At 64.9% G+C, this 57,671-nt stretch carries 53 protein-coding genes and 1 tRNA gene (2 of these 54 running past the window's edge); 38 read left to right on the forward strand and 16 right to left on the reverse strand.

Going from position 1 to position 57,671, the window contains the following annotated elements; translation table 11 throughout:
- A protein-coding gene (locus tag AO716_RS03850; RefSeq protein ID WP_055239601.1) for a sulfurtransferase crosses the window boundary here: on the forward strand, positions 1-129 show its final stretch. Its footprint begins 711 nt before the window's first position; the window shows 129 of its 840 coding nt (coding positions 712-840); the start codon falls outside the window, past its left edge; its stop codon occupies positions 127-129.
- A 91-nt stretch (positions 130-220) separates the two neighbouring features.
- Positions 221-649, forward strand: coding sequence for an HIT family protein (locus AO716_RS03855; RefSeq protein WP_055239602.1), 429 nt, complete (start codon positions 221-223; stop codon positions 647-649).
- Positions 650-678: 29 nt separating this feature from the next.
- Here AO716_RS03855 and hrpA read toward each other — a convergent pair whose 3' ends face one another.
- From hrpA to AO716_RS03870, 3 genes are all read right to left on the reverse strand, one after another.
- A complete protein-coding gene (gene hrpA, locus AO716_RS03860; RefSeq protein ID WP_055239603.1) occupies positions 679-4,575 on the reverse strand; it encodes an ATP-dependent RNA helicase HrpA in 3,897 nt (1,298 codons plus the stop codon).
- Positions 4,576-4,588: 13 nt separating this feature from the next.
- Positions 4,589-5,569, reverse strand: a complete 981-nt coding sequence (locus tag AO716_RS03865; protein WP_055239604.1) for a helix-turn-helix transcriptional regulator — start codon at positions 5,567-5,569, stop codon at positions 4,589-4,591.
- Positions 5,570-5,717: 148 nt separating this feature from the next.
- Positions 5,718-5,918: a hypothetical protein gene (locus AO716_RS03870; protein ID WP_055239605.1), complete on the reverse strand. Its 201-nt coding sequence runs from the start codon at positions 5,916-5,918 to the stop codon at positions 5,718-5,720.
- Positions 5,919-5,999: 81 nt separating this feature from the next.
- Between AO716_RS03870 and AO716_RS03875 the strand changes: the two genes are divergently transcribed.
- The gene (locus AO716_RS03875) at positions 6,000-7,034 is read left to right on the forward strand and encodes a GlxA family transcriptional regulator (RefSeq protein ID WP_082413286.1); all 1,035 of its coding nucleotides are present in this window, start codon (positions 6,000-6,002) and stop codon (positions 7,032-7,034) included.
- 60 nt (positions 7,035-7,094) lie between these two features.
- Here AO716_RS03875 and AO716_RS03880 read toward each other — a convergent pair whose 3' ends face one another.
- Entirely contained in the window at positions 7,095-8,843 is a 1,749-nt protein-coding gene (locus AO716_RS03880; RefSeq protein ID WP_055239606.1) for a pyruvate dehydrogenase, read from the reverse strand.
- A gap of 350 nt (positions 8,844-9,193) precedes the next feature.
- Here AO716_RS03880 and AO716_RS03885 point away from each other — a divergent pair, with 350 nt between their 5' ends.
- The 3 genes from AO716_RS03885 (at position 9,194) to AO716_RS03895 (ending at position 12,185) form a co-directional block, all read left to right on the forward strand.
- Positions 9,194-10,231, forward strand: coding sequence for an efflux RND transporter periplasmic adaptor subunit (locus AO716_RS03885; protein ID WP_055239607.1), 1,038 nt, complete (start codon positions 9,194-9,196; stop codon positions 10,229-10,231).
- Positions 10,232-10,332: 101 nt separating this feature from the next.
- Positions 10,333-10,986 carry an ABC transporter ATP-binding protein gene (locus AO716_RS03890; protein ID WP_055239765.1) on the forward strand — a complete coding sequence of 218 codons (654 nt, stop codon included), beginning with the start codon at positions 10,333-10,335 and terminating at the stop codon, positions 10,984-10,986.
- Positions 10,983-12,185 (forward strand): ABC transporter permease, encoded by a 1,203-nt coding sequence (locus AO716_RS03895; RefSeq protein WP_055239608.1) that lies wholly within the window; start codon positions 10,983-10,985, stop codon positions 12,183-12,185. Before AO716_RS03890 ends, AO716_RS03895 begins: the two co-directional genes overlap by 4 nt.
- 64 nt (positions 12,186-12,249) lie before the next feature.
- On the opposite strand, the gene AO716_RS03900 is transcribed toward AO716_RS03895, so the two are convergent.
- The 4 genes from AO716_RS03900 to AO716_RS03915 form a co-directional block, all read right to left on the reverse strand.
- Positions 12,250-12,322 (reverse strand) — tRNA-Arg (locus tag AO716_RS03900).
- 165 nt (positions 12,323-12,487) lie between these two features.
- Entirely contained in the window at positions 12,488-14,005 is a 1,518-nt protein-coding gene (locus AO716_RS03905; protein WP_055239609.1) for a hypothetical protein, read from the reverse strand.
- Positions 14,002-14,871: an FAD:protein FMN transferase gene (locus AO716_RS03910; protein ID WP_055239610.1), complete on the reverse strand. Its 870-nt coding sequence runs from the start codon at positions 14,869-14,871 to the stop codon at positions 14,002-14,004. Before AO716_RS03910 ends, AO716_RS03905 begins: the two co-directional genes overlap by 4 nt.
- Before the next feature lie 10 nt (positions 14,872-14,881).
- Entirely contained in the window at positions 14,882-15,355 is a 474-nt protein-coding gene (locus AO716_RS03915) for a hypothetical protein (protein ID WP_055239611.1), read from the reverse strand.
- Positions 15,356-15,530: 175 nt separating this feature from the next.
- Between AO716_RS03915 and argS the strand changes: the two genes are divergently transcribed.
- The 9 genes from argS to AO716_RS03960 all read left to right on the forward strand — a co-directional run bounded on the left by argS (position 15,531) and on the right by AO716_RS03960 (position 27,600).
- Positions 15,531-17,180, forward strand: coding sequence for an arginine--tRNA ligase (gene argS, locus AO716_RS03920; protein WP_055239612.1), 1,650 nt, complete (start codon positions 15,531-15,533; stop codon positions 17,178-17,180).
- Positions 17,181-17,187: 7 nt separating this feature from the next.
- Positions 17,188-18,609 (forward strand): diaminopimelate decarboxylase, encoded by a 1,422-nt coding sequence (gene lysA / locus AO716_RS03925; RefSeq protein WP_055239613.1) that lies wholly within the window; start codon positions 17,188-17,190, stop codon positions 18,607-18,609.
- A 23-nt stretch (positions 18,610-18,632) separates the two neighbouring features.
- Complete coding sequence (locus AO716_RS03930) at positions 18,633-19,931, forward strand: homoserine dehydrogenase (RefSeq protein ID WP_055239614.1); 1,299 nt, start codon at positions 18,633-18,635, stop codon at positions 19,929-19,931.
- 4 nt (positions 19,932-19,935) lie between these two features.
- A complete protein-coding gene (gene thrC, locus AO716_RS03935; protein ID WP_055239615.1) occupies positions 19,936-21,060 on the forward strand; it encodes a threonine synthase in 1,125 nt (374 codons plus the stop codon).
- 14 nt (positions 21,061-21,074) lie between these two features.
- Positions 21,075-22,046 carry a homoserine kinase gene (thrB, locus tag AO716_RS03940; protein ID WP_055239766.1) on the forward strand — a complete coding sequence of 324 codons (972 nt, stop codon included), beginning with the start codon at positions 21,075-21,077 and terminating at the stop codon, positions 22,044-22,046.
- A gap of 451 nt (positions 22,047-22,497) precedes the next feature.
- The gene (gene rho / locus AO716_RS03945; RefSeq protein WP_055239616.1) at positions 22,498-24,645 is read left to right on the forward strand and encodes a transcription termination factor Rho; all 2,148 of its coding nucleotides are present in this window, start codon (positions 22,498-22,500) and stop codon (positions 24,643-24,645) included.
- Positions 24,646-24,824: 179 nt separating this feature from the next.
- Positions 24,825-25,904: a peptide chain release factor 1 gene (gene prfA / locus AO716_RS03950; protein WP_055239617.1), complete on the forward strand. Its 1,080-nt coding sequence runs from the start codon at positions 24,825-24,827 to the stop codon at positions 25,902-25,904.
- An 8-nt stretch (positions 25,905-25,912) separates the two neighbouring features.
- A complete protein-coding gene (gene prmC / locus AO716_RS03955) occupies positions 25,913-26,794 on the forward strand; it encodes a peptide chain release factor N(5)-glutamine methyltransferase (protein ID WP_055239618.1) in 882 nt (293 codons plus the stop codon).
- A 5-nt stretch (positions 26,795-26,799) separates the two neighbouring features.
- Complete coding sequence (locus AO716_RS03960; protein WP_055239619.1) at positions 26,800-27,600, forward strand: L-threonylcarbamoyladenylate synthase; 801 nt, start codon at positions 26,800-26,802, stop codon at positions 27,598-27,600.
- Here AO716_RS03960 and AO716_RS03965 read toward each other — a convergent pair.
- From AO716_RS03965 to AO716_RS03975, 3 genes are read right to left on the reverse strand one after another with little or no spacing between them, the layout of a single operon-like run.
- Positions 27,597-28,568 carry an NAD-dependent epimerase/dehydratase family protein gene (locus tag AO716_RS03965; protein ID WP_235471987.1) on the reverse strand — a complete coding sequence of 324 codons (972 nt, stop codon included), beginning with the start codon at positions 28,566-28,568 and terminating at the stop codon, positions 27,597-27,599. The genes AO716_RS03960 and AO716_RS03965 overlap by 4 nt on opposite strands.
- 12 nt (positions 28,569-28,580) lie before the next feature.
- Entirely contained in the window at positions 28,581-29,558 is a 978-nt protein-coding gene (locus AO716_RS03970) for a glycosyltransferase (protein WP_152969843.1), read from the reverse strand.
- 9 nt (positions 29,559-29,567) lie between these two features.
- Complete coding sequence (locus AO716_RS03975) at positions 29,568-30,467, reverse strand: glycosyltransferase (RefSeq protein WP_055239621.1); 900 nt, start codon at positions 30,465-30,467, stop codon at positions 29,568-29,570.
- Positions 30,468-30,646: 179 nt separating this feature from the next.
- Between AO716_RS03975 and AO716_RS03980 the strand changes: the two genes are divergently transcribed.
- The 14 genes from AO716_RS03980 (at position 30,647) to murA (ending at position 43,466) form a co-directional block, all read left to right on the forward strand.
- Positions 30,647-32,575, forward strand: a complete 1,929-nt coding sequence (locus AO716_RS03980; RefSeq protein ID WP_055239622.1) for a polysaccharide biosynthesis protein — start codon at positions 30,647-30,649, stop codon at positions 32,573-32,575.
- Complete coding sequence (locus AO716_RS03985) at positions 32,575-33,579, forward strand: MraY family glycosyltransferase (RefSeq protein ID WP_055239623.1); 1,005 nt, start codon at positions 32,575-32,577, stop codon at positions 33,577-33,579. Before AO716_RS03980 ends, AO716_RS03985 begins: the two co-directional genes overlap by 1 nt.
- A gap of 153 nt (positions 33,580-33,732) precedes the next feature.
- Entirely contained in the window at positions 33,733-34,212 is a 480-nt protein-coding gene (locus tag AO716_RS03990; RefSeq protein ID WP_055239624.1) for a hypothetical protein, read from the forward strand.
- A 1-nt stretch (position 34,213) separates the two neighbouring features.
- Positions 34,214-34,492 carry a hypothetical protein gene (locus AO716_RS03995; protein ID WP_055239625.1) on the forward strand — a complete coding sequence of 93 codons (279 nt, stop codon included), beginning with the start codon at positions 34,214-34,216 and terminating at the stop codon, positions 34,490-34,492.
- 94 nt (positions 34,493-34,586) lie between these two features.
- Positions 34,587-35,393 carry a F0F1 ATP synthase subunit A gene (gene atpB, locus AO716_RS04000; RefSeq protein WP_055239626.1) on the forward strand — a complete coding sequence of 269 codons (807 nt, stop codon included), beginning with the start codon at positions 34,587-34,589 and terminating at the stop codon, positions 35,391-35,393.
- 70 nt (positions 35,394-35,463) lie between these two features.
- Positions 35,464-35,682 (forward strand): ATP synthase F0 subunit C, encoded by a 219-nt coding sequence (atpE, locus tag AO716_RS04005; RefSeq protein ID WP_055239627.1) that lies wholly within the window; start codon positions 35,464-35,466, stop codon positions 35,680-35,682.
- A gap of 44 nt (positions 35,683-35,726) precedes the next feature.
- Entirely contained in the window at positions 35,727-36,278 is a 552-nt protein-coding gene (locus AO716_RS04010) for a F0F1 ATP synthase subunit B (RefSeq protein ID WP_055239628.1), read from the forward strand.
- On the forward strand, positions 36,278-37,093 hold the full coding sequence (locus AO716_RS04015; protein WP_055239629.1) for a F0F1 ATP synthase subunit delta: 816 nt from the start codon (positions 36,278-36,280) through the stop codon (positions 37,091-37,093). Before AO716_RS04010 ends, AO716_RS04015 begins: the two co-directional genes overlap by 1 nt.
- 100 nt (positions 37,094-37,193) lie before the next feature.
- Positions 37,194-38,831: a F0F1 ATP synthase subunit alpha gene (gene atpA, locus AO716_RS04020; RefSeq protein WP_055239630.1), complete on the forward strand. Its 1,638-nt coding sequence runs from the start codon at positions 37,194-37,196 to the stop codon at positions 38,829-38,831.
- Between the two features lie 96 nt (positions 38,832-38,927).
- Positions 38,928-39,821, forward strand: a complete 894-nt coding sequence (locus AO716_RS04025) for a F0F1 ATP synthase subunit gamma (protein WP_055239631.1) — start codon at positions 38,928-38,930, stop codon at positions 39,819-39,821.
- 69 nt (positions 39,822-39,890) lie between these two features.
- Entirely contained in the window at positions 39,891-41,354 is a 1,464-nt protein-coding gene (gene atpD, locus AO716_RS04030) for a F0F1 ATP synthase subunit beta (protein ID WP_055239632.1), read from the forward strand.
- Between the two features lie 5 nt (positions 41,355-41,359).
- Entirely contained in the window at positions 41,360-41,653 is a 294-nt protein-coding gene (locus tag AO716_RS04035) for a F0F1 ATP synthase subunit epsilon (RefSeq protein ID WP_055239633.1), read from the forward strand.
- 9 nt (positions 41,654-41,662) lie between these two features.
- On the forward strand, positions 41,663-42,091 hold the full coding sequence (locus AO716_RS04040; protein WP_055239634.1) for a DUF2550 domain-containing protein: 429 nt from the start codon (positions 41,663-41,665) through the stop codon (positions 42,089-42,091).
- Between the two features lie 109 nt (positions 42,092-42,200).
- A complete protein-coding gene (gene murA / locus AO716_RS04045) occupies positions 42,201-43,466 on the forward strand; it encodes a UDP-N-acetylglucosamine 1-carboxyvinyltransferase (RefSeq protein ID WP_055239635.1) in 1,266 nt (421 codons plus the stop codon).
- A gap of 117 nt (positions 43,467-43,583) precedes the next feature.
- Here murA and AO716_RS04050 read toward each other — a convergent pair whose 3' ends face one another.
- Positions 43,584-43,787, reverse strand: coding sequence for a cold-shock protein (locus AO716_RS04050; RefSeq protein ID WP_055239636.1), 204 nt, complete (start codon positions 43,785-43,787; stop codon positions 43,584-43,586).
- 264 nt (positions 43,788-44,051) lie between these two features.
- Positions 44,052-44,747, reverse strand: a complete 696-nt coding sequence (gene nucS, locus AO716_RS04055) for an endonuclease NucS (protein ID WP_055239637.1) — start codon at positions 44,745-44,747, stop codon at positions 44,052-44,054.
- Between the two features lie 39 nt (positions 44,748-44,786).
- Here nucS and AO716_RS04060 point away from each other — a divergent pair, with 39 nt between their 5' ends.
- A complete protein-coding gene (locus AO716_RS04060; protein WP_055239638.1) occupies positions 44,787-45,146 on the forward strand; it encodes a hypothetical protein in 360 nt (119 codons plus the stop codon).
- Positions 45,147-45,167: 21 nt separating this feature from the next.
- Here AO716_RS04060 and AO716_RS04065 read toward each other — a convergent pair whose 3' ends face one another.
- A complete protein-coding gene (locus tag AO716_RS04065) occupies positions 45,168-46,475 on the reverse strand; it encodes an AI-2E family transporter (RefSeq protein ID WP_055239639.1) in 1,308 nt (435 codons plus the stop codon).
- 257 nt (positions 46,476-46,732) lie between these two features.
- Between AO716_RS04065 and AO716_RS04070 the strand changes: the two genes are divergently transcribed.
- From AO716_RS04070 to AO716_RS04105, 8 genes are all read left to right on the forward strand, one after another.
- On the forward strand, positions 46,733-48,439 hold the full coding sequence (locus AO716_RS04070) for a hypothetical protein (RefSeq protein WP_055239640.1): 1,707 nt from the start codon (positions 46,733-46,735) through the stop codon (positions 48,437-48,439).
- Between the two features lie 119 nt (positions 48,440-48,558).
- The gene (locus AO716_RS04075; RefSeq protein WP_055239641.1) at positions 48,559-49,506 is read left to right on the forward strand and encodes a tetratricopeptide repeat protein; all 948 of its coding nucleotides are present in this window, start codon (positions 48,559-48,561) and stop codon (positions 49,504-49,506) included.
- A gap of 177 nt (positions 49,507-49,683) precedes the next feature.
- On the forward strand, positions 49,684-50,631 hold the full coding sequence (gene bsh, locus AO716_RS04080) for a choloylglycine hydrolase (RefSeq protein ID WP_055239642.1): 948 nt from the start codon (positions 49,684-49,686) through the stop codon (positions 50,629-50,631).
- Between the two features lie 115 nt (positions 50,632-50,746).
- On the forward strand, positions 50,747-51,604 hold the full coding sequence (locus tag AO716_RS04085; RefSeq protein ID WP_082413288.1) for an ABC transporter ATP-binding protein: 858 nt from the start codon (positions 50,747-50,749) through the stop codon (positions 51,602-51,604).
- Positions 51,586-53,163, forward strand: coding sequence for a hypothetical protein (locus AO716_RS04090; protein ID WP_055239643.1), 1,578 nt, complete (start codon positions 51,586-51,588; stop codon positions 53,161-53,163). The genes AO716_RS04085 and AO716_RS04090 overlap by 19 nt, the downstream gene beginning before the upstream one ends.
- A gap of 28 nt (positions 53,164-53,191) precedes the next feature.
- A complete protein-coding gene (locus tag AO716_RS04095; protein WP_055239644.1) occupies positions 53,192-53,494 on the forward strand; it encodes a DUF3039 domain-containing protein in 303 nt (100 codons plus the stop codon).
- Positions 53,495-53,560: 66 nt separating this feature from the next.
- Positions 53,561-54,979 (forward strand): MFS transporter, encoded by a 1,419-nt coding sequence (locus AO716_RS04100; RefSeq protein ID WP_082413289.1) that lies wholly within the window; start codon positions 53,561-53,563, stop codon positions 54,977-54,979.
- Complete coding sequence (locus tag AO716_RS04105; protein ID WP_055239646.1) at positions 54,976-56,766, forward strand: DEAD/DEAH box helicase; 1,791 nt, start codon at positions 54,976-54,978, stop codon at positions 56,764-56,766. Before AO716_RS04100 ends, AO716_RS04105 begins: the two co-directional genes overlap by 4 nt.
- Before the next feature lie 26 nt (positions 56,767-56,792).
- Here AO716_RS04105 and AO716_RS04110 read toward each other — a convergent pair whose 3' ends face one another.
- The gene (locus AO716_RS04110; protein ID WP_055239647.1) at positions 56,793-57,410 is read right to left on the reverse strand and encodes a nicotinamidase; all 618 of its coding nucleotides are present in this window, start codon (positions 57,408-57,410) and stop codon (positions 56,793-56,795) included.
- Positions 57,407-57,671: the end of a nicotinate phosphoribosyltransferase gene (locus tag AO716_RS04115; RefSeq protein WP_082413321.1), read on the reverse strand. 1,070 nt of this gene lie beyond the right edge of the window; 265 of the gene's 1,335 nt are visible here — the last part of the coding sequence; the start codon falls outside the window, past its right edge; it ends in the stop codon at positions 57,407-57,409. Before AO716_RS04115 ends, AO716_RS04110 begins: the two co-directional genes overlap by 4 nt.

The following is a 57,671-nucleotide window of genomic DNA, read 5'->3' on the forward strand; positions in this document are numbered from 1 at the left end:
ATCTACGCCTCCGCCCAGGTGGCCGCACTTGCACAGGCGGGCATCGAAGCGGCGCTGTATCCCGGCTCCTGGTCCGAATGGTCCTCCACGCCGGGGCGGCCAGTGGCAACCGGGACCGGGGACAGGTAGCGTCGAAGTCATGTTTACCGGCCGTCCCGTTCCGCCCCCGCTGCGTGTGCAGCTCCCTGGCGGGGACCGCCAGCCAGAGCAAGGAGAACGCATGAGTACGCTTTTCACCAAGATTATTGAGGGTGAAATCCCAGGCCGTTTTGTCTGGAAGGACGACGACGTCGTTGCTTTCCTGAGCATCGGCCCCCTCGCCGACGGGCACACCCTGGTGGTCCCGCGGCAGGAGATCGACAAGTGGACGGACGCTCCGGCAGACCTGCTGGCCAGGATGACCGCCGTTGCCCAGGCCATCGGCAAGGTACAGGTGGACGTATTCGGTGCCGAGCGTGCCGGACTAACGATCGCCGGTTTCGAAATAGACCACCTGCACATCCACGTCTGGCCGGCGAACTCGCTGCAGGACTTCGACTTCAGCCGCGCGGAAACCAGCCCCGACCAGGACAAGATGGCAGCCAACGCCGAAAAGCTGCGCGAAGGCCTGCGGGCCGCCGGCCACGGCGAGTTCGTTCCCGAGGCTTAGCCCCGGCAGGAACTTAGCCCCGGCAGGAACTACGCCGGCGCCAGCGCCTGGTTCAAAGCGGTCCGGATCCGTTTCTCTGAAACGGACCGGGCCGTTCCCAGTTCCTGGGCGAAGAAACTGATGCGCAGTTCCTCGATCATCCAGCGCACCTCGGCCAGCGCCGGGGGAGTCCCGCGCCCGGGCGCCAAAGCCGCCACGGCGTCGTCGTAATCATCTTCCAGGCCCTGCACGACCGCCATGTTCAGCGAATCCCGCTGCACGTTGGTGGGCAGCTTTTCCAGCCGCCGCTCAATGCCGCCCAGATAGCGGGGCAGCTGGGCCAGCTGGGCATAGCCCGTCCGTGCCACGAAGCCCGGATACACCAGCTGTTCAAGCTGCGCCCGTACGTCGTTCAGGGCTGAAATCAGTGCCAGGGACGTGGTTCCCTTGAGCTGTTTCTGGATTCGCCGGGTGGCGGAAAGGACCTTTTCGACGATTGCAGTCACTGTGAAGACGGTGTCGATCAGATCCGCGCGAACCCTCTCGTACAGGGCATCGAACTCTTCCCTGGTCCAGGGCAGTTCCTCCGGCGTGAGCTTGTCGATCGCTGCCAGGGTGCAGTCCTCGATCAGGGCGGCCACGGAGCCGTGCGGATTCTGGCTGAAGGTGAGCTTCTCCGCGTTGCTCAGGTGTTCCAGCACGTACTTTGCCGGACTGGGCACCCGCAGCGCGAGCAGGCGGATCACGCCTGCACGCATTGCCGCGGCCTGCTCATCTGCGCTCTGGAAAACACGCAGGCCAGCGGTGCTGCCTTCGTCCACCAGGGCCGGATAGCCCGTGACAGTGTGGCCGGCCACGAGCGTATCGATCCGGCGCTCGATGGTGCCCACGCTCCACTCGGTGAGGCCGGTTTCCTCCCGGAAGGAGGACGATGCCTTCCCGTTCCCGTTTGCGGCGGCCGCGCGGGACGGCTTGGCCGTGGCTGTCTTCTGTGACGGCTTGACGGTTCCGGGCGTGGCTCCCAGGGATTCTGCAATGGCACGGCGGGTTGCAGGGGCCAGCGACTCCTCCAGGGCGGCAAGGTCCTTGCCCTCATCCAGGACCCGTCCGGAGGAATCCACCACGGTGAACCGCATCCGCAGGTGTTCCGGGATAGCGTCCCAGTTCCAGGAACCCGGAGGGATGATGTGTCCCTTCAGGCGGCGAAGGGCCAGCTCCAGCGACGGTTCCAGGGGATCCGACGCCGGGTCAAAGTCCGCTGCAAGGGCAGCTGCAGCAGCCCTCGCCACATCCGGGGCAGGAATGAAGTTCTTCCGCACAGCCTTGGGCAGGGACTTGATCAGGGCCGTGATCAGCTCGGCCCGCAGGCCCGGAATCTGCCAGCGGAACGGTTCAGGATCCAGCTGGTTCAGGAAGAGCACCGGGACCTCGACGGTCACGCCGTCGTTGGCTCCCGGAACCCCGGGGGTGAACTCATAGGAGAGCGGCAGATCGAAGTCCGCATAGCGGAAGGTCTTGGGGAACTCCGCTTCGTCCAGGCCGGCGGCGTCATCGGTGCGCAGTGCGTCCGGGTCGAAGTCCAGCAGCTTCGGGTCCTCATGCCGGGCATGTTTCCACCACTTGTCGAAGTGCCGTTCGGAGACCACTTCGCTGCCAATGCGTTCGTCGTAGAACTCGAACAGCGTTTCGTCATCCACACGCAGGCCGCGGCGGCGCACCCGGGTCTCCAGCTCTTCGACCTCGGCAAGCAGCGCCTGGTTGCGGTGGAAGAACTTGTGGTGGGTGCGCCAGTCACCCTCAACGAGGGCATGCCGGATGAACATTTCGCGGGACAGCACGGGGTCGATCCGGCCGTAGTTCACGCTGCGGCGCGGAATCACGGGCACCCCGTACAGGGTGACCTTCTCGTAGGCCATCACGGACCCGTTGCGCTTGGACCAGTGCGGCTCGCTGTAGGTGCGCTTGATGAGGTGCGGCGCCACTTCCTCTACCCACAGCGGATCAAAGCGTGCAGCGATCCGGGCCCAAAGCCGGGACGTCTCCACCAGTTCGGCGGCCATGACCCAGTCAGGGGACTTCTTGAACAGTGCCGATCCCGGGAAGACGGCGAACCGGGTCCCGCGCGCGCCGGCGTACTCACGCTTGCGCTGGTCGTACAGACCAATGTGGCTCAGCAGCCCGGACAGCAGGGAAATGTGGACGTCTTTTTCTTTCCCGACCGGATCCACATCGCCGGGGGAGAGAGTGATGCCCAAGGGCTTGGCCAGCTGGCGCAGCTGCGCGAACAGGTCCTGCCATTCGCGGATGCGCAGGAAGTTAAGGAACTCGTTTTTGCACAGTTTGCGGAACTGGGAGGAGGAGAGTTCCTTCTGTTTCTCCTGGACGTAGCGCCAAAGGTTCAGGAAGCCGGTGAAGTCCGAGTTCTCATCCACGAACCGCTTGTGCAGCTCGGCTGCCTTCTGCGCCCGTGCCGGGTCGTCCTTGGACGGCCGTTCGCGGGGATCCTGGATGGTCAGCGCCGCAGCCAGGACCATGACCTCGCGGACGCAGCCGCGCTGCCCGGCTTCCACGATCATCCGGCCGAGGCGGGGATCAACGGGGAGCTGGGCAAGTTTGCGCCCGACGGCGGTGATCCCGCCCTTGGGGGCCAGCGCACCGAGCTCGCGGAGCAGCAGTGCGCCGTCGTTGACCGCCTTGGGATCCGGCGGCTGGACGAATGGGAAGTCCGCTACGTCCTTGGGCCCCTGTGCCACGCCCATGGCGGCCATCTGCAGGATGACGGCGGCAAGGTTGGTGCGCAGGATCTCCGGGTCGGTGAATTCGGGGCGGGCCTGGAAATCCTCGTCGGAGTAGAGCCGGATGGCGATGCCGTCCGAGACACGGCCGCAGCGGCCCGAACGCTGGTTCGCCGAGGCCTGGGAAATACGCTCAATGGGCAGCCGCTGGACCTTGGTCCGGTGCGAGTACCGGGAGATACGGGCGGTGCCTGTGTCAATGACGTACTTGATGCCCGGGACGGTCAGCGACGTCTCGGCAACGTTGGTGGCGAGCACAATCCGGCGGTGCTTGCCGGGGGAGAAGACCCGGTGCTGTTCCGCCAGGGACAAGCGGGCATACAGCGGCAGGATCTCGGTATTGGCGAGCCGCGGGTTGCGGGTGACCGTACCGCGCAGCGCGTCGGCGGCGTCGCGGATTTCACGTTCTCCGGAGAAGAAGATCAGGATGTCACCGGGAGCCTCACGGGAGAGTTCGTCTACGGCATCGCAGACTGCGTCCAGCGGGTCGCGGTCCTCTTCGAGCTCGTCCTCTTCTTCGTCGTCCGTCCCCAGTGCGGGCTGGTTCAGCGGCCGGTAGCGGATCTCCACGGGGAAGGTCCGGCCCGAAACTTCAATCACCGGAGCAGGAGTGCCGTCCGGCGCCGCGAAGTGCCGGGCGAAGCGGTCCGGGTCAATCGTGGCGGAGGTGATGATGATCTTCAGGTCCGGCCGCTCCGGCAGCAGCCGCTTGAGGTAGCCGAGGATGAAGTCGATGTTCAGGCTCCGCTCGTGGGCCTCATCGATGATGATCGTGCTGTACTTCCTGAGCTTGCGGTCATGCTGGATTTCCGCGAGCAGGATGCCGTCGGTCATCAGCTTGACCTTCGTATCCCGGCTGGTCTCCCCGGTGAACCTCACCTGGAAGCCCACTTCGGCGCCGATCTCGACGTCGAGCTCCTCCGCGATGCGTTCGGCGACAGTCCTCGCCGCGAGACGCCGCGGCTGCGTGTGGCCAATCAGCCCCTTCTCGGCCAGGCCCAGCTCCAGGCACATCTTCGGGATCTGGGTGGTTTTACCCGAACCTGTGGCACCGGCGATCACGGTGACCTGGTTGGCCGCGATGGCGGCCATGATGTCATCCCGGCGTTCCGAGACGGGAAGCTCCGGGGGATAGGAAATTGTCAGTGCCATAGTTGGCACCAGTCTAATGCGTGGGCGGAATCTCCCCTGCTGCCCTTGCCAGGCGCCCCGCCGCTGTGCGGGCGCGTTCACGCATCTCTTCCGGTGCCAGGATTTCGAACTCCACACCCATGCCGGCCATGCGCACCAGAGGCTGGTCCAGCGAATCCCACCCGCTGCGCAGGACGGTGTGGCCCGGTCCGTCCGCTTCCAGCACTGCAACCTCCGCGGGAACCTGCTCGGCTACTGCCGCAAGCGGCGAAGCGATGCGGATAACGACGTCGTACCGGTAGGGACTGCGGGTGATCGCCGCCTGAACGTACGCCGCCAGGTCCTGTGCCGGGAGCGGCCGCGGCGCAAACTTCTCCCGGAGGACGGGCACCGACTGGCATCTGTCCACCCGGAACGTGCGCCAGTCCCGGCGTTCGGTACACCAGGCCACCAAGTACCAGCGCCGTCCCGTGCTGACCAGTTTGTAGGGCTCCACGATCCGGCGGCCCTCCGCGGCCTCATGGGCCTGGTAGCGGAATGCGGCGGCCCGCCGTTCGGAGATTGCGGTCGAGAACGCGGTCAGGATCTCCGGGTTCACTGCGGAAACGGTGGCCGAAGGACCTGCCATGACGCTCACGGACTGGCGCAGGGCGGAGAACTTTGGCCGCAGCCGTCCCGGGAGGACCTGTTCCAGCTTCACCAGCGCCCGGATCGATGCCTCGCCGATTCCCGAGACCGGCCCGGAAGCGACGGCCGTCAGGCCCAGCGCGACGGCGAGCGCCTCCTCGTCGTCGAGCAGCAGGGGAGGCAGCTGCGCACCGGCGCCCAGCTGATAACCCCCGGCGATTCCGGGGGAAGCAGAGATCGGATAGCCAAGGCTGCGGAGCTTGCCGATGTCCCGCCGGACGGTGCGTTCAGTGACGGACATCCGCTCGGCCAGGGCGGAGCCGGTCCATTCGCGGCGCAGCTGCAGGAGGGACAGGAGATGCAGCAGCCTGGCGGAAGTCTCGAGCATGGTCCTAAAGCTACTCCGGGATGCGGACAGAAGCTGTCCTTGATCGAAACGGGTCTGGTGTCCACCTGCCTAATCGGGGAGGGGACATGGCCGCAGTAACGCTGCTGTCGCGGGATCGAAGCGACGTTACTGGGCCAGGGCAGGCGCGTCAGTACCCCCGCGGCTGGTAGGGACGGTCGAGGTAGAGGTCCCGCGGATCCCGTACGTCCCACAGCGAATTGCCGTGCCATGGGCGGCCGGAGCTGACCGGAGGGAGGTGGCCCCGCCCGTCATTGCGGATGCCGATGATGACGGCGGCGATGCTCAGCAGGAGCAGTGCGGTTACGACGGCTATGAATAAGATTTCCATGTCTCAAGGCTGTGCCGTCCGGCCGGAAAAAATAAGTGACAGAAAGGACCATCATCAGTATGAAACTGCCATACTCTGGGCATGCTGAAATCGGTAGCCGTGGTAGCGCTGGATAACGTGGGTCCGTTTGAGCTGGGACTGGTGGCGGAGGTGTTCGCCCTGGACCGCTCACACCGCGGGACAGGAGTGCCCCGCTTCGATTTCAGGCTGGTCACCGATGTGCCGGGACCGGTACGCACCTCCGGCGGATACACGATCATGGTTGAGCGCGGGCTCGAAGCGGCAGCAGATGCGGATCTGGTGGTCATGGCGCCGTTTGGGCGATGGAAACCCGAACCCACCCCGGTTCCGCCCGCAGTGCAGGAAGTGCTTCAGCATGCCGTCCGGCGGGGCGCCTGGGTGCTTTCGGTCTGCACCGGAGCGTTCGCGCTCGCCGAAGCAGGCATCCTGGACGGCAGGAAGGCCACTACGCACTGGAGGAACGCGGGGCAGCTGGCCTCGGGCTATCCCCGGGTGGAAGTGGATGAAAACGTGCTCTACGTCCAGGACGGCAACGTGATTACGAGTGCGGGCACGGCAGCAGGCATCGACGCAGCGCTCCACCTTGTCCGGGTTGAGCTCGGAGCCAGGGCGGCGTCGTCAATTGCCAGGGACATGGTGGTGCCCCCGCACCGTGACGGCGGGCAGGCGCAGTACATTGACCGTCCGCTCGCCGTCACAGGCTGCGACACGCTGGAAGACACCCTTGTCTGGATCAGCGGCAACCTGGAGCAGGAGCATTCAATCACGGCGCTCGCAGCCCGGGCACACATGTCAGAGCGCACTTTCGCACGCCGGTTCAAGGCCGAAACCGGCACAACGCCTTCGGCCTGGATCAATGCGCAGCGTGTGCTCCGCGCCCAGGAACTCCTGGAAGAATCCGAGCTGAGCATTGAAGAGGTTGCCCGGGCCTCCGGGTTCGGGCAGGCCGTCCTGCTGAGGCACCACTTCAACCGCGATGTGGGGATCAGCCCGGCCGCGTACCGCAGGGTCTTCCGCGGACGCGCGGTGCGGCACAGCCCCGGCCGGGGATACCCGCTCCACCCATACCCGCCGGCTGCTGCAGACGCCGGGTAGTGTCCATGCCGCCGGACCGGGCCAGGGCAGGAACGGCGGGCGCCGGCACAGCGACCTGCCCTAGGACCGGGGAATGTTGCGCAGATTGCTTCGGGCCATGCTGACCGCCTGGCCCGCGCCCTTGTTCAGCACCACCTTTGACATGGCTGTGGCGAATCCAAGAACCTGGTCGGTGGTGATTTTGGGCGGTATGGACAGGGCATTGGGATCGGTGATCAGCTCCACCAGGGACGGCCCCTGATGGTCGAAGGCTGCCCGGTAGGCGTCCATGATGTCCGCCGGATCACTGACCCGCACGGAATGGAAGCCGATGGCAGCGGCAATTGCTGCGTAGTTGGTATCGGGTACGTCCACCCCGTGGTCGTTCAGCCCGTCCACCAGCATTTCAAGCTTCACCATCCCCAGGGTGGAGTTGTTGAAGACAACCACGTTCAGCGGCAGATTGTTCGTCCGGGCCGTGATCAGCTCGCCGAGCAGCATGGACAGTCCACCGTCACCGCAGAGCGCCACCACCTGCCGGTCCGGCTGGGAGAGCTGGGCGCCCACAGCGTGGGGGAGCGCATTGGCCATGGTGCCGTGCAGGTAGGAACCGATGATGCGCCGCGTCCCCAGCGGATTGATGTACCGGGCAGCCCAGACGTTGCACATACCGGTGTCCGCGGTGAAGACAGCGTCCGGGGAGGCTGCCTCGTCCAGGAGCGAAGCCGCATACTCCGGGTGGATGGGGACGAGCCTTTCCGCCTTCTGGGTATAGGCGCCAACCGCTTTGTTCATCAGCCGGTCGTGCTTCCTGAGCATTTCGTCCAAGAACCTCCTGTCCTGCTTCTCCTCAACCAGGGGCAGCAGCGCCTCAAGAGTGGGAAGGACGTCGCCGTGAACCGCAATGTCCACGTCGGTGCGCCGCCCCAGGTGCTGCGCGGCCCGGTCGACCTGAACCGTCCTGGTGTCAGGAAGGAACTGGTTGTACGGGAAATCGGTGCCCAGCAATACCAGCAGGTCCGCGTCCTTGATCCCCTCCGCGGCTGCCCCGTAGCCCAGCAGCCCCGTCATGCCTACGTCGTAGGGATTGTCGTACTGGATGAAGTCTTTTCCCCGGAGGGAGTGGCCCACCGGCGCCTTCACCTTGGCAGCGAATTCAACGACGGCGTCGTGGGCGCCTTCCGTCCCGATGCCGGCGAACACCGCAACTTTCCGGGCTTCGTTTACGGCAGCAGCCAGCTCCCGGATGCTCTCGGCGGCTGGAACCATGGTGGCCGGGCGGCACAGCGCCGGTTCCGGAGTCGGCGCCGTGGCCCTCTGCCCGGCGATATCGCCGGGAATAGTGACCACTGAGACTCCGTGCAGGGCTACTGCGTGCTGGATCGCGCTGTGCATGATACGCGGAGCCTGATCGGTGGTGCTGACAAGTTCGGAATACACCGAGCACTCGGTGAAAAGCCGGTCGGGGTGGGTCTCCTGGAAAAAGCCGCTGCCAATCTGGACGCTGGGGATGTGCGAGGCGATGGCCAGTACAGGGGCGCCGCTTCGGTTCGCATCATAAAGTCCGTTGATCAGGTGCAGGTTCCCCGGTCCGCAGGAACCGGCGCAGACAGCCAGCTTTCCCGTGAGCTGCGCTTCCGCTGATGCTGCCAGTGCGGCCGCTTCCTCATGCCGCACATGAATCCAGTCGATCCCGCCGCGGCTGGATCCTCCGGTCCGGCGGACAGCATCAACTATGGGGTTCAGGCTGTCTCCGACGATTCCATAAATGCGCTCCACCCCGGCGGCGCGGAGCTGGTCGATCAGTTGCGTGGCGAGCTGCTTGGCCATGGGTGCTCCCGAGTACTCGTGGCGGACTGACGAAACGTGCTTCGGCCATCCAGCAAACCAATCGGACACAAGCATGCCGGCGGCCGGAACCCTGATTCTACGTACCGGGCAGCCGGTGTCCACCCGGCCGGTGAACACGGACGGGGCCGCGTGCAAGTCAGCCCGGAAGATGAAAACCCTCCACCGCCGGGATGGAATGCGGCGCGGCTGAAGCCGTTTACGGCCAATGCAGCCTGCCTGCGGGGTAGCGTTCACCCCAGTCAAACCGGAACCGCAAGGTAGAGACAGGTTCCGGACAACGAAACGCAGCTGGCCCCACCCGGCAGCGGTCTACCCTATTTGGAGGGCTCATGGGTGCTGCCCGGCGCATTGTTTTCCCAATCCTGTGGCTGGTTGTTTTCGCCGTCATCGCCGCAGCGTTGTTCAAGCTCGCTTTCCTTGACGGCATGCGGGCTGAGGCACAGACAGACGTGCCCTCTGCCCAGATACAGACAGCTACGGTCCAGGCTGAGCTGGCCACCATCACCAACACCGTGGAGGTCCAGGGATCGGTGCTGTCCGATCCGGGGATCCCGGTCCGCAGCACCACGGACGGGACAGTGGTCTTCATCGATGCAGAGCAGGGGCAGACGGTGGAGAAAGGCCAGCGGCTTTTCCAGGTTCGAAAGCTCCTCGAGGACCAGCCGGTCATGCCTGCAGCCGATGAGGATGACGGCCCCCCGCCGCCGGCCGCGCCGCTTTACACCTACGTTGACGTTACGGCCACGGCCGGCGGAACCCTGGGCACATTCACGGTGCTGCTGAACCAGCAGGTCACCGTCGGAACAGAGGTTGCCTCGATCGATCCGGGGACGTTCTCGGTCCAGGGGACACTGACCCCCGACCAGCAGTTTCGAATCCTGAACCGCCCGGGTACCGCCGAGGTTGCACTGAATGGGGGACCGGCCCCCTTCGCCTGCGGTGACCTCACCATGGGCAAAACGCCGGCCGCTGCCGGGGGCGACGGCGCGGCGGGGCAGGACGGTTCAGCCCCTGGTCCGCAGACGCCGCAGGGCAGCGGATCCGTGAGCTGCGCTGTTCCCGGCGATGTCCCGGTGTTCGGCGGCCTGGGTGCCACCATTACCATCACGGCCGGCGAGGCAAGCGACGCAGTCACCGTGCCCACCACCGCTGTCCAGGGGCTCGTGCAGAACGGCGTGGTGTGGGTTGTCACCGCTTCGGGGGATACCGAGGAACGCCCGGTCACCCTCGGCCTGACCGATGGACAGGCTGTTGAGATCACGCAGGGCCTCAGCGAGGGCGAGGAAGTCCTCCTGTTCGTCCCGGGGGCCGAAGCTCCGCAGGATGAACAGGGCATGATGTACGGTCCCGGGGTGATGGGCGGATGACCGGACTTGCATCAGAGGTCTCGGTCCAGCCTGGTGCGGGGGCAGAGCCGGAGTACGTGCGCCGTTCACTCATTAGCCTGGAGCAGGTGACCCGCAGCGTTATGCTCCCGGACGGCAAGAACCTCACCATCCTGGACGGCGTTGACCTGCAGATCCACGGGGGAGACCACGTATCGGTGGTAGGCCGCTCCGGGTCCGGCAAGTCCACCCTGCTGAACATCCTGGGGATGCTGGACCTTCCTACATCGGGGCAGATGGAGTTCGACGGGATTCCCGTGGAGTCCATGAACCCGAACGCACGTGCCGTCAGGCGGGGCAGCGCCGTCGGGTTTATCTTCCAGCAGTTCAACCTCCTGCCCGAACGCACGGCCGTGGAGAACGTTATGACCCCGCTGCTCTACGCCCGTGGGCGGTCCTTTTGGCAGCGGGAGAGAATCGCCGCGCAGATGCTGGACCGCGTTGGCCTCGGCAGCCGGCTTCACGAGAAGCCGCAGAAACTGTCCGGCGGAGAGCAGCAGAGGGTCGCAATTGCCCGGGCGCTGGTCCGCGGACCGCAGCTGATTTTGGCCGATGAACCTACGGGTGCGCTGGACATCGGAACGGGCCAGGCAGTCATGGCACTCCTGCAGGAGGTGGTGGCTGAATCCGGAGCAGCACTGGTGACGATCACCCATGACCCCAATGTCGCGGCGCTCGCGGACAGGCATTTCCTCCTGGACGCCGGACGCCTGAGTGCCGGGGAGGAGGCGGCATGAGCCTGTCCGGAATGGCCGCTGCCCTGGTGGAGGCATGGACCGAACTGAGGATCCACCGGGCCCGGATCCTGCTGGCCCTGGTTGGGGTTGCCCTGTCAGTAGCGGCGCTGACCGCCGTCGTCGCGCTGGCAGATATGGCACGTGCTGCGATGGCGCAGGGATCCGAAGCCCAAAGCGGGCGCCCGGCAACCGTGAGCGTCTCGGCCTACCCCAATGACGGCTCCCCCGCAGATACCGCCGCGCTGCGCGAGGCCTACGACGCCACGGTGGAGCGCTATTCCGTCAAGCACGCCTCACTGTTTTTTCCCACGGTTATCCCGTTCCAGTTCCCTGACGGGGTAGTCCAAATCCAGACCTCGGTTGTGGACGTGGACTACGGCACCATGAGGCGGGTGAAGCTCGATTCAGGAACCTGGTTTACCGAAGCTGATGCCGAGCGGTTTGCCCCCGCCGTAATCGTCAACGAAGCATTCCACGCGCGCCTGGGCTACCCGGATCTGGACGCCGATCCGGTCGTGGAAATCCGGAACGGCAGCCACCCCGTGGACGCCGTTGTCACCGGCGTCCGGCCAAACCTGTATCCGGAGGAGTCTGCGTCCGCATACCTCCTTACCGGCGCTTACGACAGGCTGGGAACCGCGGACAACGGATCCGTACCGATGCTGGAACTGTGGGTGCCCGAAGACACGGCAGAGGCTCTGCAGCACGCCATTACGGCCGATCTCGCGGCACAGTTTCCCGGCATGCAGCCAAATGTCTACCGCAGCGACTATGCAGCGTGGGGTGACCCCTATGCGGTGATGACACTGGTGGTGGGAGGGATCGCGGGCATGGTGATGCTTCTTGGCGCCGTAGGCCTGCTCAATATCTCCATGGTCACGGTGAAGCACCGGGTCCGGGAAATCGGCATCCGCCGCAGCTTCGGCGCTACGTCGGGCCGGATCTTCTTTGGGGTAATGCTCGAATCCGTGGTGGCGACGTTCGCGGCCGGAGTCCTGGGGGTGATGGCGGCCGTCGCCGTCGTCAAGCTCCCGGTAGTACAGCAGCAGGTCGCCTTTGGTGTCACCGAGCTGCCCCCGTTCCCGGTGGAGGCTGCCTTGCTGGGGCTGGGAGCGGCCACTGCCGTCGGGGCCCTCGCAGGACTCATACCTGCCCTGGTAGCGGTGCGGGTAAAGGTCATCGACGCCATCCGCTACTGACAGGGACAAGGCAGCAAAAAACCCCGCTGCCATGAATGGCAGCGGGGTTTTCCCTGCAATTTCGTGCCCTCGATAGGATTCGAACCTACGGCCTGTTGCTCCGGAGGCAACCGCTCTATCCCCTGAGCTACGAGGGCGGGACACCGGGTAACCGGTGTGTCCTGCAGGGACTAAAGAAGCTTAGCAGGTTCTTGCCGGTGCCCGGAAACCATTTCCCCGCCCCCACCCGCCGAGAGGGCAGTTACGGCTCGTTTCAGCCTGCAAAAGAGCCGTAACTGGCCTCTCGATGGATCAGGAGGAGGTTAGTACCCCAGGAACGGATCGGTGTGGACCCGGCGCACTCCGGCTCCCTTGAGCGCGCTGCGGGCGGCAGCGACGGCCGACGGCGAACCGGCCACGAACGCCGTGCGCTCCGCGGCGTCGGGAACCGCCTTGGCCAGGGCAGCGGCATCCGGCAAACGTGCCCCAAGCCAGGTCCATCCCGGCCGCGAAGGATCTTCAGGCGTGCAGGCAACTACCCTGACCCCAAGCGCTGCCAGCTCGTCAGCGTAGGCCAGCTCCGCGGTGGAGGAAGCGGAGTAGACCAGCACAATGTCCCGGCCGGCAGCGTCGGGGGAGCGCAGCTGGCTCAGGAACGGCGTAATGCCGATTCCCGACGCCATCATCAGGATTTTGCGTCCGGAATCGCGCGGAAGCTGAAAGTCGCCGCCCACGGACGTTGCCGAGATTCGGGCACCGGGCTTCAGCGCCAGCAGCTTCGTCTTGAAGGAACTGCCCGGAGATGAAACCCGCAGCGCTACCGAAACGGTCTGCGGGTCCTCAGGTGCGGAGGTGAGGCTGAAAATTCTGCGCAGGCCGCGGCTGTCGGGGCTGGGATGCGGCAGGCTCAGCTCCAGGTACTGCCCCGCCCGGTAGCGCAGCGGCCGCTCCGGTTCAAAGACCAGCTCCCGTGCTGTGGGGGTCAGCTCCCGGGAGCCGCGCAGCCGCAGCGAGATGCCGCCCCGCTGTCCGGCAGCGAAAGCAAGCAGGTTGCCGATCAGCAGGGCAAGTTCGGGAGACATAAACACCGGTCCGAGGGAGAACGGAACGGAGAACAGGATGCCAACGACGCCGGCTTCCGCCAGCCGCTGCCAGCGCAGCGGCGGCAGGGTCAGCGGTTCGGAGAGCATAAAGCCGGCGAAGAACAGCACAGGATAGGACCCCAGCGCCGTGGCCAGGCCCTCCAGCACTGACTCTCCGGCAGAGGCAAAGCGAATCACCACGACTGCCGTTGCCACGAGCACGAACATTCCGGCCATCGGCAGCAGGCGGCTGCGGTAAAGCACCAGCAGTGCTGCCGGGATCACCACTACGAGCATCAGCGGCGCGGCCACCCACCAGACAGGAGCGTTAAGCCCCGTGACGCCCATGACGAAAGCGCCAACGGCAGCCGGGTTGAAGATGTGGCGCCGCCGCCAGACCAGCACGTACTTCGAGGCCGTTGCAGCCAGTCCAGCCAGCGCGATCCAGCCAAGCTGGACGCCGTCGGTGGTTGGCCAGAAGAGGAAGAACAGCAGCAGTCCGGTAATCAGGGCAGAGTCCGTCTGCGGGAAGGTCCGGAACAGCAGCCCCATCACCCGGCTGGCCATCAGCGTGGAGACCACCGCGGTTGCCAGCGTCGCCGCAAGCTCGGCCGGAGTGTAGAAAAGCGCGCCCGCAAGGGAGAGCACAAAGGACCACGCGGCCATGGCCAGCAGCAGTACCACGAGCATGCGGTACATGCTCATCCTCCCCAGCAGGCGCTGCAGCCGTGCGGAGGGAGTGCTCAGGGAAACGGTCATGAAAAAAGGACTCCAGCCATTGCGGGTGAATACTCTGCCCTGCCGTCGGAGAACATTCGCACGTAGTCGAATTGGAACTCGGCAGCGAGAGAGGAAGGGTCAGTGAGGAACAGTGCTGTGGCCAGGCCGTCTGCAGTCATGGCGTTCCGCGCCAGGACCCAGGTGGCAGCTACGGCCCTGACAGGTAAGCCCGTGGAGGCATCCAGGACATGGTGCAGGCCATTGCCCCATGCCCGCCGGTTGGTGGCGGAGGCGCACAGGGCGCGGTCCTGTAGGTGCACGACGCCGATGGCCTGGTTTGGGTCGAAGGGATGCTCCAGCCCAACCCGCAGTCCGGGTCCACAGTGGCGCATGTCGGAACCGGCATCCACCACAACCGAAGCATATCCGCGTCCGGTAACCAGTTCCCAGACGAGGTCTACCAGCTGGCCCTTCCCGGCAGCCCCGACGTCGAGCGTCCCGGGGCGGTCCAGGCTCAGGCGGACATCGTCCCGGGCCCCGGACTCCCAGCGCACGGCCTCCGGCCAGGGCGGGGCGCCGGCAGCCGGACCCTGCGGGGTCAGCCGGTAGCCCGGGCCGTAGCCCAACAGCTCAAGCGAACCGCCAACCAGCGGGTTCATCCGCCCGCCGGTCAGCCGGTCCAGGGAATCAAAGAGCGAGAACAGTTCAGCCGTGTAGCGGGGCAGGGATACCGTGCCTCCGCCGTGTGAGAGCCCGGACAGGATCGAGTCGCTGCGGAAACGGGAGAGCGCCGCGTCGTACTCGGAGACAAGCCCTGTCACGGCCGCACGGGTCTCGGCGTCGAGCGGGGCCTCGGCACTGATTTCCCACTGCGTGCCAATCGCTTCGAAGGACCAGGACTCCATGATCAGGCCTCTAGCGGGCCGCTTCGCTCTTGATTTCGTCCAGTGCCTTGTTGAAGCCCGAGCTGGTCAGCGAGGAAGAAGCGATTTTGTCCACCTTCACCTCATCAAGGGGTTTTCCAACGACCTCCTGCTGGACTCCACCAGTGAACTCGGCCTGGTAGCGCTTGGACGTCGGGTGGTTGCCGGACGTGGAAACTTCCACGTCCGTGACTACGCCGTCGCTCAGGGTCAGGGATACCGTGACCTCTTCCTTGGTGTTTGACGGCGGAATGTAGCTGCCCGTGGCGGTGTATTCACCGTTCTGGTACTGGCCGCCAGTTGCCGGCGCACCGCTGGACGCTGTACCGCTGGACGCTGCGGGCGTGGAAGCACCCGCTGCCTCGTCGGAAGCGGCGTCCTGGGCCGTTCCGGTGGAGCCGCAGCCGGCGGTTCCCAGCAGCGCCAGACCTGCGGCGGCAGTTAGCAGCGGTTTCTTGGAATTCACGGATGCTCCTTCAATTGCAGGCGGGTCTTCCCCTCTTATTACAACCCATCAACGCCGCCGTGTGCCTTTCGGTGCCCGGCTGTGCTGCAGGACACATTTGCCCCCGGGCTGGAGATTCAGGTGACGCAAACCGGAGGAATAAGGCCGGTGTGTGCAGCCCCGCTATGCTTAACCGGTGACTCCTGAAGAACTTTCCTCTGCCGTAACTGCCTGCCTCAAAGACGCCATCGATGCGGGTGACTTCAGCATCGAGCTCCCCTCCGAGGTCCGCGTGGAGCGCCCGCGGAACCGGGACCACGGTGACTGGGCCACCAACATTGCGCTCCAGCTCTCCAAGCAGGCCGGTATGAACCCCCGCCAGTTCGCGGAAATCCTGTCCTCGCGGCTGGAGAAGATCGACGGCGTTGCCAAGGTTGACATTGCCGGACCCGGCTTCCTGAACATCACGCTCGACGCCGGTGCCGCGGGCGAGCTGGCGAAGGCAATCGTTGAAGCCGGCCCCTCCTACGGCCGCTCCGATGCGCTTTCCGGCACACGGATCAACCTGGAATTCGTTTCCGCCAACCCCACCGGTCCGATCCACCTGGGCGGAACCCGCTGGGCCGCCGTCGGCGACGCGCTGGCCCGGGTCTTCGAATCCCAGGGAGCTGAAGTCACCCGGGAGTACTACTTCAATGACCACGGTGCGCAGATCGACCGCTTTGCCCGCTCCCTGCTGGCCTCGGCCAAGGGTGAGCCGGCGCCGGAGGACGGTTACGCCGGTGCCTACATCGAGGACATCGCCGCCCGCGTGCTCGCGGTTGAATCCAACATCCTGGAACTGCCGGAAGCGGAGGCGCAGGAGCGCTTCCGCGCCATCGGTGTGGACCTGATGTTCGGGGACATCAAGGAATCCCTGCACAACTTCGGCGTTGACTTCGACGTCTATTTCCACGAGGACTCCCTGCACGAAAACGGGCAGGTCGACAAGCTGCTGGAGCAGCTCAAGGGATCGAAGAACCTGTACGAGAAGGACGGCGCCTGGTGGTTGAACTCCACCGAGTTCGGCGACGACAAGGACCGCGTAGTCATCAAGTCCGACGGCAACGCCGCCTACATTGCCGGCGACATCGCCTACATCCAGAACAAGCGCGAGCGCGGCTTCGACCTGAATCTCTACATGCTGGGTGCGGACCACCACGGCTACGTGGCACGCCTGAAGGCGGCTGCTGCTGCCCTGGGCCACGACCCGGAGTGCGTCGAGGTGCTGATCGGCCAGATGGTGAACCTGGTCAAGGACGGCAAGCCGGTCCGTATGTCCAAGCGCGCCGGAACCGTGGTCACGCTCGAAGACCTGGTTGACGCCGTGGGCGTTGACGCAGCCCGCTACACGCTGGCCCGGTTCTCCACGGATTCAAACATCGACATTGACCTGGACCTGCTGACCAAGCGCAGCAACGAAAACCCGGTGTTCTACGTCCAGTACGCCCACGCCCGGACCTACGCACTGGCCCGCAACGCCGAGGCCGCCGGCGTGGACAACTCCGCCTTTGACGCCACGCTGCTGTCCCACCCGACCGAAGGCGCACTGCTGGCTGCCCTTGGCCAGTACCCCGGTGTGGTGGCCCAGGCCAGCACGTTCCGGGAACCGCACCGCGTGGCACGCCATCTGGAAGTCATTGCCGGCACCTACCACCGCTGGTACGACGCCTGCCGCATTGCCCCGCAGAACGGGGAAGAGGTCACGGACGTGAACCGTACCCGCCTGTGGCTGAACACGGCGGCCCGCCAGGTGCTGGCCAACGGCCTGGACCTGCTGGGCGTCTCCGCTCCGGAACGGATGTAAGGAAAGCATGAGCGTTTCCCCGCTGGCACCTGCTTGGCTCAGCCTGCCCGAAGACCCCAACGCCCTGCGTCCCGACATGTGGGCGCAGGACGTGCGGCGCGGAGAGCACGGCGAACTTGAGATCTCCGGAATCCCGGTCTCCGCCCTCGCGGCAGAGTTCGGCACCCCGGTGTTTGTGGTCTCGGAGGCTGATTTCCGGGCCCGTGCCCGGGACTTCAAGGATTCCTTCGACGCCGCTTTCGCCGAGGTCTGCGGGGGAGTGGACGTGTACTACGCGGGGAAGGCTTTCCTCTGCACCGAGATCGCACGCTGGGTCGGCGATGAAGGACTGCGGCTGGACACATGCTCCGGCGGCGAACTGGCTGTTGCCGCCCGTGCCGGCATCCCCGGTGCCAACCTGGGCCTGCACGGCAACAACAAGTCCGATGCCGAGCTGAACCGTGCGCTGGACATGGAACTGGGCCGGATAGTTGTGGACTCCCTCCCGGAACTGCACCGGCTGGGTGCCCTTGCGCAGGACCGCGGCGTGCGCGCCAACGTAATGCTGCGGCTGACTCCCGGAGTGCATGCCCACACCCACGAGTTCATTGCCACCGCGCACGAGGACCAGAAGTTCGGCCTGTCCATGGCAGCCGATCCGGAAACCGGGACGTCTCCGGCAGCCGAAGCTGTCGCCGCAGCACTGGAAAACCCCGGGATCAATCTGCTGGGCCTGCACAGCCACATTGGCTCGCAGATCTTCGACCCCGCCGGGTTCGAAGAAGCTGCCCGCCGCCTGCTGGCCTTCCTGGCCGAGGTCAGGGCAGTCCACGGCGTTGAACTGCCGGAACTGGACCTTGGCGGAGGCTACGGCATTGCCTACACCGAGGCGGACACCCCGCGTCCGGCTGCGGAGATTGCACAGGCCATGGCCGCCGTCGTCTCCTCCACCTGCGCTGAGCTGGGCCTCGCTGCCCCGCGCATCTCGATTGAGCCCGGACGCGCGATCGTTGGGTCCACTACGTTCACGCTCTACCGCGCCGGCACCGTCAAGACTGTCCGCGTTGACACGCCCGCCGGAGAAACGGCGGCGCGCCGCTATGTATCCGTGGACGGCGGGATGAGCGACAACGCCCGCCCGGTGCTTTACGACGCCGACTACTCCGCCGTGCTGGCCTCGCGCGCCTCGGAACATGACGCAGTTATGTCGCGCGTGGTTGGCAAACACTGCGAGAGCGGGGACATAGTGGTGAGGGATGTATATCTGCCCTCGGACGTGGACCACGGCGATCTCGTGGCTGTTCCCGGCACCGGCGCCTACTGCTGGGCGCTGTCGAGCAACTACAACTACATTGCCCGCCCGCCTGTTGTGGCTGTTAGGGACGGGGCCGCGCGGTTGATTATCCGCGGCGAAACCGAAGAAGACCTGCTGTCGCGGGACGTTTCATGACCGGTATAGGAGAAGGCACAGCAATGAAGACCCTCAAAGTGGCACTGTTGGGATGCGGGAACGTGGGATCCCAGGTGGCCCGGATCCTCATTGACGACGCCGCTGACCTCACCGCCCGCACGGGAGCAAAGCTGGAGCTGGCCGGAATCGCCGTCCGCAACCCTGACGCACCCCGGGATGCCGAGCTGCCCCGCGAACTTTTCACCACGGACGCCGAGGCACTGGTTGAATCGGCGGACATCGTGATTGAGCTGATGGGCGGCCTTGAGCCGGCCCGCACGCTGATCCTGCACGCAATCGGCCACGGTGCCTCCGTGGTCACCGGCAACAAGGCACTGCTGGCAGCCGACGGGGCTGCCCTGTATGAGAAGGCCGACGCTGCCGGCGTCCGGCTGGCCTACGAAGCCGCCGTTGCCGGCGCCATCCCCATCCTCGGGCCGATCCGGGACAGCCTGTCCGGCGACCGGATCACCCGTGTGCTTGGCATCGTCAACGGCACCACCAACTACATCCTTGACCAGATGGATTCCACCGGCGCACAGTTCGCCGATGCACTGGCCGAAGCCCAGCGCCTGGGCTACGCGGAAGCGGACCCGACCGCCGACGTCGAAGGCCACGACGCCGCTGCCAAGGGCGCGATCCTCGCATCCCTGGCCTTCCATACAACCTTCGACCTGGCCAACGTCTCCTGCGAAGGCATCTCCTCGATCACCGCGGAGGACATTGCGGCGGCAAAGGACGCCGGCTTTGTCATCAAGCTGCTCGCGATCGCCGAAAAGCTGGAGGCCGACGGCGCCGAGGGCGTCAGCGTCCGGGTCCACCCCACGCTCCTGCCGCGCACCCACCCCCTGGCAGCCGTCCACGGCGCGTTCAACGCAGTGTTCGTGGAGGCCGAAAACGCCGGCGAACTGATGTTCTACGGCCAGGGCGCCGGCGGCACACCGACCGCCTCCGCTGTTATGGGCGACGTCGTCACTGTTGCCCGCCGCCTGGTGCTGGGCGGCCATATGGGCGTCGAGGCGGCTTCCGGGCATGTCCCGGCCCTGCCGATGGACAAGGTCACCACCAGCTACAGCATTGGCCTTGACGTGGCCGACGCTCCCGGTGTCCTGTCCGCAGTGGCCCGGGTCTTCGCCGAGAACGGCGTCTCCATCGAGACCATGCGCCAAAAGAGCCACACCGACGCAGCCGGCGCCTCCGCCGAACTGCGCTTCGTGACCCACCGTGCACCCGAGGCTGCGCTGGCGGCCACCGTGCAGGCCATCAAGGGCCTGGACGTCATCAATTCCGTTACATCCGTCCTGCGGGTAGAAGGAGTCTAGAACCTTGGCTCATCAATGGCGCGGCGTCATCCGCGAATACGCCGACCGTCTCCCGGTCACCGAGAAGACCGAAGTCATCACGCTCGGTGAAGGCGGCACCCCGCTGGTCCATGCGAAGGCCCTCTCCGAACTGACCGGCAATGAGGTCTACCTCAAGGTCGAAGGCATGAACCCCACCGGGTCCTTCAAGGACCGCGGCATGACCATGGCAATCACCGCTGCCGTGGAAGCCGGAGCGAAGGCAGTTGTCTGTGCCTCTACCGGCAACACCAGTGCCTCCGCTGCTGCCTACGCGACACAGGCCGGACTCACCTGCGCGGTGCTGGTCCCGGACGGCAAGATCTCGATGGGCAAGCTGAGCCAGGCGATCGCGCACGGTGCGCAGCTGCTGCAGGTCAACGGCAACTTCGACAACTGCCTTGAGGTTGCCCGGAAGCTGGCCGAGGCCTACCCGGTCTTCCTGGTCAACTCGGTGAACCCGGCCCGCATCGAAGGCCAGAAGACCGCCTCCTTCGAGGTCGTCGACTTCCTGGGCGACGCACCGGACTACCACCTGCTGCCGGTCGGCAACGCCGGAAACATCACCGCATACTGGCGCGGCTACCAGGAATACGCCCAGCCCTGGACCAACAACGCCGGTACCGAGCTGGCACCGGTCGCCACCAAGACTCCGGTTATGTGGGGCTTCCAGGCCGAGGGCGCATCCCCGCTGGTCAAGGGCCACCCCGTGACAGATCCTGACACCATTGCCACGGCCATCCGGATTGGCAACCCCGCGTCCTGGGACCAGGCAATCGCTGCCCGCGACGAATCCGGCGGCCTCATCGAAGCAGTCACGGATACCGAAATCCTTGAAGCCCACCGCTGGCTTTCCTCCCGCGAGGGTGTCTTCGTGGAACCTGCCTCCGCGGCCGGTGTGGCGGGACTGCTCAAGAAGCACGCAGCCGGAGAGGCTCCCACGGGCAAGAAGATCGTCATCACCGTTACCGGCCACGGCCTGAAGGACCCGCAGTGGGCCCTGCGTACCGCCGACGGATCCGACGTTGAGCCCACCAAGGTGGACTTCGACGTCGTCAGCGTGGCCGCTGCACTGGGCCTTGAAGAGGCCGCCCCGGCCTCGGCCGGCTAGGGCAGGCCGTGAAGGTGGAAGTCCAGGCTGCGGACGCAGCGTCCGGTGACCGGATTGCAGCGGGCCAGGACCTTTCGGTCCGGGTCCCTGCGACCAGCGCCAACCTGGGTCCGGGATTCGATTCGCTGGGCATGGCCGTCTCGCTGTACGACACCGTGCGGGTCCGCACCACGGATTCGGACACGGTCCGGGTGCGGGTCCGTGGTGAAGGCCAGGACGTGCTTCCAACGGACGAAACGCATTTGGTGGCACGGACCATCGCGGACACCATCCGCCGGGCCGGGTTCGTCGCAGGCGGGTTTGAGCTTGAGTGCGAGAACGTGATTCCGCATGGCAGGGGCCTCGGCTCCTCCGCCTCGGCCATTGTGTCCGGAGTCCTGGCGGGAAACGCGCTCCTGCCCGCTTCCGCCCGCCTGGATGCCGCCGGCCTGCTGCACGCCTGCTCGGCGCTGGAAGGCCACCCGGACAACGTGGCACCGGCTCTGTCCGGTGCGCTGGCGGTGTCCTGGGAGGAAGCCGGCGTATTCCGCTCCATCCGGGCCGGTGTACATCCGGACATTGTGCCCGTTGTCGCCATTCCAGCCACTGAACTTTCCACCGAAAGCGCCCGCGGGCTGTTGCCGGCGGCCGTGCCGCACCGCGATGCCGCCGCGAACTCCGGACGTGCGGCGCTGCTGATGCACGCCATGACCACGGATCCGTCGCTGCTCCGCGAAGCAACCGAGGACTTCCTGCACCAGGGCTACCGGGCCCCCGCCATGGCCCCGAGCGCTGACCTCATCCGTGCCCTGCGCAGTGAAGGATACGCGGCCGTCGTCTCCGGCGCCGGGCCAACGGTTATGACGCTCGCCCCGGACGCGGACCAGGCACGCGCCGCAGAGGAATTCATCTCCGCCTACCTGGACGCACACAGCGGCCAAAACTGGCGTGTGCTGGGGCTTGGCGTCGACCAGGATGGTGCTAGAGTGGTACTGCACCATCGGTAAATACCCGTAACTCGGTATGTCACCGTATTTGTGCTTCCACCGGCAGGTCGTCCCGTTCTGTGGACCACCGTGGCTTGTTCCTAAGACCGGATTGTTGACTGTGTTGGCTGTGCTCTGCAGCTTCCAGCCCAGATGTGCTGGCGGCAAATACAGCCTTCATAACGATTCGGACGGCTGGGCAAAGTCGACCCGCGGAAACGCAAGCATCGGTGTAGCCTTCCGGAGACTGCCAAGAAACGGTCAGTCGATGATTATCTGATCCAGGTGTTTTCAGGCAGCGAAGCTGCCGTAACTACCGTGGACTCTCCAATCAAGGCACCAGCAGATTCACCGTTGCCGGGAATCCCCGCAGCAGGTGAACCCTGGACCGCATGTCAGATCATCGGTCCAAGGGCCATTCAACGCGGCCGGCATCCATGCCGGACCGCCCGACGAGGGGGAAGGATCCTTCGTGACAGATACCACCGACCTGACTGCAGGTGTGGACTCATCAGCATCCGCCGGTTCCAACGGCGAAACAAATTCAAAGAGCTCCGGTCTTGCCGGCCTGAAGCTTGCACAGCTGCAGGCACTGGCCGGCCAGCTGGGCATCACCGGCGGATCCCGCATGCGCAAGGGCGATCTGGTTACGGCCATTTCAAACCACCAGCGCGGGGGAGCAGTGGCAGACCGTGCCGCAGCTGACCGTCCGGTACGCGGCTCCAAGGCTGAGGCCACAAAGGCTGACAAGGCCGGAGCCGACCGTCCGGTAAAGGAAGCTGCCGCACCGGCAGCTGCCGCTGCACCGGCCGCTGAGGCTCCCGCTGCCGCTGAGGGCGAGAAGGCCGCCGAGCGTCCGTCCCGCACCCGCAACCGCAACCGCCGTGCAGCGAGCGACGGCGTCGTCACTCCCGCCGCCGGTGAGGCACCGGAGGCGGCACAGGCAGAGGCCCCCGCAGCCGCACCGGCTCAGGAAGGCACCCGCGAAGAGGGTCAGCGCGAGCGCGGCCGCAACCGCCGCAACCGCCGCAGTGACAGCGAAACTTCCAGTGAAGGGAACGCCGCAGAGACTGCAGGCGCGGACGCTTCACAGGAAAAGGGCGACTCTTCCCGTGAGTCCCGTGAGGACGACCGCGGCGAACGCCAGGGCCGCAACCGGAACCGCAATGACCGGGACAACAACCGGAATGACCGCGAGAACAACCGGGACAACAACCGGAACGACCGGGACAACAACCGCAGCGACCGCGAGAACAACCGGAACGACCGCGACAACAACCGCAGCGACCGCGACAACCGCGATTCCGACGGTGACGACAACAGCCGCAGCGGACGCAACCGCCGGAACCGGAACCGGAACGACCGCAATGACCGCGGCGACCGCAACGACCGCTTCCGCGACCGCAATGAGCGCCGCCGCAACCGCGACCGCAGCCCCGAGGTTGACGACGTCGAGGTCACTGAAGACGACGTGCTGCTGCCCGTCGCCGGCATCCTGGACGTCCTGGAGAACTACGCGTTCGTCCGCACCTCCGGTTACCTGCCGGGCCCGAACGATGTCTACGTTTCCCTGGCACAGGTAAAGAAGTACAACCTGCGCAAGGGCGACGCCGTGGTTGGCGCCATCCGTGCACCCCGTGAGGGAGAGAACCAGGGCAACACTGCGCGCCAGAAGTTCAACGCGCTGGTCCGCCTGACCTCCGTCAACGGCAAGCCGGCCGAGGACAACAAGGACCGCGTCGAGTTCAACAAGCTGGTTCCGCTGTACCCCTCCGAGCGCCTGCGCCTGGAGACCTCGCCCAAAGTGATCGGCCCCCGCGTCATCGACCTGGTTGCCCCGATCGGCAAGGGCCAGCGCGGCCTGATCGTCTCCCCGCCCAAGGCGGGCAAGACGCTGATCCTGCAGGCGATCGCCAACGCGATCTCCATCAACAACCCCGAAGTACACCTGATGATGGTCCTCGTGGACGAACGTCCCGAAGAAGTCACCGACATGCAGCGCACCGTCAAGGGCGAGGTCATTGCCTCCACCTTCGACCGTCCCGCCGATGACCACACCACGGTTGCCGAACTCGCCATTGAGCGGGCCAAGCGCCTCGTGGAAATGGGCAACGACGTCGTGGTCCTCCTGGACTCCATGACCCGTCTGGGCCGTGCCTACAACCTGGCCGCTCCGGCGTCGGGCCGTATCCTCTCCGGCGGTGTCGATTCTTCGGCCCTGTACCCGCCGAAGCGTTTCTTCGGTGCAGCCCGAAACATCGAAAACGGCGGCTCGCTGACCATCCTCGCAACTGCTCTCGTTGAGACCGGTTCCAAGATGGACGAGGTCATCTTCGAGGAGTTCAAGGGCACCGGCAACATGGAACTGCGCCTTTCCCGCAACCTCGCGGACAAGCGCATCTTCCCCGCTGTGGACGTCAACGCCTCGGGCACCCGCCGCGAAGAGAACCTGCTCTCCGCTGAAGAGGTCAAGATCATGTGGCGCCTGCGCCGCGTCCTTTCCGGTCTTGATACCCAGCAGGCACTGGAGCTCCTCACCGGCAAGATCAAGGAAACGCAGTCCAACGTTGAGTTCCTGATGCAGGTGCAGAAGACCACCCTGGGCACCAAGAACGATTAGCTGCCTGACCTAGCCGCTCATGCCCGGCCCTCTTCGGAGGACCCGGGCCTGGGCGGCTTGGCAGTTAACCGGCAGCCCGATTATTCACGGGTGCCGATCCGGGTGAGAATGGTTCTAAGACAGCAGCGGGATGCGCAGTAACCGGCGTACCCCAACGCGCGAAGAAGGAATGGAAAACAATGTTTGAGTCCATACAGGGACTGCTGGATGAGCACGCTGAACTCCAGATGCGGCTCTCCGATCCCGCCGTGCACGCTGACCAGGGACTGGCGCGGCGCCTGGGCCGGCGCTACGCCGAGCTGAGCCGGATCGTTGATGCCTACAACACCTGGCACGGACTGGAAGACGACCTCGCCGCCGCCCAGGAAATGGCCGACGAGGATCCCGAGTTCGCAGCTGAGGTTCCTGTGCTCAAGGACCAGCTTGCAGATGCGCAGGAAAAGCTGCGCCGGCTGCTGATTCCGCGCGACCCGAACGACGGACGCGACGTCATCATTGAGGTCAAGGGCGGTGAAGGCGGCGACGAAGCAGCCCTGTTCGCCGGTGACCTGCTGCGCATGTACACGCGCTACGCCGAGCACCGCGGCTGGCGCACCGAGATCATCTCGGCCACGGAATCGGACCTCGGCGGGTACAAGGACGTGTCTATGGCCATCAAGGGTTCATCCAACGACCCGGCTGAAGGCGTTTACGCCCGCCTGAAGTACGAGGGCGGCGTGCACCGGGTGCAGCGCGTCCCTGTCACCGAGTCACAGGGCCGGATCCATACCTCCGCTGCCGGTGTGCTGGTACTTCCCGAAGTGGATGAGCCTGAAGAAGTCGAGATCAGCCAGAACGACCTCAAGATCGACGTCTACCGGTCTTCCGGCCCCGGCGGCCAGTCAGTGAACACCACCGACTCCGCCGTGCGCATTACCCACCTGCCCACGGGCATTGTGGTGGCCATGCAGAACGAGAAGTCCCAGCTGCAGAACCGTGAAGCTGCAATGCGTGTGCTCCGTTCCCGCATTCTTGCGCACGAGCAGGAGAAGATTGACGCCGCCAACTCGGACATCCGCAAGTCGCAGATCCGCACCATGGACCGCTCCGAGCGCATCCGAACCTACAACTACCCGGAAAACCGGATTGTGGACCACCGCACCGGGTACAAGGCCTACAACCTGGACACCGTGATGAACGGTGACCTGGAAGCCGTTGTCCAGGCTGCCATCGAAATGGATGAGCAGGCACGCCTGGACGCAATCGGCGACGAAGCCTAGGAAAGGCAATGCCCGCGCTGTCCCTGGATCAGGCACTGCGGCACGCTGCAGCGGAACTCTCCGCTGCGGGCGTGCCCAGCCCGCGCGTCGACGCCGAAATACTCGCAGCGCACCTGCTGGGGGAGAGCGTAGGCCGGGTAAGGGCATTGGCCTTTACTGACGCAGCAGCGCCCGAAGGCTATGACGAACTGGTGGCCGAGCGGGCGCGCCGCATTCCGCTGCAGCACCTGACCGGCAAGGCGTATTTCCGCAGGCTCGAGCTTGCGGTTGGACCAGGCGTGTTCGTACCCCGGCCGGAAACGGAAACTGTGGCCCAGCTGGCCATCGACCGGGCGCTGCTCGTACCGGGCGGCGCCAAGGCAGCGGACCTCGGAACGGGATCCGGCGCCATCGCCGGATCGATCGCCGCCGAGGCTCCCGGCTCCGAGGTCTACGCTGTTGAACTGAGTCCCCTGGCCCTTGCCTGGGCACGGAAGAACCTGGAGCCGCTGGGCGTCCAGGTGCTGGAAGGTGACCTCCGGACTGCGCTGGAAGGACACAACGGAACGTTCGACGTCGTTGCCTCCAACCCGCCCTACATCCCCGCAGACGCCGTGCCCAACGAGCCCGAAGCTGCGGAACACGATCCCGCAATGGCGCTTTACGGCGGCGGAGCGGACGGAATGGAGCTTCCCGACGCCGCTGCCCGCACCGCGGCGCGGCTGCTCCGTCCCGGCGGCTATTTCGTCATGGAACACGCCGAGGTGCAGGCGGATACCATCGCCGAACGGCTGGCTTCCAACCCGGCCTGGCAGGAGGTCACTTCCCACCAGGACCTCAATGACCGGCCCCGGGCTACCTCCGCGGTTAGGTCAACAGCAGTTACTACATCCCGTGACGTGAAAGAATAATCCCCGTGACCACCAGCTTTGACTGCTCAGATACTGATTCCCGCAGCGCCGGACTTGCCGCCGCGCAGCAGGCGATCGCCAACAGGCAGTGCATCGTGCTGCCGACCGATACCGTCTATGGAATCGGGGCCGATGCCTTCTCTGCCCAGGCCGTCGCAACGCTGCTCGCCGCCAAGGGCAGGGGGCGCTCCATGCCGCCGCCCGTGCTGGTGCCGCGCCTGCAGACCATGGACGGACTGGCCGTGGACGTGGCTCCCGAGGCACGTGCCCTGGCAGAAGCTTTCTGGCCGGGCGGCCTGACCCTGATCTTCCATGCCCAGCCGTCCCTGACCTGGGACCTGGGCGATACCAAGGGCACCGTTGCCCTGCGCATGCCCGATGACGAGATTGCCCTGGATCTGCTGGCACTCACCGGGCCAATGGCAGTTTCCTCGGCCAACCGCACCGGACAGCCGGCTGCCCAGACGGCCGCAGAGGCGCAGGCACAGCTGGCAGAATCCGTAGCCGTTTACCTGGAAGCCGGCCCGCGGCCGGAATCGGGCAGCGAGGGCGTCCCGTCGACAATCGTGGACGCGACGGATTTCCCGCTGCGGGTGGTTCGTCAGGGTGCCATCAGCCTGGAAGAGCTGCGGAAAGTAGTGCCGTCCCTCCTGGGACTCGGGGAAGAACCCGGAGCGCAGGAGCACGCAGACGCAGAGCCGGCAGCCGAGGCTGTCGAAGCCACCGGGGTAGAAACGGAGCCGGCTTCAGAACCAGCCGAAACCGCGGACGCCGCAGCGGAAAGCCGGACGGCCCCGCAGCCCTAGCGCTTTTCCCGGGCCGCGCGGACGACCTGTTCCACCCGCGGTTCGGGAACATTGCCCGTTGCCTCTGCCCAGCCGGGCTCCTGGCGCTGTCCGAACCACATCATTTCGACCCGGCGCAGCACACCGTGCAGCCGCTCGCCCAGCAGCGCTGACACCAGGTACCCGGTTTTCAGCGCGGCACGGCAGAACCAAACCGGCAGATGCAGCGGTTTCCGGCCGCCCGCTGCCTGCAGGACCGATGCCACGGTTGCGCCTTCCCATGGCTGAAGGATTACCGGCGGCATGGCGCCGCGATGGAGCCCAACGGAGACCACAAACTCGCACAGTGCGTCCACGGAACTGGCCGGGCTGGGGGAATCCCCGCGCCCGGCTACGGAGGAGAGGGGAGTGGAAGCGATCCGAACCAGAGTGGCCGTGGTTTCCCTGGCCGGTCCCTGGACCGAGGTCGCGCGAAGGGACAGCACAGAGCAGGTTCCCGGTTCCCGTGCTGCCAGCACCGCCTCGCCCAGCGCCTTGGAGCGCGAGTAGGCCGAGAACGGTTCAACGTGCGCGCTCTCGTCGAGGTACGGACGGTGCCCCTGCACGGCGGCGCTGCTGAGATGGATGAAACGGCGAACCCCGGCGTCATCCGCCGCATCGGCGATCAGCGCCGGCAGCAGGGCATTGGCGCCGCGGAGTCCGGGCGTCTCAGCGCCCGACGGTGTGGCCAGGCCCGCGGCATTGATTACGACGTCGGCGCCCTCCAGCTCTCCGAAGAGGTCCTGCCTGGCATCTGCGAGCGAGGCGGCTTCGCTCAGGATCCCTGCGGCGTCCCCGGAGAGAGCACTCAGCCGCGGAGCCTTCACGTAACGCACGGTGATGCCGTGGCTCGCCAGGGTGGAGCTCAGGGCGCTGCCGATGAAGCCTGTGGCGCCCACAACGGCCCAGATCGGCTCCGGGGCATGGCTGGATGATGCACTGCTGTTCACGCGGTATTGGTCCTACTTCTCAGTGCCGCCAAGGGCACTGGTCGCTTGCGGTAACGGCGGCATGGGCTGCCACCCGGAGTCCTTAAGGATCGCGCGGGATTCACGCCAGCCGCGCCACAGGCTGCTGATGCCCTGGAGCCGGCGCTCAACGACGGCAAGCCGGAGCAGCTCCTTCGCAGCAGTCAGTGCAGTGCCGGCGGCGAATCCTGCCCGGTTGAACCGGCCGTGGGCCCTCAGATACCCGGCAGTGTGCCCGCGGTTGCGCATGGCGCAGAACCGGCTGAGGTCACTTGAATCGTTCAGGTGCCGGATTCCGAGGTCTATCTGCTTCTGCGGACGAACCTTGCGAAGGACGAATGCGTTGACGTAGGCCACCCGGTGGGCAAGGGAAGCCAGCCAGCCGTAGATTTCATCGTCGCCGTTAATGAAGAACCGCGGATCCGGCAGGCCGATGGACCGCACGGTCTCGGCGTTGATCAGCATTCCCTCGAAACAACCCACGTTCGTGTCGAACACGGGCCTGTCCCGGAAGACGTTGCCGCGCACGGGAACATGCACGCCCAGCACTGGAATAAATCTGTGCTGCCAGAAAAAGGGGCGGCCGGCTTCATCGAAGCGCCGGCCGTGGATGCAGTCGTACTCGCCTGTCCATTCGCCCAGGGCGGCCACTGCCCCCGGCAGTGCCACCACGTCGTCGTCCATGAGCCACAGCCACTTGGCACCCAGATCAAGCGCCGTCTGGATCCCCGCGGCGAATCCACCCGAACCGCCGGTGTTCTCGGTGAGTGTGCGGACCGTTAGGGGTACCGGGAACCCGCCCGAGATGCGTTCCAGGAATGAGGCAGTGCCGTCGGTGCTGGCGTTGTCCACCACCACCACGCGCGCGGGCGCAGGATCGAGTGCCGCCACCGATTCCAGCAGGCCCTGCAGGTAATCGGATCGGTTGAAGGTCACAATGACCACCGCCAGGCCATCGATTCCCGCTGCCATGCCCGGCACCTAGAAGCCCAGGTCCGAGGGCGGGCCGAACGTTTTTCCGCGCACACCGCCGGTATAGGCGCGCAGCCAGCTGCGGAAGCCGCGGAGGTCACGGGTACGGGCAAAGTAAACGGTGTACCCCACAACGTCTGCAGCCAGGGAACGCACACGCTTGTACTTCGCGGTGAGGTGGCCCCGGTTGCGGTAGAAGAAGAAGCGCTTGAACTCAGTGTCCGGGACCAGCACATGCAGTCTCCCGCCCAGGATCTCCTGGACCTCGGACCAAGCTGCCGGGTGGCTCAGGGCCACTGAGGTCAGGGTGCCGAAGGGAATGCCGGCCTTACGCAGGCGGATCATGAAATCGGTCTCATCGCCGCGGATGAACAGGCGCAGATCGGGCAGTCCCACCCGGAAAAAGACGTCACGGCGGATCAGGGCGCCGTTGAAGAAATGGCCGACTCCGGGCAGGAACCCTGCCTTCGCAACTTCGGCGCGGTCGTGCGTCAGCCGTCCGTCAATACGGAAGTGGAAGCTGAGTGTGTCCGGTTTGCCCGGCGCGACCACCAGGGGAAGGATTACGTCCAGGCCGCGCTCGTTGGCGGCGTCGAGCAGTGCCTGAAGGCACCCGGGATCTTCGGGATGGGCGTCATCGTCCATGATCCAGATCCATTCGGCCCCGGAAGCGATTGCCGTCAGGATCGCCAGCGAAAACCCGCCTGCGCCGCCCAGGTTTGTCTCCGAGCGCACGTACGTGACATTGGCATCCGATGCCTCGGCTATATCCTTAACCGGGCTCCTGCCGGAGTCCACGAGGGCTACGGAAGAGATGCCGGCTGACTGTGCGGCCAGTGCCCCCAGGAGGGTCTTGACGTCATCGGGGCGGTCGAAAGTCACCGCGGCCACGGCCACTGATTCCGGCAAGACGATCCTTTCAGGGCTCCGCCCCGATGCACGGGCATTGCCGGACGTTCAGGGTGGTGCAGTTAGTATGCTGAATAGAATTCAGTCTATTACACCGGATTGGACCCGCTGCCGTGCCGGCTGCACGGCAGGACCGCTTACAACCTAGACACGAACCGGGCGCAGGCCCGCTGAGGACTATGAACGATTCAAGCAGGGACAGAACCACCCCGGCCCGGGACGAGAAGCCGGCACTCTGGCTCTGGTCCCAATATGTGCTGGACTCTCTGGCCTGGGTGGTGGCCATCGTCCTGGCGCTGGTCCTGCGCTACGAACTGTCCGTCGATGAGATAAACGTCGCAGGCCTGGCCGCATTCTGCGGGGTGGCCGTGGTGACCCAGCTGGTGGTTGGCTACTCGTTCGCCCTCTACCGCGGCCGCTACAGTTTCGGCAGCTTCCACGAGATGCGCCTGCTGGCTGTCGTCACCATTGTGGTTTCGGCCATCCTGGTCCTGGTCAGCGCTCTCTTTGGCCTCGCGATCGACATTCCCCGAAGCACGGGCGTGCTCGCCTTCCCGTTCGCCTGCCTGTTCATGGCCGCGATCCGCTACATGAAGCGCATGTACGTTGAGAGCAAGGCCCGTCCGGGCGACGAAGCCCAGCGCACCCTGATCTACGGCGCCGGTTTCCTGGGCAATTCGCTTGTAACGCGCATGATGAACGATCCGGATTCTCCGTACTTCCCCGTGGGGCTGATCGACGACGATCCTGCCAAGAAGCACCTGCGGCTGGGAACCGTGCCGGTGGTCGGCAAGCTGGTGGACCTGCCGGACCTGGTCCAGCGCACACGGGCCAAGGTGCTTATCATCGCGATCGCCGACGTCGATGCGGCGCAGGTGCGTGAGGTCACCGACCGGACGGAGGGCCTGAACCTGAGGGTCATGGTGCTCCCGCCGCTGCGGGACATGCTCGCAAAGGGGGCCGGCGCTGGCCTGACCGACTTCCGCGAAGTCGCAGTTGAGGACTTGATCGGCCGGCGGCCCGTGGACATCCACGTGGATGAAGTCGCCGGCTACCTCACCGGCAAGAAGGTTCTTGTCACCGGAGCCGGAGGCTCCATCGGCTCCGAGCTCTGCCGGCAGATCACCGCGTTTGAACCGAGCGAACTGATCATGGTGGACCGGGATGAGACCGGCCTCCAGCTGACTCAGCTCTCAATCACGGGCCAGGGCCTGCTCAACGGCAAGGACACCGTCCTCGCTGATATCCGGGATGCCCGTGCTCTGGATGAGATCTTCTCCCAGCGCCGCCCCGACGTCGTATTCCACGCAGCTGCCCTGAAGCATGTATCGCTGCTGGAGCAGTATCCGCTCGAAGCCTGGAAGACGAATGTCCTGGGTACCGCCAATGTACTTCGCTCGGCACAAAAAGCGGGCGTGAGCCACTTCGTCAACATTTCAACGGACAAGGCAGCCAACCCCACAACCGTGCTGGGCCACTCCAAGCGCGTAGCGGAAAAGCTCACCGCCTGGATGGCAGGACAGACCGGCCAGAGGTTCGTTTCGGTCCGGTTCGGCAACGTGATCGGCAGCCGCGGCTCCATGCTGCCGCTGTTCACGGAGCAGATCCGCCAGGGCGGTCCCCTGACAGTCACGGATCCGGAAGTCACCCGGTTCTTCATGACCATTCCGGAAGCCTGCCAGCTGGTTATCCAGGCCGGAGCGATCGGCCGCGGGGGAGAGGTCCTGATTCTTGACATGGGCGAACCGGTCAAGATCCTCGACGTCGCCCGCCGGATGATCGCCATGTCCGGCAAGGACATCGAAATCGTCTTCACCGGGCTCCGCAAGGGCGAGAAGCTGCACGAAATCCTGGTGGGTACGGGCGAAGACGATTCGCGCCCGCTGCATCCGAAGATCTCACACACCTCCGTGGCCGTATTGGCGCCGGAGGACCTCGACGCCGCGGACTGGCTTCGCCGCTGCGGCTTCGATCCGTCTGCAGAGGCGGACGCCGCCGGGGGAGTGGCCGCTGCTTTGTTCCCGCTGCCGGATACGGCGGCCCTTCGCCTGGCTGACCTCCAGGGCGGCACGCCCGCGACCGGGCAGGGCGAGCGGCGGACCGGCTGATGGGACTCGCTGTTCCGGCCGCAGTTGCCTTCCTTGCCAGCCTGCTGCTGCCCTTCGCTTTCATTCCGCTGCTGCGCCGCCTGGGCGTAGTGGACGTGCCCAATGAACGTTCTTCCCACACCAAGGTGGTCATCCGCGGCGTGGGAGCCACCATCGGCGCCGGTGTGCTCCTGGGCCTGGCCGCGGCGCTGGTTACCGGCTACGTTGCCGTGGACCGTTCCCTGGTGCTGCTGCTGATCGGCATCAGCGGCTCTGCTGCCCTGCTGGGCTGGGTCGAGGATTTCCGCGGGCTTTCCGTCCAGGTGCGGTTCGGGCTGCAGCTGGCGATCGGTGCAGCGGGCACGACGGCGCTGGCCGCCGCCCTGGGCCAGAGCTTCTGGTGGGTGCCGGTAGGGACCCTGGTCATCGCCGGATACATCAACGTTGCAAACTTCATGGACGGGGTGAACGGTATTTCCGGTCTGCACGGACTGGCAGTGGGTGTCCTGTACGCGGTGGCCGGCGTGCTCTCCGACCAGGTGTGGCTGACAGTTGCCGGAACCGTCATTGCGGCTGCCTTCGCGGCCTTCCTGCCCTGGAACCTCGGCCGGGGCTCAGTCTTTATGGGAGACGTCGGCAGCTACCTCCTGGGCGCCTCCATCGCCGGGACCGCTGTGGCTGCCTTCCTTGCCGGGGTCTACGTGGAGTACCTGCTGTTCCCGATCCTGATTTACGTCCTGGATACCTTTACCACCCTTGTTCGCCGTATCTGGCGCGGGGAACGCTGGTACGCCGCCCACCGCCAGCACGTCTACCAGCGGCTGACTGACGCCGGCCTGAGCCACCTGCAGTCGGCAGCGGTGGTCACCGTATGCACCGTGCTGGTTGGCAGCACCGGCCTGGTTACCGGCGGGTCAGGGTGGGGCATTACAGCTGCGGGAACCGTGTTCGTCGCTGCCGTGGCGGCCCTGTACCTCGCGTCGCCGCGAATAGCCGCGCGTCTGCGGCAGCGTGCCCGTACCTGATGCGGTCCGGGCCTGCCTGCCGGGGACATGGTGACGCCCCGATGTCATTGTGCAGTTCTATGTACTGTAGAATTCAAACGTCGCGGCGTACGGTAATGCGTCAACCCGGACCCGAACCACGTTCCCCCAAAGCACAAGGATGATCCTGCAGCCATGAGCCAAGCCAACGGCGGACTCGCTAAGCGGATCAGTGTTTCCGGGCCAACGGACGCTCCGTGGATCGGCATCCTCAAGACTTCCCTTCTCTGGACAGCTGTTCCTGCACTAGCTGCAGCCTGTGTGGCCCTGGCTGGCCCGGGCATCAACGGTGCATTCAGCGTTGCAGCCGGCTGGGCCCTGATCGTCCTGTTCTTCGGAATCAGCCTGCTGGTAGGCCACGTTGTCGGCCGGAAGAACCCCTCAGGCGCCATCGGAATGTTCGCCGTGACATATGCCGTCAAAGTAGTCGGCTTCGCGGCCGTTCTGTGGATGGTGGGAGTTCCGCAGTGGCTCGAAAGGCCGTGGTTTGCCTACGCGGCACTTGGGACGGTCGTAATCTGGCAGGTGGCCGAAATCCGTGCGTTTTCCCGGACCCGCCAGCTCATTTATTCCGATGCGCCTGCGGGCGCGGACAAAAAAGTGAAAGGAGTCTGAGGTGGCAGCGAAATCAAAGAAGAATGCAGCCGGCCAGGTTCCCGCAGCCTTTGAAGCGCCGTTGAGCAAGCGTCGCGCGATCCTCCAATATGTCCTGTCCGGAATCATTGCCCTTGGTTTGATAGGGTGGGGGCTGGACAGTCTTCTGGAGACCCGCTGGATTCTTTTTGCAGGTATTGCCCTGGGCGGGCTGAGCGGTTATTACGTCGCTGCCGCCCACGGGCTCACTTCCACTAAGCCAAAACCGCCTGCGGGTGGAGAACGGCCGGACGAGGGTTAGACGAAGCAATGTCACACAACTTAGTAAACGGATGCATGCCACATGCCCCCGCCAATGAAATGCCCAACGATGGACAAAGCAGAGAGGAAACGCGTTGATCGCGCTTGCGCTTCCCGCCGCCAATGAAGAGGGGTTTGTTCCACCAACCCTCGATGAAATGCACCTCCCTGAGATCCTTCCCTGGGGCGCCGAGTACGGCGAGGGCTTTGGAAAGCAGATGCTGCTTATCCTTCTGTCCGTTGCCCTGATCAGCTGGTTCTTTATTGCTGCCGCGCGGAAGCGGCAGCTTGTTCCGGGCCGGCTGCAGTTCCTGGGCGAGTTCAGCTACAACCTCGTCCGCAACTCGATCGGACGCGACATCATCGGTGAGAAGGACTTCCGTCCGTTCATCCCGCTGCTGTTCTCCCTCTTCTTCTTTATCCTGCTGAACAACCTGTGGGGCAGCATCCCGCTGGCCCAGCTGCCCACCACCTCGCATGTTGGAACGGCATATGCCCTGGCAGCGATCGTGTACTTCACCTGGATCATCCTTGGCATCAAGAAGCACGGCATCAAGTACTTCAAGTACGCCACTGTTCCTTCCGGTGTTCCGATGGCCATCCTTCCGCTGGTTGTCCTGATCGAAATCATCTCGACCTTCCTGGTCCGCCCGATCACGCACAGCCTCCGACTCTTTGCCACCATGCTCTCCGGCCACCTGATCATCATGCTTGCTGCATCGGGTACCGAGTTCCTGCTGCTCGAGGCTGAAGGCCTGCTGAAGCCGCTTGGCGCGCTGACGCTCGTTGGCGGCGTGGCAATGTTCTTGTTCGAAGTTTTGATCCAGTGCCTGCAGGCCTACGTCTTTACCCTGCTGACTGCGATCTACATCCAAGGCTCTGTCGCAGCCGCGGAACACTAAAACCTCCCCTTAGGGGGAAACCCCTGAACCAAACAACCTGCCTGCGGGCATCTTGAAAGGAACAAACCAAATGACTGGTGAAATCAACGGCAGCCTTAACCTCATCGGCTACGGCCTCTCCGCAATCGGTGGTGCTATTGGTGTGGGCCTCGTCTTCGCCGCTTACATCAACGGTGTTGCACGTCAGCCGGAAGCACAGCGCGTGCTGCAGCCGATCGCATTCCTGGGCCTGGCCCTGACCGAAGCACTCGCCATCCTTGGTCTGGTTTTCGCGTTCGTCCTCGGATAGTTTCAGCGCGTTTTCCCACACCAAGTAGATAGGACGGATGAGAAATGAACGAGGCAGTAATCCTCGCCGCCACTGAAGGCGCTAATCCTCTGATCCCAAACATCTGGGAGATCCTGGTAACACTGCTTGGCTTCGCCGTGCTGATGTTCATCGTCGTCAAGTTCGTCGTCCCGATGTTCGAGAAGACGTATGCAGAACGTACCGAGGCCATCGAAGGCGGACTTGCCAAGGCCGAGGCAGCACAGGCTGAGGCCAGCGCTGCCCTCGACGAGTACAAGCAGCAGCTGATTGACGCACGCACCGAAGCCAACCGGATCCGTGAGGAAGCGCGCGCTGAAGGCGCTCAGATTCTCGCCGACCTGAAGGCAAAGGCTGCTGCCGAATCGGCACGCATCATGGAACAGTCCCAGGCCGCCATCGAAGCAGAGCGGCAGGCAGCAGTTGTCTCGCTCCGCAGCGAAGTCGGATCCCTGGCCACTGAGCTGGCAAGCAAGATCGTCGGCGAGTCCCTCGCAGACGACGCTCGTTCGGCACGCGTAGTGGACCGTTTCCTGGATGAGCTGGAAACCTCGCAGAACGCAGGTGCGGTTCAGTAATGGCAGGTATATCGAGCGAGTCACTGGCAGCGGCCCAGGGTCAGTTGGAAGCACGCCTTCCCAACGCGACCCTTGGCCTTGCCGAGGAACTCTTTGGAATCCTGGGCCTCCTGGACGGCCAGACCGGCCTGCTGCGGGCCCTGACTGATCCGGCTCGTGACGGCCATGAGAAGGCAGCCCTGGTCTCCAAACTGGTTGGCGGCAAGGTTTCGGCCGACGCCGAGCAGATTGTTGCTTCTTTGGTTGAATCCCGGTGGCGCACACCGCGCGACCTCGGGGATGCTCTGGAAACCCTGGCTGCAACGGTTGTCTCCGCGGTCGCGGAAAACAAGGGTCCCGGTGCAGCCGGCCTTGAGGAACTTGAGGGAGACCTCTTCCGTTTCAACGAGACCGTGGCGTCCAGCCATGAAGTGCAGCGTGCACTGTCCAACCCGCAGGCAACTGTTCAGGCTCGGGCAGAGCCGGCACTGAAACTTGTACCCGGAGCGTCTGACGCAGCCAAGGTACTGATCCGGCAGGCTGTTACCGCTCCGCGCGGCCTCCGCCCCACTGCACTGGTCACCCGGTTCCTGGAACTGGTGGCTGGACGGCAGCAGCGGTGGATCGCAGAAGTGCGGACCAGCCGGCCCCTCACCGATGAGCAGCGTGCACGGCTGCAGGCGTCCTTGAACGGCCTGTACGCCCGTGAGCTGAAGATCAACGCAACCGTTGATCCCTCGATCGTCGGTGGTATCCGGGTTACGGTGGGCGATGAAGTCGTCGATTCCACCGTGGTGACCCGGTTGTCGGAACTGCGCCGGAAGCTCGCGGTTTAGCCACCTTTGTGGCTCTACCGGCCATGAGAAACATTTGAGAACCAATCGAAGGTCATCGGCACGAAGCGATGATCACAACATAGGAGAGCAGGGACTGCAGATGGCCGAATTGACCATCAACGCCGACGACGTCCGTAATGCGTTGAATGAATTTGCGGCGTCCTACGAACCCGGAAACGCAGAGCGCGTTGAAGTTGGCCGCGTAACCACCGCCAGCGACGGCATTGCCCGTGTGGAGGGCCTGCCCTCCGTGATGGCGAACGAGCTGCTTCGGTTTGAGGACGGCACGCTGGGCCTGGCCCAGAACCTCGACACCCGTGAAATCGGTGTCGTTGTCCTTGGCGACTTTGGCGGCATTGAAGAAGGCCAGGAAGTTCACCGCACCGGTGAAGTTCTGTCCGTCCCCGTTGGGGATGCCTTCCTTGGCCGCGTCGTCGATCCGCTGGGCGAGCCCATGGACGACATGGGACCGATCCAGGCTGAAGCACGCCGTGCACTGGAACTCCAGGCACCGGGTGTTACGCAGCGTAAGTCGGTTCACGAGCCGCTTCAGACCGGCCTGAAGGCCATCGACGCGATGATCCCGATCGGCCGCGGCCAGCGCCAGCTGATCATTGGTGACCGCAAGACCGGCAAGACGGCAATCGCCGTCGACACCATCCTGAACCAGAAGGCCAACTGGGCCTCGGGCGATGCGCAGAAGCAGGTGCGCTGCATCTACGTGGCCATCGGCCAGAAGGCTTCGACGATCGCCGAGATCAAGCGCACCCTCGAAGACGCAGGCGCCATGGAGTACACCACCATCGTGGCCTCCCCGGCATCTGACCCCGCAGGCTTCAAGTACCTGGCACCGTACGCCGGTTCGGCCATCGGCCAGCACTGGATGTACGGCGGCAAGCACGTCCTGATCATCTTTGATGATCTCTCCAAGCAGGCTGAAGCCTACCGCGCCGTGTCGCTGCTGCTGCGGCGCCCGCCGGGACGCGAAGCCTACCCGGGCGACGTCTTCTACCTGCACTCCCGCCTGCTGGAGCGCTGCGCAAAGCTCTCTGACGAGCTCGGTGCAGGCTCGATGACCGGCCTGCCGATCATCGAAACCAAGGCAAACGACGTGTCGGCTTACATTCCGACCAACGTCATCTCCATCACCGACGGCCAGATCTTCCTGCAGTCGGACCTCTTCAACGCCAACCAGCGCCCCGCAGTGGACGTCGGTATCTCTGTCTCCCGCGTTGGCGGTGCTGCACAGCAGAAGGCCATGAAGAAGGTCTCCGGTACTTTGAAGCTGGAACTGGCCCAGTACCGCGACATGCAGGCATTCGCCATGTTCGCTTCGGACCTGGACGCTGCTTCACGCCAGCAGCTGACCCGCGGTGCACGCCTGATGGAACTGCTCAAGCAGGGCCAGTACGCTCCGTTCCCCGTTGAAGACCAGGTTGTCTCCATCTGGGCCGGTACGAACGGCTACCTCGACGACGTTCCGGTGGAAGACATCCGCCGCTTCGAATCCGAGTTCCTTGACCACGTCCGCCACTCTTCGAAGGTCCTGACCGTTCTGGCCGAGACCAACAAGCTCGAAGATTCAACGGTGGATGAACTCAAGACCCTCATCACCAACTTCAAGCAGGGCTTCTTCGGCGAAGGCGACAACCGCATGGTTGCAGCCGGCCACGAAGAGGCATCGGCTCTGGACGAGGATGCAGTCGACCAGGAAAAGATCGTCAAGCAGAAGCGCTAGCGGCTTAGGGTTCCGCGGCCGGTTCACACCGGCCGCGGAACCCGCCGCAATTGCCTTAGCCCCTAGTTCAAAACGCTAGGAACCGAAAGGAAAAGTATGGGAGCCCAAATTCGGGTCTACCGCCAGAAGATCGCCTCGACCACGTCGATGCAGAAGATCTTCAAGGCGATGGAGCTGATTGCTGCCTCTCGCATTGGAAAGGCCCGCACCCGCGTAGCCGCGGCGCTGCCTTATTCCAACGCGATCACCCGTGCCGTTTCTGCTGTGGCGTCCCAGTCGGAAATCGATCACCCGCTGACTACCGAACCGGAGCAGATCCGCCGGGCAGCAGTGGTCATCATGACTTCCGACCGCGGTCTTGCCGGATCTTATTCCGCCGGCGTCCTGAAGCAGAGCGAATCGCTTAACGAGTTGCTCCGTGAAGAGGGCAAAGAGGTCAAGACGTACCTGGTTGGTCGCAAGGCCCAGGCGTACTACGACTTCCGTGACCGTGCCTACGAGCGCGTGTGGACCGGCGGTACGGATGCGCCCGAGTTCGAGACTGCCCGTGAAATCGGCAAGACACTCCTCGATGACTTCAATACGGCCTACGAAGACGGCGGCGTGGACGAAATCCACATCGTGTTCACGCGCTTCAAGTCCATGGTTGTCCAGGAACCTGCGGTTATCCGTCTGCTGCCGCTGGAAGTAGTCGAAGAGGAAGCACCGTCCGAATCGGACATCCTGCCCCTCTACGAGTACGAGCCCGAGCCGGAACAGGTCCTTGACGCCCTGCTGCCGCGTTACATCGAGTCACGCATCTTCGCAGCAATGCTCCAGGCCGCCGCTTCCGAGCTCGCAGCCCGCCAGCGTGCCATGAAGTCCGCAGGGGACAACGCCTCCGATCTTATTAAGAAGTACACGCGACTTCGCAATAACGCCCGTCAGGCTGAAATCACCCAGGAACTCTCCGAGATCGTGGCTGGTGCGGACGCGCTTAGCGCTTCCTAGCCCGCCTTCGAAGAGATCCACCAGAAAATACTTAGTCCACACGCCATCTAACTGAGTGAAGTGAGAGAGATGACTGCCCAAACTGCCGAGCACGGAGCAACCTCCGTAGCACCGGGCGCCACAGGCCGTATCGCCCGTGTCATTGGCCCGGTTGTCGACGTCGAATTCCCGGCTGACGCAATCCCCACCATCTACAACGCCCTCACCACCGAGCTGACGCTCAACGGTGAGACCAAGACCATCACGTTCGAGACCTCCCAGCACCTGGGTGACAACCTCGTCCGCGCCATCTCCCTGCAGGCCACCGACGGCCTGGTCCGCGGCGCTGCCGTGGTCGACACCGGTGCTCCGATCTCCGTTCCCGTTGGTGACGGCGTCAAGGGCCACATCTTCAACGTGCTCGGTGAGCCGCTGGACGTTCCGGCCGAGCAGCTGGAAATCAACGAGCGCTGGCCGATCCACCGCAAGGCCCCGAACTTCGCGGACCTTGAGGGCTCCACCGAGATGCTGGAAACCGGCATCAAGGTCATCGACCTTCTTACCCCGTACATCAAGGGTGGAAAGATCGGCCTGTTCGGCGGTGCCGGCGTTGGCAAGACCGTTCTGATCCAGGAAATGATCACCCGTGTTGCCCGTAACTTCGGCGGCACGTCCGTGTTCGCCGGTGTTGGCGAGCGTACCCGCGAAGGCAACGACCTCTGGGTGGAAATGGAAGAGGCAGGCGTCCTGAAGGACACCGCCCTTGTATTCGGCCAGATGGATGAGCCGCCGGGAACGCGTCTGCGCGTTGCACTGTCCGGCCTGACCATGGCGGAGTACTTCCGCGATGTTCAGAACCAGGACGTGCTGCTCTTCATCGACAACATCTTCCGCTTCACCCAGGCCGGTTCCGAGGTGTCGACCCTGCTGGGCCGCATGCCTTCCGCCGTGGGCTACCAGCCCAACCTGGCTGACGAGATGGGTCTGCTGCAGGAGCGCATCACCTCGACCAAGGGCCACTCCATCACCTCGATGCAGGCCATCTACGTCCCGGCTGATGACTACACCGACCCGGCTCCGGCCACCACGTTCGCGCACCTGGATGCCACCACGGAACTTTCCCGTGAAATCGCATCCCGTGGCCTGTACCCGGCCGTGGATCCGCTGAGCTCGACGTCGCGCATCCTTGACCCGCAGTACGTGGGCCAGGAGCACTACGACACGGCTGTCCGCGTGAAGCAGATCCTTCAGAAGAACAAGGAACTGCAGGACATCATTGCCATCCTCGGCATTGACGAACTGGGCGAAGAAGACAAGATCGTCGTCGCCCGTGCACGCCGCATCCAGCAGTTCCTGTCGCAGAACACCTACACTGCCAAGCAGTTCACCGGCGTCGAAGGCTCGACCGTGTCCGTCAAGGACACCATCGAAGGCTTCAAGGCCATCTGCGACGGCGACGTGGACCACATTGCCGAGCAGGCCTTCTTCAACGTTGGCGGCATGGACGATGTTGAGCGTCAGTGGGCGAAGATCCAAGAGCAGACCGGGAAGTAAGCCCCATGGCTGACACTGCTGAACTCGAAGTCGAGATTGTCGCGGCCGACCACTTTGTGTGGTCCGGCCCGGCAAAGATGGTCAAGGCACGCACTGCCGACGGTGAAATCGGGATCCTTCCCGGCCACGCGCCGGTGCTGGCGATCCTGGCCGAGGGCGAGCTGGCCATCGAACCGGTGTCCGGCAGCCGTATCACGGTGGGCGTCGACGGAGGATTCTTCTCCGTTGATTCCAACCGTGTGGTCATCGTCGCGGACAACGCCCAGCTGAACGACGCAGCCAACGCTGGGACCCGCTGACCCTTCCCAATGGACAGTACCTACGTGTTCATTGCGCTGGCAGCGGTCCTCGGACTGCTGGTACTCGCAACGGCGCTTTTCTGGGTGCGCCGCACACAGCTGCGGCGCACCCTGGGTACCTTCGACGCCTCCATCTGCTTCCCGCCCGGCGGGTGGCGGATGGGGGTTTGTCGTTATACGGACACCCATCTGGAATGGCTCCGGCTGCTTTCACTCAGCCCGGTTCCTCCGTACCGGTTCCTGCGCAGTTCCCTGGTGCTGAAGGGGTGGCGCCAGCCCACTGAGGCTGAGCGCGCCCGTATTCAGCCCGGAGCACTCGTAGTGACCTTTGAGTACGAAGGACGCGAGCTTCACATGGCGATGAAATACGACGTCTACACGGGACTGTCTTCCTGGCTGGAAGCCGGGCCCGTGATTGGCATCGGCACCTGGCGGTAACGCCGGCAGGACTAAGCACGCGTAAAGGCGCGGGGAATATTCCCTGCGCCTTTACGCGTATCCGGACCCCCTGAGGACCGGTGGCCAAACCGGACCTTAGTATGGAGGAATGGAAGACGTCATTGTTGCCACCGGCCCCTCCACACTCAACGGATCGGTGACCGTCCCGGGGGCCAAGAACTCGGTACTGAAGCTGATGGCAGCAACGCTGCTGGCGCAGGGACGTTCCACCATCACCAACGTGCCGAATATCCAGGACGTCTGGATTATGTCGGAATTACTCCGCCGGCTGGGCTGCGCGGTTGACTACGACGCCGACGCAGCGGAGGTACGGATCGACGTTCCAGCCGTCCCCGGGCACCAGGCCGACTATGACCTGGTTCGGGCCATGAGGGCATCGATCTCCGTCCTTGGTCCGCTGGTGGCCCGCTGCCGGCGTGCTGAGGTTGCCCTGCCCGGCGGAGACGCCATCGGCTCGAGGGGACTGGACATGCACCGGGCCGGGCTGGAGGCGATGGGCACTTCGATTTCCATCGACCACGGCTACCTGATCGCTTCTGTTCCGGAAGGCCTGCACGGCGCCCGCCACATCCTTGATTTTCCATCGGTTGGCGCAACCGAGAACATCATGATGGCCGCCACCCTGGCCCGCGGCACCACGGTGATCGACAACGCGGCCAGGGAACCGGAAATCACCGATATTGCGCAGATGCTGTGCTCCATGGGGGCGCGCATTAGCGGGATCGGTTCCAACACGCTCGTGATCGAAGGTGTTGAAAGTCTTTCTCCGGTGACGCACCGGGTTGTTCCGGACCGGATTGTTGCCGGTACGTGGGCCTTCGCAGCGGCTATCACGGGAGGGAATATCGAGATCCGCAACGCGGACCCGCGTGCCCTGACCATGGTGCTGGACAAGCTTTCCCAGGCCGGCTGCGCCGTGGAAACCGGCCAGGACAGTTTTACAGTCAAAGGACCGGCACGCCCGGAACCGATCAATGTTTCCACCCTCCCATACCCGGGGTTTCCCACTGACCTCCAGCCCTTCGTCGTCGCCCTTAACGCCGTGTCCACCGGTTCGGGCATGGTGACGGAAAATGTCTTCGAAGCCCGCTGGGGGTTCACGTCCGAGCTGGCCCGCCTGGGCGCCGTAGTGCGCCTGGACGGACACCACGCCCTGATCCAGGGAGTCTCGCGCCTCTCCGGCGCACCGGTGGAGGCGAACGACATCCGGGCCGGGGCCGCACTCGTCATCGCCGGACTTGCAGCAGAGGGAACCACCGAAGTGCGGGGAGTGGACCACATTGACCGCGGGTACGAGCGTTTTATGGAATCACTGCGGGGCCTCGGCGCCAACGTCCTGCGCCGCCGCAGCTGACGCCGCCCAGGCAGCCGCTTCCGTACCCGGTGCAGGAGAGCGTCCGGGCAGCAGAAAAGCGGGGACCGTTCGGTCCCCGCTTTTGCTGGTGCTGCGGACTTTTGCTGGTGCTGAGAACTAGAGGGCGGTTACGCCGGTGGCCTGGGGGCCCTTGGCGCCCTGGCCGATCTCGAACTGAACGCGCTGGTTCTCATCCAGGGTCTTGAACCCGTTGGACTGGATTTCCGAGTAGTGGACGAAAACGTCTCCGTCGGAATCATCCGGGGTAATGAAGCCAAAACCCTTTTCCGCGTTAAACCATTTGACGGTTCCCTGTGCCATTTGCCTGTCTCCTTTATTGCTGGAACTGTACCGGCACACTTCGTGCCTGTGGTTGTTACCGAAGCGGGAAGTCCAGGTTCCCTGCCGGTAAGGCAGTTCCTACAGGAGCTTCACGCTCGCAACCGTCTTGCGAGCATGAAAAACACCTACACAAAGACTGGTTATAGAGTTACATACCACTAATGACCCGTCAATGGATTCGAAGAAAAACTTCGGAGATTTTTTCGGCACGTTTTGCGGCCATTAACCGGGCCGTCAAAGTGCTCAGAACAGGCGCGACTCGACGTCGTCCACACCGCGCATTTCGTCGTAGTCCAGGGTTAGGCAATCAATGCCGCGGTCCGCAGCAAGAACGCGTGCCTGCGGTTTGATCTGCTGGGCGGCAAAGACCCCGCGGACAGGTGCCAGGAGGGGATCGCGGTTCAGCAGTTCAAGGTAGCGGGTGAGCTGCTCCACGCCGTCGATGTCCCCGCGGCGCTTGAGCTCGACGGCTACGGTGCCGCCGTCGGCGTCGCGGGCCAGGATGTCCACCGGTCCAATGGCAGTCATGTACTCACGGCGGATCAGGGTGTAGCCCTCGCCCAGCTTCGTGATCTGCTCCGCCAGCAGGCGCTGGAGATCTGCTTCCACGCCGTCCTTGATCAGTCCGGGATCGGTTCCCAGCTCATGGGCGACGTCGGAGAGATGCTCGTACACGCTGATCACCAGCTTGTCGTCGGTCTTGGCGCTCTGGACGTTCCAGACCTCAACAACACCGGCCTCGGCGTCGTCCGGCGCCGGTTCCGTGATCCGGAGCGTAGCGGGCGGACTCATCCAGTTCAGCGGTTTATACGAACCGCCGTCGGAATGGATCAGCACGGAGCCGTCCGCCTTCACCATCAGCAGGCGGGTAGCGAGGGGCAAATGGGCACGGAGGCGGCCGACGTAGTCAACGGAGCAGCGGGCTATCACTAAACGCACAGTTGCACTTTACCGGCTCCGCTGCGGCAAGATGGACTCATGCCCCGCTCCAACCGTCCCCGCCGGCAGCTGCCGGCTTCCAGCACGGCCGCGGGACGCAATGCACGCCGCAAGTGGGCGGCCCCGGTCCCTGACATTGACCTGGAACGGGCGCGGGCCGGGCTGCCGCAGCGCGAGTCGGCCTCCGACGGCGAATGGTCGGTGCGCCGGATCACCGCCAGGAATGCTGCCAAGGACTACCGCTGCCCGGGCTGCGGGCAGATTATTCCGCCCGGGATCGAGCATCTGGTGGTCTGGCAGGAAGACTCCCTCTTTGGCAGGCAGAGCGCGGTCGAGGACCGGCGCCACTGGCATGCCCGGTGCTGGCGCACCCGTCCGGGTTCCGCTCCGCGCCGCTAGCCCCGGTCCTTCCGGAACCGGCTAGATCCGGTCCTGCCGGGCAATGACTACTTCCTTCATCAGCAGCAGCACCGCTGCGGCGGTGGGAATAGCGATCAGGGCGCCGAGCACGCCCAGGAGGGTTCCGCCGGCAATGACGGCGATGACCGCCACTGCGCCGGGAACCGCCACCGCCCGCTGCATAACGCGCGGAGAAACGAAGTAGGCCTCAAACTGCAGGTAGGCCATGTAGAGAATGGCGAAAACCACCGCCGTCTGCCAGCTGGCCGTGAGGGCGACGAGCGAGACCAGCACCAGTGCGATCGGCGGGCCGACCAGCGGGATGAAGGCCAGGAGCGCGACGACGAATGCCAGCAGCACGGAGAACGGAACTCCGGTGATGGTCATGATGATGAACGCGTAGAGGGCGTCAAGCAGTGCCACGAAGCCCTGGCCGATGACGTAGTTCCCCACGCTTCCGGTGATTTCCTCCGAGAGGGCTTCCACCCGCCTGCGGCGGCTGCGCGGTGCCAGCCGGTAGGCCCATTTCTTCATCGACGGCAGCGAGGCCAGGAAGTAGAGCGTCAGCACCAGGATGATCAGCGCGCCGAACAGGCCGTTGGCGATGACTGTGCCAACGCTAAGGACCCCGCCAAAGATGCCGCCCACCGCGTCAGCGTTGGAGAAGAACTTCTGCACCTCTTCATCCACGCGTTCGCGGATCTTGAACTGTGCCTCAATTGTGACGAAGAAGTCGGAGGAGAGGAACCGGTCCACATAGCTCGGGGCATTGTTCACGATTTCAGTGGTCTGGCTGACGATCGTGGGGATAAGGGTGGCGAAGAATGCGGTGACGGCTCCGGCAAGGACGACCACCACTATGGCTATGCCCGCGGGCCGAGGGACTCCCCGGGCGCTGAGCCAGCGCACCACCGGGTCAAGGCCAAGGGCGATGAAAAGTGCAGCACCAATCCAAACCAGCAGTTCCCCGACGTTGGTGATGATGAAGAACAGCAGCAGGGCAAAGCCCACGCCAACCGTGAACATAAAACCGAACCGGATGGGGTGTTTATCCGGGCCGGCGCCGGTCACGATCGGAGGCTGGGCGCCTCCGAACCGGCGTCGTTCATCCGAAAGCTTGGCGTCCGGGTCCACCTCCGGTTCGGGAAGGATCTCCAGTTCCTCCTCTTCCGGCGGGAAGTCGAACTGTGGGCGGGGACGTGCACCCGGGATTCGGGAGACCATGCGCCAGACACGTGAGCTGGCCGAACTCAGCCGCTCGCGGCGGGTGGGAGGGGCACCCGGCGCAGGGAGTGGTTCGTCGACGGGAAGGTCCCGGTCTTCGCTCATCTGGCTTGCTCTCCCTCGGTGCCTGTACTGCTGCTCGGGGTGTACCGTGCCGCGCCAGATTATCAGTCGTATACCGGCTGCGGGCGAAGGCCCGCTGCAGGGAACCCCCAGGGGAGCCCCGGATGCCCAAATGTGCTCTTGGAGGGGCTTTCGTTACCATAGGGTTATAAAGCAACCGCCAATGAGGATGACCATAGGGGCATCACGTCCCGTTCCCGCTGCCCAAGCGGAGGACCGTGACCAACGATAGGTAAGCTGTGCGAAACAAAATTGCAGTTCCGCTGATAGTGCTCGGAATCCTGATGATGCTCATCGGGATTGGCCAGCGCACGCTGTGGGCTCCGCCCGAAACCGTAACGGCCCAGGCGCCCCAGGATGCCGGAACCGCTCCGGTCGCCGTGCTGGAGGCTGACCTGCTGGCCTCGCGGCCGGACGGCGCAGAGATCAGGGTGCGGTCCGCGGACCCCGTGTTCCTGGCAGTCGGCCGGTCAGCCGACGTCGATGCCTGGGTTGGCGATGCAGCCGTCACGCGGATCTCCGCAGGCACCGAGGATTCCCTCAGCGCGGAAACTGCCGAGGGCGAAACAACGGTCCCGAATCCGGCCGGGTCAGACCTCTGGGTCAGCGAGGAAGCCGAGGACGGCGAGGTCTCCTATACCTGGACCGCGCCGGCTGCCGGAGACTTCTCGGTACTGATCGCCTCTGATGGAACTGCACCGGCTCCCACCGACATCACGCTCAGCTGGGCCAACGACGAAGGAACGCCGCTGGCGGTTCCGCTGATCATCGCCGGTGCACTGGCCGCCGTGCTTGGTCTGGCGCTTGCCTTCCTGACCCGCAGCGGCGGCAAGCCGACCCCGCCTGCACCCGGCAGCCGCCGTGCAGTACGGGAATCCGACACCGCTGCCCAGCGAATCGTAGCCCGCCGGGGCGCCGGTGCTGCGTCGTCGTCTGCCACGAACACCGCACCCCGCACCGCAGCCGGGATTACCGCCGCGGTACTGGCCGGCGGCCTGGCAGTGAGCATGGTTCCCGGTGCCGCAACCGCAGCCGAAACCAGTGCTCCCGAGGAGAACTATCCGGTGGTGCTGGACGGGCAGCTGGCCAGGATCCTCAGCTCTGTTGCCGGGACGGTCCAGAAGGCAGACGCAGCCAAGGACGCGAAGCTGCTGGCTGACCGCACCGCCTCAACGGCACTGGAGCTGCGGAAAGCCAACTATGCAGCGGCTGCCAAGGTCCCTGACACGGAGGCTCCCGCTGCTGTCGCAGCTGCTCCGCTGCTTACCGACCTCGTCGCCACGGGGACAGAGTTCCCGCGGACGGTCATTGCCGTTACCCAGGGGGAGGACAACACCGTTCCCCAGGCACTGATGCTGGTGCAGGAATCCGCGCGGGAAAACTACAAGCTTGTCTCAGCGATCCAGATGCTGCCGGGAACAACGTTCCCCCAGCCCCCGGCTGACGGAGCGGGCGTGGAAGCCGCAGCTGCGGACTCCGATGAGGACCTGGCCCTCGCACCCCAGGCATCAGTCGAGGCGCTGGCAGACGCACTGACCAACCCGGACGGTGACAACAAGGGAACTTTCGCACCGAACAGCTTTGCGGAGGCAGTTACCAAGTTCCAGGCCGAGGTGACGGCCAACCCGGACAACGAGTTCGCAACCATCACGTTCAAGCACACTCCGGTTGCCGCCGACACCAGGGCACTTCGGACAGCGGACGGCGGGGCGATCGTCTTCGGCTACATGTCCCACGACTACTCCAGCGTGCCGCGCGAAGCCGGCGACTCGATCAACCTGGAGGGCACCATTTACGAGAGCCTGACCGGTGAGAAGAACACCGAGAAGGGCATCGACGTCACCTACGGCGAGGCAGTGATGCTGTATGTGCCTCCGGCCGGCAGCTCCGACCAGGTTGAGGTCATTGGCGCAGCGCAGGAACTGCTCTCCGCCAAACTGAAGTAAGGAAGCGTTCATTACCGGCGGCGCCGCAGGCAACCAATGCCTGCGGCGCCGCTGCCGTTTCAGCAGAACCTGCGGGGACACTTGCCCGGCAGCACAGTGCCCGTATTAGGGTTGAGGCCATGAGTACACCGAACCACCGCCCTGCGCCTGCACCCTCCATGAACCTTCGGGGAGCAGTGGACCTTTCCGCACTCAAGAACCGGGCCAGTGCTCCTCCGGCCGCACCGGCACCGGCCGGGGGAGAGGGCGCAGGCGGCTCTTCCTATGTGGTGGAGGTTTCAGAGCAGACCTTCCCGCAGGTGGTGCAGCTTTCGGCGACCGTTCCGGTGATCGTGAACCTGTACTCTGCCCGCAGTCCGGAATCCGCCGAGGTTACGGCCGTGCTGGAGCAGGAAGCTGCAGGACGGCGGGGAAAGGTGCTCCTGGCCAACGTTGACGTTGATGCCCACCCGCAGATCGCCCAGGCATTCCAGGCAGCGTCGGTACCCACCGTCGCCGCCGTCATCAAGGGCCAGCCGGTCCCGCTCCTGGACCGTGCAGTTCCGGCGGAGCAGATCCGGGCGCTCATTACCGAACTCATGCAGGTGGCCGAGGCCAACGGCGTCAGCGGGAGTCTCGGAGAAGGCGGTGCCGCTGCCGAGGAAGAGGCGCCGCTCCCGCCGCTGCACCAGGAAGCCTACGACGCGATCGTTGCAGGGGACTACGACGGCGCTGCGGCCGCCTACCGGAAAGCCCTGGCAGAGCAGCCCGCTGATGCTGACGCAAAAGCCGGGCTGGCACAGGTTGAACTGATGCAGCGGCTCAGGGACGCAGATGCTGAGGCGCTCCGCTCTGCCGCCGCTCAGGAACCGGACAACGTGGATGCCCAGCTTGCCGTGGCGGACCTGGACATGTCCGGCGGCCATGTTGAGGACGCTTTCAACCGGCTGATCCGGCTGATCAGCCGCACCTTCGGGGAGGACCGGGAACGCATCCGCGTGCGCCTGCTGGACCTTTTCGAGATTGCGGGACCGGCCGATCCCCGTGTGACCAAGGCCCGCTCGGCTCTGGCCCGGGCTCTGTTCTAGGACTATCCGGGCTTTCCGGTCCCCACCCTCTGCCGCAACCTCCTGCGCAGGCCTAAGCTGAAACAGCCGGGCAGCGCAGGGGGACAGGCAGCCTCGCCGGTCCTGGATCCGGCCCGGCCCAGGACATAGGGACAGGCGGAACCCGATTCCGGGCCCGCCGGGACAGGGGAGTACCAAATGTGCACAGGCATCAGATTCTCTGACGGCAGCGGAAACCTCTATCTGGCGCGGAACCTGGACTGGACGGCAGGCTACGGGGAACGCGTGGTGCTGACTCCCACGGGGTACGCGACGCGGTCTCCGTTTGGTGCAGTGCCCCGGATCCGCCACGCCGTGATCGGCATGGGAATCGTGGAAGAAGACACACCGCTGTACTTCGACTGCGGCAACGACGCGGGCCTGGCCGTCGCAGGCCTCAACTTCCCGGGATACGCGGACTACGCGGCGGAACCGGCGGACGGTGCCGTGAACGTTGCCGCCTTCGAGTTTCCGCTCTGGGTTGCTTCGCAGTTTGCCAGCGTTGACGAGGTCGAGGCTGCCCTCGGCCAGGTAGTCATTGTGGACAAGCCGATCAACGAGAAGTACCCGAGCTCCCTGCTGCACTGGATCATCGGGGATTCGACGCGCGCGATAGTCGTGGAATACACCAGCGACGGCATGCACGTCTTCCAGGACGACGTTGACGTCCTGACGAACCAGCCAGGTTTTGGCTGGCACCACGAGAACCTGCGCAACTACCTCAACGCTTCGCCTGACTATCCCGAGAAGGTTGTGCTCAATCGGGCCGACCTGGTGCCGTTCGGGTCAGGTTCCCTTATGCGGGGAATTCCGGGGGACTACTACTCTCCGTCGCGGTTCGTACGTGCGGCGTACGTCCACGCGCATTACCCGGGCAAAGACACCGAGGAAGAGAATGTCAGCCGGGCGTTCCACACGCTGCAGCAGGTCGCGATGGTGGAGGGCAGCGCGGCCATGGGATCGGGCGAGTTCGAGAAAACTATTTACACCGGCCTGTTCTCCTCCCGGACCAACAGCTATTACTGGAACACATATGAAGACCCCTCAGTCCATTCCGTGTCGATGGCAGACCATCCCTCCGGCGGGACGGACCTGCTGGTGTTGTAACCGGAGCCTCCACAGGGCCCCTAGTCCGCGCGGTGGGTGCGGCGCACACCTTAATTTTGCGGATTTCGTCCGCAAGATGGATGGCCGGAAGGCTCCAGGTTGCTAGATTTCAGGTATGAGCCAAACACCTGATCCTTCCGCAATGCCCGGAGGGAACCAGCAGCCCGACCCTTCCGTTTCGACACCCGCGGAGCAGGCGCCCTCGGCAGCCGCACAAGCCGTACCCGCCCTTGCAATCCGCGGACTGGCCAAGCGCTTCGGAGCGAAGATCGCCGTCAACGGCATCAACCTTGACGTGCCTGCCGGGTCCTTCTACGGCCTGGTTGGCCCCAACGGTGCGGGAAAGACGACTGCCCTGTCCATGGCGACCGGACTGATGCGCCCGGATTACGGCCAGGTCTGGGTCCACGGTGTGGATGTCTGGGAGCAGCCTCTCGCTGCCAAGAAGCTTATGGGCGTGCTTCCCGACGGGGTGCGGCTCTTCGACCGGCTGACCGGCGAACAGCTGGTGACCTACGCCGGACTGCTGCGCGGAATGGACCGGGACACCGTGGCCGAGCGGACAGCGGACCTCCTGCGTGCGCTTGACCTCTCTGCCGACGCAGGCACCCTGGTGGTGGACTACTCAGCCGGCATGACCAAGAAGATCGCACTGGCATCGGCATTGATCCATGCTCCGCGGCTGTTGGTCCTGGACGAGCCCTTCGAGGCCGTGGACCCGGTCTCCGCAGCGAACATCCGGGACATCCTGGCGGACTACGTCTCCTCCGGCGGAACGGTCATTGTTTCCAGCCACGTTATGGACCTGGTGCAGCGCATGTGTGACCACGTTGCCGTGGTCGCGGCCGGGAACGTCCTCGCGGCCGGGACCGTGGACGAAGTCCGTGGCGGACAGAGCCTGGAAGAGACCTTCGTCAACCTGGTGGGCGGCCGCAGCACCTCGGAGGGCCTCTCATGGTTGCGCACCTCCTAAAGCTCAAACTCATCCTGCTGCGCAACTCACTGCGACGCAGTCCCTGGCAGATCGTCGGCATCGTCTTCGGGGCGCTCTACGGCATCGGAATCCTGACCCTCCTGATCGGTGCGCTCTTTTTCCTTGGAATGAGCGATCCCGCCCTGGCGCGCACCGTCGTCATCCTGGCGGGGTCGGCACTGCTGCTCGGCTGGGGGCTCGTTCCGCTTCTCGCCACCGGCGTCGACATGACCCTCGACCCCGCACGCTTCGTGACCTTCGCGATCCCCATGCCCCAGATGCTCACCGGTCTGGCGCTCGGATCACTGATCGGCATCCCCGGACTCATCACGCTGCTCGCTTCCCTGGCACAGGCCTTTTCCTGGTGGGCACACCCTGCTGCCGTGCTGGCGGGAATCCCGGCGGCACTCATCGCTGTGATGTCCTGCGTTGTCCTGGCCAGGATGACTGTCGCCGCCACAACGTCGCTTGCCAGTTCGCGGCGGTTCAAGGACGTCGCGGGCCTGATCGCCATCGTGCCGCTGGTACTGATTGGCCCCATTTTCGGGACGATGGCCACGGCGTTTTCAGCGTCAGGGAACTTCCTGGCTGATCTGGCGGACGGACTCGCCTGGACTCCCTTTGGGGCCGCGTGGGCCATCCCGGGGGATATCGCAATGGGAAATCCCGGAGCAGCCGCCGCGAGATTCGTGATCGCCGCCGCCTTCCTGGCGCTGATCACCTGGGCCTGGAAAGTCCTGCTGGCCCGTGCGCTGGTTACGCCGGCACACAACGCGACTGCCCGCCGGGGCGCCGGTAAGCTGGGCTTCTTTGCCCGATTCCCGGCAACACCCACCGGCGCCGTCGCCGCGCGTGCACTCACGTACTGGATCCGGGATCCCCGCTACGGCGCTTCCCTGATCATCATTCCGGCGCTTGTCGTAGTGCTGGTCTTCACCGGCATCCAGGGCGGAGAGGGAATCCCTCCGGTGGTGCTTGGCCTCGGCCCGCTGGTGGCCTTCCTGCTCGCGTTCGGCATCTCGGCGGACATCTCCTACGACAACACCGCCTTTGCCCTCCACATTTCCACCGGGGTCTCCGGGACAGCAGACCGGGCCGGCCGTGCAATTGCCTGCGCAGTCTTCGCCCTTCCTGCCACGCTGGCGGCAGCGGTGGTGCCGCCGGTGCTGATTGGTCAGCCGGAAGCCATACCGGTTCTTCTCGGGCTCTCGCTGGGACTGCTGCTGAGCGGGCTGGGGCTCTCGAGTGTGTTCTCTGCCCGCTACACCTACAACGTGCCGCTGCCGGGGGAGAACGCCTTCAAGACCCCTCCGGGTTCCACGGGACGCACCATGCTGGTCCAGTTCCTCTGGCTTGCAGTGCAGTTCGTGATCGCGCTGCCCCTGCTGGTCCCTGCGGCACTGTATACGTTCGGCGCGGGCGGCTGGTGGGGCTGGGTCACTCTGGTGCTGGGAGTGCTGTACGGCTCGGCGGCCATGATCGCCGGTATCCGGATTGGCGGCAAGTGGCTGGACCGGCGTGCGCCGGAGGTTCTTTTGGCTGTTTCGGTCAACAAGTAGCTCCACCCCGCAGTACTAAGATGGGGGCATGACTCTGCCTCCTGATCCCTTCGAATCCGATCCCATGCGCCGGGCCGACAGCGGTTCCTCCACCGCAGTCATCGAGCGTGAAGAACAGCGCGAACTGGTTGAGCCCGGTGACGCGGAACGGTTCTCGCATTACGTGCGCAAGGAAAAGATCATGGAATCGGCCCTGTCCGGTGAACCGGTCATTGCCCTCTGCGGCAAGGTCTGGACCCCGGGCAGGGACCCGAAGAAGTTCCCGGTCTGCCCCACCTGCAAGGAAATCTACGAAGGCCTGCGCCCCGGCAAGGACAAAGGCGACAAATAAGCCGCTGCACCTCCCAGCCCTTCGTCGCCGTCGCATCCTGGCGCGGCAGTAAGTCCTGATGCCCTTATGAGTGAGCCCCTGCCCGCGGACCGGCGTGAGGGCGCGATGTCCGCTGCGTTCCGGCCGCTGACCCTTGGTGTGATCGCGATCGTCACCTGCGTGGCGTTCGAAGCCATGGCAGTCACGACGGCGATGCCCGTGATCGGCGCTGACCTCGGTGCCGGTGCGGGCTACGGCCTTGCCTTTTCCATGTTCCTGACCGCTTCCCTGCTCGGGTCGGTGCTGGCCGGATCCCGGTGCGACGTTGAAGGTCCGCGCAGGTCGCTGATCACCGGCATGGCCCTGCTGATCGCCGGGCTGGTGCTTTCTGCGGCGGCCGGTGAGTTCTGGCTGGTAACGGCCGGACGGGCCGTGTCAGGACTCGGCAGCGGTGCCATGGTGGTGGCGCTGTACGTAATCATCGGGCAGGTCTATCCATCGAAGCTGCAGCCGGTGATTTTCGGCTGGGTGGCCACTGCCTGGATCCTGCCTTCCATGGTGGGCCCGCTCGCAGCGGGACTGCTGGCACAGTACGCCAGCTGGCGGTGGGTTTTCGCCGTCGCCATTCCAATTGTCCTGATCGCCGCTGCGCTGGTCTGGCCTCGGGTGCGCCATCTCGGGCCGCCGGACAGCCCGGATCTTGACCGGGCGCTGGGCCGCAGGCGCGCGGTCTGGGGTGTTTTCCTGGCCGGAGGCGTCTTCGCGGCGCAGTGGGCCGGGAACGAAGCCGCTGCTGCGGGGTCCGTCTTCCTCGGAGTCCTTACGGCCGCGGGTGTCCTGGCAGCAGTGGCAGCCCTGGCCGTGCTGCTTCCGCGGGGGACACTGTGGCTGCGGAGGGGCCTTCCGTCAGTGGTGGCGACACGCGGATTGATCAACGCTGCTTTCGTGGCAGCAGAAGCCTTTATGCCGGTTATGCTCCTTGCCGTTTACGGCGTGAGCCCGGCCACGGCCGGAATCGCGCTGACCGCCGGCGCGGTAGGCTGGGCCATTGGATCCTTCCTGCAGGCCCGGGTACCCGGTGACCGGCGCCACCTGCTCCTGGCAGGCGGTTCGGGCCTGCTGACCCTGTCCATTGGCGGTACCGGACTGATGGCCGGCGCGCAGGCGCCCTTCTGGCTCCTGGTGGCTGTCTGGTCGCTGGCAGGCGTGGCCATGGGTGCGGCATTGTCCAGTACCTCCGTGCTGGTCCTGGACGCGTCCTCGGCAGCGGACCGGGGGCAGAACTCGGCGTCGCTCCAGCTCGCCGACCAGGTGGGTGCCGTGGCCGGCACCACCGTTGGGGGAGTGCTGCTCGCCGTACTGGTACAGCGTGAACCTGTGGGCCAGGAATCCGGATATGCCCTGATGTGGCTGGCCCTCGCGGCTTTTGCCGTGATTGGAACAGCTGCGGGCATCCGCAGTGCAAGTGTTAGACCAAGTACCGGAAAGGTGCATTCCCAAGCGTGAGTCCCGATACCCTGTTCGGCGGCGGACCGGCGCTGCCCCCTGCCTACCCGGAACGGGCAGCCTGGGGAACAGCCCCGAAGCTGCGCCAATGGCAGGCAGAAGCCCTTGAAAAGTACTTCGCCAAGAATGACAGCGATTTCCTCGCCGTCGCTACTCCGGGCGCAGGCAAGACGACGTTCGCCCTGCGTGTGGCAACCGAGCTGGTTGACCGCGGAATCGTCAACCGGATCACCGTGGTTGCTCCCACGGACCACCTCAAGCGCCAGTGGGCGGATGCCGCAGCACGCGTCGGGCTGGCACTGGACCCGAACTTCAAGAATGCCGACGGCCGGCACGGCCACGGCTTCATCGGTGTAGCCGTTACCTACGCCCAGGTGGCAAGCAAACCCATGCTCCACCGTGCCAAGACGGAGGCAGCCCGTACCCTGGTGATCCTGGATGAGATCCACCACGGCGGAGACGCCCTGTCCTGGGGCGACGGAATCCGTGAAGCCTTCGAACCGGCGACGAAGCGGCTGGCCCTGACCGGTACGCCGTTCCGATCCGATACAGCGCCAATTCCCTTCGTGGAGTACATCGAGGACGGTGCCGGGATCCGGCGGTCCAAGGCTGACTACACCTACGGCTACGGCCAGGCACTGAAGGACCACGTCGTCCGTCCGGTGATGTTCATGGCCTACTCCGGACAGATGCGCTGGCGCACCAGCGCCGGCGAAGAGATGGCGGCCTCCCTCGGTGAGGCAGCCGTCACCAAGGACATCACCGCCCACGCCTGGCGCACCGCGCTGAACCCTGCCGGGGAGTGGATCCCCGCGGTCCTGGCAGCTGCCGACAGGCGGCTCAGCGAAGTCCGGCGTGCCGTTCCCGACGCCGGCGGACTGGTCATCGCCACGGACCACGAGGACGCCCGTGCCTACGCAGGGCAGCTGAAGAAGATCACGGGGGAGTCACCCACGGTGATTTTGTCTGACGATGCGAAAGCCTCGGACAAGATCGATGAGTTCTCGGCGGGCACCCAGCGGTGGATGGTCGCCGTGCGCATGGTGTCCGAAGGCGTGGACGTGCCGCGCCTCGCCGTCGGGGTCTATGCCACCTCCACCGCGACGCCGCTGTTCTTCGCCCAGGCTGTGGGACGCTTTGTGCGTGCCAGGAAGCGGGGCGAAACGGCGTCGGTCTTCCTGCCCTCCGTGCCGCACCTGATGATCCTCGCGAATGAGATGGAACTGGAGCGTGACCACGCCCTGGACCGGCCCGAGAACCACCTCGAAGAAGAGGGATTCGGCCTGGACGATTCGCTGATGGAAGCAGCCAACCGGGAGGAAAAAGCCTCCGGCGAGCTGCAGAAGCAGAAGTTCGAGGCCCTGGAATCGCAGGCGTCCTTCGACAGGGTGCTCTTCGACGGGGGCGAGTTCGGTACCGGGGGCGAGCTGGGCAGCGAGGACGAGCTGGACTTCCTGGGCATCCCCGGACTGCTGGACCCGGACCAGGTGACAATGCTGCTGCGTCAGCGCCAGCAGGAACAGCTCACCCGGCGCGGGCGCAAAAGAACGGAGGAAGCGGTCCCGGAGGAGCTGCCGTCCGTGGCGGACCACCGGCACCTGACGGAACTGCGGGCGCAGCTGGCCAAGAACGTCTCCGCCTGGTCGGCCCGGTCCGGCATGCCGCACGGTGTGGTGCATTCGGAGCTGCGCCGGATCTGCGGCGGCCCGGCCGTGGCGCAGGCGAACGAGGAACAGCTCCAGAAGCGGCTGGCCAAGCTGCAGGACTGGTTCATAGGCCGCAAGTAGCCCGCCCTTTCGATGTGGTGGAGGAGCTAGAGGTCGAGCAGCTCGACCCCTGCGTCCTCAAGTTCATCAAGGGCCGCCAGGACGTCCACCTTGTCCAGCCCGCGGCACAGCTCCGGAATGACGTAGGTGGCGTAGCCGGCGGCCACGGCGTCCAGTGCCGTTGCCTTCACGCAGTAATCAGTGGCCAGGCCTACGATCACCACTTCGTCCACACCGTTGTCCCGCAGCCAGTCGTCCAGGCTGACGGCGTCCTCGTCCGGCTCCGGCTCCGCGTCGGGGTCGCCCAGCGGAACTTCGACATCCGGGGCCAGAAGCCCTTCGAAACCGGAGTAGGCGGCCTCGTACTGCCCTTTGCGGAAATACGCGTCGATGAACTCCGTGTCCAGGTCCGGGTTCAGTGCGGCTCCGTGGGTCCCTGCCACGCAGTGCACCGGCCAGGAATCCCGGAAGTTCGGATTGTCGGAGAAATGGCTGCCGGGTTCAATATGCCAGTCCTGGGTTGCTGCGACGACGGCGTACCGGTCCCGTGAGGTCTCGATGTAGTCGCTGATTTCCGCAGCGGTGTCATTGCCTCCCGGCACGGCCAGGGAACCGCCCTCACAAAAGTCGTTCTGGACGTCAACCACAATCAGTGCACGGGTCATCGGGTTTCCTCCTCGAATTCGGTCGGGATCACAGGCTCGCCGCGCTGCAGGCGGTAAGCAGGCGCCGGCAGTTCAACCAGCGAAGCATCGTGCCGGACACGGGCGCGGGTGACAGCCTCCGGCCCGGTCCAGCCTTCCTGTACAACGCCGTCGGAGACGAAGGTCTCCAGCAGCTCGCGGTCATCGCCGTCGTTTGCCGGACGGGCGCCGACGCCGACTACCTCCGCCACGGCGCGGCCGCGTTCGTTCAGGCGGCGGAGG

The sequence above is a fragment of the Arthrobacter sp. Edens01 genome (assembly GCF_001307035.1).
GTDB lineage: Bacteria > Actinomycetota > Actinomycetes > Actinomycetales > Micrococcaceae > Arthrobacter_B.

Excerpts from the sequence above, each read along its gene's own strand:
- AO716_RS03855 (WP_055239602.1), top strand. The coding sequence starts at position 221 with ATGAGTACGCTTTTCACCAAGATTATTGAGGGTGAAATCCCAGGCCGT.
- hrpA (WP_055239603.1), bottom strand. The coding sequence starts at position 4,575 with ATGGCACTGACAATTTCCTATCCCCCGGAGCTTCCCGTCTCGGAACGC.
- AO716_RS03865 (WP_055239604.1), bottom strand. The coding sequence starts at position 5,569 with ATGCTCGAGACTTCCGCCAGGCTGCTGCATCTCCTGTCCCTCCTGCAG.
- AO716_RS03870 (WP_055239605.1), bottom strand. The coding sequence starts at position 5,918 with ATGGAAATCTTATTCATAGCCGTCGTAACCGCACTGCTCCTGCTGAGC.
- AO716_RS03875 (WP_082413286.1), top strand. The coding sequence starts at position 6,000 with ATGCTGAAATCGGTAGCCGTGGTAGCGCTGGATAACGTGGGTCCGTTT.
- AO716_RS03880 (WP_055239606.1), bottom strand. The coding sequence starts at position 8,843 with ATGGCCAAGCAGCTCGCCACGCAACTGATCGACCAGCTCCGCGCCGCC.
- AO716_RS03885 (WP_055239607.1), top strand. The coding sequence starts at position 9,194 with ATGGGTGCTGCCCGGCGCATTGTTTTCCCAATCCTGTGGCTGGTTGTT.
- AO716_RS03890 (WP_055239765.1), top strand. The coding sequence starts at position 10,333 with ATGCTCCCGGACGGCAAGAACCTCACCATCCTGGACGGCGTTGACCTG.
- AO716_RS03895 (WP_055239608.1), top strand. The coding sequence starts at position 10,983 with ATGAGCCTGTCCGGAATGGCCGCTGCCCTGGTGGAGGCATGGACCGAA.
- AO716_RS03905 (WP_055239609.1), bottom strand. The coding sequence starts at position 14,005 with ATGACCGTTTCCCTGAGCACTCCCTCCGCACGGCTGCAGCGCCTGCTG.
- AO716_RS03910 (WP_055239610.1), bottom strand. The coding sequence starts at position 14,871 with ATGGAGTCCTGGTCCTTCGAAGCGATTGGCACGCAGTGGGAAATCAGT.
- lysA (WP_055239613.1), top strand. The coding sequence starts at position 17,188 with ATGAGCGTTTCCCCGCTGGCACCTGCTTGGCTCAGCCTGCCCGAAGAC.
- AO716_RS03930 (WP_055239614.1), top strand. The coding sequence starts at position 18,633 with ATGAAGACCCTCAAAGTGGCACTGTTGGGATGCGGGAACGTGGGATCC.
- prfA (WP_055239617.1), top strand. The coding sequence starts at position 24,825 with ATGTTTGAGTCCATACAGGGACTGCTGGATGAGCACGCTGAACTCCAG.
- prmC (WP_055239618.1), top strand. The coding sequence starts at position 25,913 with ATGCCCGCGCTGTCCCTGGATCAGGCACTGCGGCACGCTGCAGCGGAA.
- AO716_RS03970 (WP_152969843.1), bottom strand. The coding sequence starts at position 29,558 with ATGGCAGCGGGAATCGATGGCCTGGCGGTGGTCATTGTGACCTTCAAC.
- AO716_RS03980 (WP_055239622.1), top strand. The coding sequence starts at position 30,647 with ATGAACGATTCAAGCAGGGACAGAACCACCCCGGCCCGGGACGAGAAG.
- AO716_RS03985 (WP_055239623.1), top strand. The coding sequence starts at position 32,575 with ATGGGACTCGCTGTTCCGGCCGCAGTTGCCTTCCTTGCCAGCCTGCTG.
- AO716_RS03990 (WP_055239624.1), top strand. The coding sequence starts at position 33,733 with ATGAGCCAAGCCAACGGCGGACTCGCTAAGCGGATCAGTGTTTCCGGG.
- atpE (WP_055239627.1), top strand. The coding sequence starts at position 35,464 with ATGACTGGTGAAATCAACGGCAGCCTTAACCTCATCGGCTACGGCCTC.
- AO716_RS04010 (WP_055239628.1), top strand. The coding sequence starts at position 35,727 with ATGAACGAGGCAGTAATCCTCGCCGCCACTGAAGGCGCTAATCCTCTG.
- AO716_RS04015 (WP_055239629.1), top strand. The coding sequence starts at position 36,278 with ATGGCAGGTATATCGAGCGAGTCACTGGCAGCGGCCCAGGGTCAGTTG.
- atpA (WP_055239630.1), top strand. The coding sequence starts at position 37,194 with ATGGCCGAATTGACCATCAACGCCGACGACGTCCGTAATGCGTTGAAT.
- AO716_RS04025 (WP_055239631.1), top strand. The coding sequence starts at position 38,928 with ATGGGAGCCCAAATTCGGGTCTACCGCCAGAAGATCGCCTCGACCACG.
- atpD (WP_055239632.1), top strand. The coding sequence starts at position 39,891 with ATGACTGCCCAAACTGCCGAGCACGGAGCAACCTCCGTAGCACCGGGC.
- AO716_RS04035 (WP_055239633.1), top strand. The coding sequence starts at position 41,360 with ATGGCTGACACTGCTGAACTCGAAGTCGAGATTGTCGCGGCCGACCAC.
- AO716_RS04040 (WP_055239634.1), top strand. The coding sequence starts at position 41,663 with ATGGACAGTACCTACGTGTTCATTGCGCTGGCAGCGGTCCTCGGACTG.
- murA (WP_055239635.1), top strand. The coding sequence starts at position 42,201 with ATGGAAGACGTCATTGTTGCCACCGGCCCCTCCACACTCAACGGATCG.
- AO716_RS04050 (WP_055239636.1), bottom strand. The coding sequence starts at position 43,787 with ATGGCACAGGGAACCGTCAAATGGTTTAACGCGGAAAAGGGTTTTGGC.
- AO716_RS04060 (WP_055239638.1), top strand. The coding sequence starts at position 44,787 with ATGCCCCGCTCCAACCGTCCCCGCCGGCAGCTGCCGGCTTCCAGCACG.
- AO716_RS04065 (WP_055239639.1), bottom strand. The coding sequence starts at position 46,475 with ATGAGCGAAGACCGGGACCTTCCCGTCGACGAACCACTCCCTGCGCCG.
- AO716_RS04075 (WP_055239641.1), top strand. The coding sequence starts at position 48,559 with ATGAGTACACCGAACCACCGCCCTGCGCCTGCACCCTCCATGAACCTT.
- bsh (WP_055239642.1), top strand. The coding sequence starts at position 49,684 with ATGTGCACAGGCATCAGATTCTCTGACGGCAGCGGAAACCTCTATCTG.
- AO716_RS04085 (WP_082413288.1), top strand. The coding sequence starts at position 50,747 with ATGAGCCAAACACCTGATCCTTCCGCAATGCCCGGAGGGAACCAGCAG.
- AO716_RS04090 (WP_055239643.1), top strand. The coding sequence starts at position 51,586 with ATGGTTGCGCACCTCCTAAAGCTCAAACTCATCCTGCTGCGCAACTCA.
- AO716_RS04095 (WP_055239644.1), top strand. The coding sequence starts at position 53,192 with ATGACTCTGCCTCCTGATCCCTTCGAATCCGATCCCATGCGCCGGGCC.
- AO716_RS04100 (WP_082413289.1), top strand. The coding sequence starts at position 53,561 with ATGAGTGAGCCCCTGCCCGCGGACCGGCGTGAGGGCGCGATGTCCGCT.
- AO716_RS04110 (WP_055239647.1), bottom strand. The coding sequence starts at position 57,410 with ATGACCCGTGCACTGATTGTGGTTGACGTCCAGAACGACTTTTGTGAG.